Raw genomic sequence first — 57,671 nt, 5'->3', positions numbered from 1 at the left:
TGCCATTGAATAATTTGCGGTTAGGAATACGCGAAACCCAGTCAACAATATTTTTGTAAGCTGTAGTATATGACCCATTGTGTTCGGCTAAAGAAATCAAAAGGAAATCTGCCGCATCCATTTTAGCTGCAAAGTCATGCGCCAATTGTGGAATCCCCAACTCGACTTCTTTGTCGTAAGAATAGATCGGCATTTCAAAATGGTTTAAGTCTAGCAATTCAATGATATCGTCTGCTTCTTTGTAGTATTTGGAAGTACTTGTGACGAACGTTTTGTTGATTGAGTTTTTGTTGCTTGTTCCTGCAAATGCTAATATTTTCATCTTTATATCATTAATTTATGAGGTGTTGAATAGGGGCAAAACTACCCCATACTGACCTCGTTTTTACCTTTAGAAAATCATGATTTTCGCATGTTTTCGCTATGTTTTATTTTAAAATCTGGTCAAACTTACGATATAATTGCTGAATAAATGTCAATCAAATGTCTCTGTACGGCGTTCTAGCGTATTTATTGATGTAGATCAATAAAATTAAAACGTTCGTACATACCAAGCAGGCCTGTAAGTCCGCCAGTATGAATAACGAGTACCTGATCTGTGGGGGTAAAGTAGTCCTTTTTGATCAGATCATCTACGGCATAAAGTAATTTGCCGGTATAGGTGGGTTCGATCATGATTCCTGTCGCAGCTATAAAATGCTGCACAAAGGCGAGCAAGTCGGTATTTGATTTTGCATAACCACCAAAATGATAATCAAGATGTAAAATAGGAGGGGTGATGTTGGGGTAAAGTTGATCGACTTCCTCCTGAATAAAACCTCCATTTTTTAAAACAGGTATGCCGTGTACGCGGGTAAATAGATCTCGTTTTTCTATCGCATTGGCTATTCCAGCTAATGTTGTTCCTGTGCCGCAGGCGGTAAAAATATGCTGGTATTCATGTTGGAGTTCATCAACGAGTTCGGAGCAACCTTTTGCTCCTAGCATGCCGTAACCACCCTCGTGTATATAGAACGTCGTTGGATCCTGACCAAAATAGGTGTTGTATAAATTTTCTTTATCTCGGTAAGATTCGCGGTCGACGTAAATGAGCTGCATCCCAAAAAGGCGGCACATTGCTAAAACAGGGTTGTTAACCCCTTCTTCACCTCGAACAAAAGCGGTTGTTTTAAACTTAAAGGTAGCTCCGGCGCAAGCGGTAGCTAAAAGATGGTTGCTCCATGCTCCACCAAATGTGACAAGATGATTTTTCTGAAGCTGCAGGGCTTCTTCCAGATTATATTTTAACTTTCGCCATTTATTGCCTGAAATAAACGGATGTATGAGGTCATCGCGCTTAAGTGTTACTTTAATATGCTTCTTCTCCCAGGCTGGGAGGCACAATTCAGTTTCGGGGCTATGGATTTTGAAGGGCAACATAACATTAAATGAAAACAAATTTAACGAAAATTGTTTCATTTGGTTTATTTTTGTAGCATGACAGAACAAATTGGATCGCAAGATCAGGAAGAACAAGAATTATTTGAGCATCTACGTATTGAGGTGGATAAGGGACAAGCATTACTCCGCATTGACAAATACCTGATGAACAGGGTGGAAAATGCGACGCGGAGCAAAATTCAGCATGCTATTGAAGCAGGTTCTGTCATGGTTAACGGTAAGGAGATCAAGGCGAGCTATAAGGTTAGACCTGATGATGTGATTACATTGGTGCTACCTGATCCACCACGGGATAATGAAGTTTATCCAGAAAACATTCCATTGGATATCAAATACGAGGATGACGACGTGCTGATTGTGAATAAAGAGGCGGGTATGGTCGTGCATCCAGGATATAATAATTATACGGGAACCTTGGTAAATGCATTAACGTATCATATCCAGCAGCTGCCACAGCTTCCAGGAAACTCCGATCGCCCAGGTTTAGTGCATCGAATCGATAAAGACACTTCCGGACTATTGGTTATTGCTAAAAATGAAAAATCAATGGCCTTTTTGGCAAAACAGTTTTTCGATCACAGCATTACCCGTAAATATATTGCATTAGTTTGGGGTGATTTAAAAGAGGACGGAACAATTACAGGTTATATTGGACGTCATCTAAAAGACAGACGCATTATGGCCATGTATGATAGCGAAGATAAAGGGCGTTGGTCAGTGACACATTACAGCGTTTTGGAGCGACTGGGCTATGTTACTTTAATTGAATGTCAGTTAGAAACAGGGCGTACACACCAAATTCGTACGCATATGCAATCTATTGGTCATCCGTTATTTAATGATGCAATGTATGGTGGAGATAAGATTTTAAAAGGTACCGTATTTTCAAAGTACAAGCAATTTGTGGATAACTGTTTTTCATTACTGCCACGACAAGCCCTTCATGCGCAAGTATTGGGATTTATCCATCCTTCTACAAAAGAAAATATGTATTTTGAGGTACCATTTCCAGAAGATTTTCGTTTAGCTTTAGAAAAGTGGCGCGGATATGCGGCAAATTCAATGGCTATAGAAAATGATTAAAATTTAGAACAAAATTAAGATGCCAACAAACTATATCAATTTCAATGGCAGTGTAGTGCCGGAAGATCAGGAAATATTTAGCATTGAGAATAGAGGTTTCCGTTATGGGGATGGATTATTCGAAACGATGCTGTATAAGGATGGTGATATCCGCTTTCTAAATTTTCATGTCGAGCGTTTACAGAAAGGAATGGAGTTGATTCATTTGGATGATGCGAATCTATTCGATGAATTTTTTATTCGTTCGAGATCCGAAGAATTAATCCGTAAAAACAATATGTTGGGGCAGCAGGTTCGTATCCGATTGATCGTGTTTAGATCTGGAGGCGGATTGTATAGTCCAACAAGTAATAAACCTGGTTTTGTTTTGCAAGTGCAGCGCATAGAACCCAATCTTCGCGATAAGAAGGTCGGTTTGATTGTAGGACTTTACAATGAATTCAAAAAACCGTATAGCGATCTTTCAAAGATTAAATCTTTAAATGCGCAGATTTATGTGTTGGCTGGCATCTATAAAAAGAAAATGGCTTTTGATGATGTATTGATTCTAAATCAGGAAGGTTATCTATGCGAATCCTTGATTTCAAATATCTTTGTCTACTATGAAAAGGTACTTTATACACCAGCGTTATCTGAAGGATGTATTGAAGGAGTAATGCGCCGGGTAGTCATGGACATGGCACAGGATGAAGGTATAGAGGTGGTTGAGGCACAGATAAGCCCCGAAATCATGAAACGGGCAGATGAGATTTTCTGTACCAATGCTGTACAGGGCGTACAATGGGTAATGGGCTATAAGCAAAAGCGCTATTTCAATAAGATATCGCGGATCTTGCAGGAAAAATTACAACATTGGAACTATGACGTCAGTGATGAACAGGACTAGAATAATTTGATTATACATACAAAAGGGCGGGATTTAATCCTGCCCTTTTGTATGTATAATTCGCTCAGCCCATTGCTCAAAGGCATTTTTAAAGCTGCGTAGAAAATCTTTGGTTTTTTGTGATTCAATAGTCCCGTTGGGTCCAATACATGTTGTTATACTACCCAAATAAGCTTCGGGTTGCTGCATCGTTAAGACATTGACGAAGACCAGTGATTGACGTAAATGGTGGTTGGCGCCAAAGCCACCGTAAACTCCCGTTGATGAAGAAATTATTGCGCCAGGTTTGCCATCCCATTTATTTTTTCCATAGGGTCTTGAACCCACGTCAATCGCATTTTTTAAAACTGCAGGAATGGAACGATTATACTCTGCAGTAATAAAAAGTACAGCATCCAGAGAAGCGACCTCTTTCCGAAATCGCACATAGCTCGGAGGCGGATTTCCCACATCGTCAAAATCCTGATTATATAGGGGAAGCTCGCTGATATCGATTATGCGATAGCCAAATTTAGATTCCTCTTGCTCAAGAATAAACTGCGCAATTTTTTTGTTGTAAGATTCCTTTCGTAAGCTACCAACCAATATTCCTACATTATATATACTCATTGTGATTAGTTCATTAAAGTCTGTATGATCTGAACAACTGATCCTACTAAAAAGTTTGCGGTTTTATTGCTAACTACAATCATATTTAACCTGTTTAAAATGAGATTCTTATTGCTTCGTTAACAAAAATTAACATTTGAACATTAATCTTTTGCACACTGTTTGTTGTCGTATTGTAAAGAAGAAATTACAAACTAGAGGGAGGAGCTACTTATGAAAAAATTGTTTTACGCGGCGGCGATTATTGCAGGCCTTTTTACAGCGGGAGCTGCACAAGCGCAAGTCAGTATCAGTGTCAATATTGGGAGTCAGCCTAGCTGGGGCCCAGCAGGTTATGATTATGCTCGCTATTATTATATTCCAGAATACAATATGTATTACGATGTACCCGCGAGATGTTACGTTTATTATGATAATGGCGGCTGGATAAGAAGAGCAAGTTTACCGAGGAGATACAGACATTACGATTTTTATCGGGCTCATAAAGTGGTTATTAACGATCGCACACCATGGCATCACCACGATCGGTATAGAAGCCGTTATGGCGGTTACCGTGGAAGACAAGTATCCATCCGTGACAACCACCACGGTGGTAGTGGGTATTCATTTGCCAGCGAACGTAGTGTAAGGCGCGAACATTCATGGGGAGAAAGCCGTCGATACGATAGCCGAAATGGGCATGGACGAGGCAATAGCCATGGGCATGGAAACGGACATGGGCGTGGTAACGGTCACGGAGGAAGACATAGAGATTAATCGAGTAATTGAATAACATGATAAAAAAGGAATCTATATACATATAGGTTCCTTTTTTTTGGCCAGAAATAACAGGCTGTTTGCATTCGTAGCTCCGGGTTTTTCGGAATCATGAAGCTTTTAGTGTACATGCACAATAAATTAAATAACATAACAGCTTGATTAATGAAAAATATATTAATTTTGCGCTACACGGGACTGAGATCCGCTTATTTTAGGTGATTTTGAGTTTGTGGGAAATAATTGTAATGTGTAAGTTAATTTTTGTAATGAGAAAACTGGTTAATTCGGGTGTTGTATGGGTAGGGTTAAGTATATCTATTTTTGGATTTTACTCCTGCAATCAAAGTGGGACAAATAAGGTGCAAAATGTGGGAGCTGTTGACTCTATGCCGCCAAAAAAGGATAGTTTGCTTGCTGTGCAAGATTCGATAAGTAAAGTGGATTCGCTGCGCAAAGACACCATTACAAAAATGGAAGAAAATGTGGACTACAAAGGGACTAAAGATACGACCGTATTGTTGACTGATACTGTTTCTCCACGTTATATTTATCTCACTTTTGACGATGGTCCACTGAATGGAAGCCAGCACCTTGATTCCATTGCGACAGCGAAAGGCATCAAAATTAATGCTTTTCTGATTGGCAATCATGATAAAATGAGTAAAAAATTACACAGTTTTACAGAACGTTACAAGAATAATCCTTTAGTGGATTGTTACAACCACAGTTACTGGCATGCGCACAATAAATACAGTACTTTCTATTCGAATCCGCAGACGGCTTTTGAAGATTTTGAACTTGCTGAGCAATCGCTGGGATTAACACATAAAATAGTTCGGTTGCCGGGACGAAATATCTGGTATATCGGAGACCGTAAAAAGGTTGATTTGAAAAGTGGGGCTTCGACTGCCGAGTTACTACACCAGAATGGTTACAAAGTAATTGGTTGGGACTGTGAGTGGAAAATAAATGGTGTTACAGGGAAACCGGACCTATCGGTGAATCAGTTGTATACCCAAATGAAGAATTTACTCCGTAAAGGTACCTCTTATACGAAAAACAATGTTGTGCTATTGACACATGACAATATGTATCAAACGAAAAAAGGACAGCGGTTGTTATCGGATTTGATCGATAGTCTCAAACAACATTCAAACTATCGTTTTGAATTTGTGCGGAATTATCCGCAATAGTGACTGCTATCTCTCTAAATAATTAAGGCTTAAACAGGAATGAACCCCAGTTTAAGCCTTAATTATTTAGTCGAAAAGTCTATTTTAATTTTGTTTACGGAGATATTTGGTCAATATAACGATTGTTTGACCTTCAATCTTTCCTTCAATTTGTTCGATATTGTCTGCTACTAGTCGAATATTCTTAACCACGGTGCCTAAAGTCGCTTTTAAGGAGGAACCTTTCACGTCAAGCGTTTTTGTCAGCACAACAGTATCGCCCTCCAACAGTCGTTGCCCGATGCTATCTTCATGAAAAGAAACATAGCCATCATTTTCATGATCTCCAGTTTTCTTAGCTTCCAATAGTGTTTCATCGTCGAGATAGAGGATATCCAGTGCTTCCGACGCCCAGCCTTCATTTTTTAATCGGTTTAACATACGCCAGCATACAATTTGCACCGATGGGTTTTCGGCCCACATTGCATTTGGAAGGAATTTCCAGTCGTCTGGATTTAATTGTTCTGTTTTGTTGAGCTGATTGACCAATGTTTCTGAAATCAGTAAAGTATTGTCCAAATTTGATGTTATTTCCGGAGGTAATGTGTAGGCAATTAAAGTGGCATCTTCGCCTGTCAGCTCACATTTTCCGCCAGCTCTCGCTTGTAATTGTTCTTCTAATTTCATGTCAGTTTTTTTGAAAGCCCAAACTTAGCCAAATTTGCTTTGATGTACAATGACGAATATCACGACGTAGGGAAATAATTCCTGTTTTTACTCTTATAAAGCATTGTTTTTGCTTATGGCTTTCATTTGTTTGCTGGTAAATTTATTTATATGATGCGGGCTATGAGGTAAAGTGGAGTAAATTTTTTCTTCAAATAAATTTACTCCATGTAGAACATTGGTACCGAATTTGTGTTTAACCAACATTAGAAAAGATTATTAACTGTAATATAGGAATACTATGAAATGGCAAGGAGGCAAGCAAAGTGGTAATTTTGAGGACCGTCGTGGGATGTCGGGGGGAGGAAAAATTGCTTTAGGAGGAATTGGTGGAATTATTGTTTTGGTCATTGGATTTTTGATGGGTGGAGATCCGATGCAACTCTTACAGCAAGCCCAAAATATGGGGGCGCAAACTGAACAGTCAGGACAGCCGCGTGAGTTAAATCCTGAGGAAAAAAGACTAACTGAATTTTCATTAACTGTACTTCAGAGTACCGAGGATGTTTGGGCAAAGCTTTTTAAAGAGCAGATGCAGAAAAATTATACCCCTACAACACTCGTATTTTACGATGGGGGAACACAAACGGATGGTTGTGGTATGGGGCAGGCTTCTTACGGACCTTTTTATTGTCCGGGTGATCAAAAGATTTACCTGGATCTAAGCTTTAGTAGAGAACTTTCGGATAAATTCGGTGCAAAAGGAGAGTTCGCCATGGCGTATGTAATTGCGCATGAAGTCGGACATCATATCCAACAATTGGTGGGATTATTGCCGAAGACCAATCAAGCCCGTGGGAAACTGAGCGAGCGTGAAAATAACAGGATCTCCGTTATGACCGAGCTTCAAGCGGATTTTTATGCTGGTGTATGGGCGCATTACATCAATGAATTAACCGATATAAAAATTGATTATAATGATATAATGGACGGGATGAAAGCTGCAGCTGCTGTTGGTGATGATAAATTACAGACTGAAGCACAGGGCTATGCTGTTCCTGAATCATTTACGCATGGTACATCCGCCCAGCGTATGGAATGGTTTAAAAAAGGATATGATTCGGGGGATATGCGATCGGGCAACACCTTTGAAGACCCTAGTCTGAAATAAGGATCGCAATTCGAATAAAAAACACCTGGCCGTGCATCATGACCAGGTGTTTTTTATTGTGGTATAGGCAATTTGCCTTGAGGGAACCAAGCCGTTTGGCAAATGCCGCGCTGGTCATATCAGATCATTACTGAACCAAGAGATTACAACCACGAATATCACTTTGGTCAAAACGTCCCAATATTTCAAAAGAGCCGTCCTCATATACTTTACCTAAATCTTGTGTGGCTATAAATGAACAGGAGTAGCGATTGGCGAGGTCGATTACATTGATCCCGCCAGTTTTATTCAAAGGAATCAGGCTTAAAGGATCATTGGTATCTCGGATCAAGATTTTCATCCATTTGGGAAGATAGAATATTCCCTGACCTGAAGAGTAGCCTTGTGAGAGTAATTCTGTCATGCCATATTCAGAATGAATACCACGCACAGAAAAGGCTTCTTCGAGGAGTTTATGGATTTCCTGTTTCACCATTTCCTTACGCTTACCTTTCATTCCGCCGGTTTCCATAATGATCAGTTCAGGAAATTCAAAGGCATATTGTTCAATGAAGTCGAGTAGGGCATACGTTACGCCAAAGAGGATGGTCTTTGTGCCTTTATTTTTGAGTTTAATAAGTGTATCGAAAAGCTCTTGGTGGTTATAGAGGAAATAATTGCTTTCCGGTTGCTCACTTTGCTTCATGAGATCATCAATCATATAGATCAGCGACGAACCACTTCGCTCTAGGTAGGATGGGAGCAATGCAAGGACGGCGATGTTGCCGAGCGGACCATAAAAACTTTCGAAAATCTTCCGAAAAGTTCGCTCATATATGCTCCGGTCAGCGACCAGATGTTTTGAGGTGACCATACCTGTTGTACCCGAACTCGAGAATACGATTTCAGCCTCCATCCCTTCAGCAATAACCTGTTGGGTCTTAAAAAATTCGATGGGCATGAAAGGAATATCGGTATAGTGCTGAATCAGGTCTTTTTCTCGCCCAAGGAGCCTGATATAGTCACGATAAATTTTGCAATGCTGGCTTTGGAATTGGTAGGTATCTAAACAATGCTGATTAAAATCATCCTCGGTTTTAATGTCAAAAAAATCCTTCCAGTTCGTCATAGCATTTAAAAATTTGATGGACAAAATTAACTAAAATTTGGAAAAGAAAACCGTTAATTGTGGCGTGCATAGGTGTTTCGTAGAAATAGATCAGGATAGGCCGTGAAATATAACTAGAGAACAGGCTTAGGTCAAGTTTTCTTAACTCAACCTAAGCCTGTTTATTTTATAACATACCACCATCAACAGGAAGAACCTGTCCGGTTACGTATGCTGATAAATCAGATGCTAAATAAAGACATGCATTGGCAACGTCTTCTGGTTCACCAGCACGTTTCAATGGAATTCCGGCTTCCCATCCAGCCACAACTTTAGGATCCAGTACATCAGTCATTTCGGTACGTATAAAACCTGGAGCAACTACGTTTGCACGGATATTACGAGAGCCTAATTCTTTAGCGATAGATTTTGTGAACCCGATAATACCAGCTTTTGATGCGGCATAATTTGCCTGACCGGCATTTCCTTGAACTCCAACAACTGAAGACATATTGATAAATGAACCTTTACGGTTTTTCATCATAATTTTCGAAGCAGCTTTTGTAACGTTAAAGACAGATTTTAAGTTGACATTTAATACATCATCCCAATTCTCTTCGGTCATACGCATTAACAAGCCGTCTTTTGTGATACCAGCATTATTTACAACGATATCTAATCCTCCAAAATCGGCAACGATCGCGTTGATTAATTGTTCTGCTTCTTCGAATTTTGAAGCGTCAGAGCGATAACCAATCACTTTGGTGCCGAAAGCCTGAAGCTCCTGTTCTAGCGCCTGTCCTTTTTCGACAGAAGAAAGATATGTAAAAGCGACGTTAGCACCATGTTGTGCAAACACTTCTGCAATTTTCCTTCCGATTCCTTTTGATGCTCCTGTTACTAAAGCAATTTTTCCTTCAAGTATTTTCATCTGTATAAGTTATTTGTTCTTCAATTATTCACACTTAGGCATTTATGTCCATTTTCCACGCGCTGTCTTTCTCTTACAGCCCGTCTGTTACTGGAATTCAATACGAAACATGAACTCGTTTCCATTTGGTTTATCTTGGTTATGCCCCAGTGCTTGTGTTTTTTCGATGCCGTCGTATTAGCGAATAAATGATCTTGTTTTTTAGCTATTGTGTACACTATTGCCTTTCGATGTTCTGCAAAAATGTTAAAACTATATTATAACACAAAATCTTTCGATAAATAACGGTTTAAAATAGAAAAACATTGTGTGTTGACCTTGTGTTTATGTTGGAGTGGAAGCGTGTTTTCAGGAAACAATTTTAGAATTTTACGGTAAGCGATCGCTCACTTAGGATTATTTTAATAAATCAATGGTATTTTTGAATAAGTGGTTCTAAAAAGTACAGTTTTTTGACAAAAGACTTGGACGTTTACCAAAAACTATATTAAATTTGCATCAATCACAAAAACATGAGCAAAAAATCAAATAAAGAAGTTGACGTTGTTCTGATCGGCGCCGGTATTATGAGTGCTACTTTGGGTACTCTAATCAATGAATTAAGCCCAGACGTTAATATTGAAATTCTTGAGCGTTTGGATGTTGTGGCTGCTGAAAGTTCTGACGCTTGGAATAATGCTGGCACGGGTCACTCTGCCTTATGCGAGTTAAATTATACCCCCGAACAGAAAGATGGTTCTGTAAAGATTGATAAAGCAGTTAAAATTGCAGAGCAATTTGAAGTGTCTAAGCAATTTTGGTCCTACCTCGTTGATAAAGGCATTATTGCCCAACCTGAAAATTTTATCCGTAGTATTCCACACATGAGTGCGGTTTTTGGTGAAAAAGATGCTAAATTCCTAAAGACAAGATGGGAAACATTGACGACCCAAAACTTGTTCAAAGGGATGGAGTATACCGAAGATACGGCATTGTTGAAATCGTGGATTCCATTGATGATGGAAGGACGCGAGGCCGATGAAAAAATCGCTGCGACAAAAATGGATCTGGGCACTGATGTTAATTTTGGGTCGTTGACACGTGATTTGATCGCTAATCTTGAAAATAAAGAAAATATTTCGATCTCCTTAAACCATGAAGTAATCGACATCGAACGTGAAGACGATGGCCGTTGGGAAGTGGAGGTCAAAGATTTAAAGACAGGAACAAAGAGAGAAATAAAAGCAAAGTTTGTATTTATTGGGGCCGGTGGCCACTCGTTGTTGTTGTTGGAAAAATCTGGAATACCCGAAGCAAAAGGCTATGGCGGATTTCCTGTAGGGGGCCAATGGCTACGTTGTGTAAATGAAGAGATCATTAATACACATCATGCGAAAGTGTATGGAAAAGCTTCCGTTGGAGCTCCTCCAATGTCTGTACCGCACTTAGATACACGTTATATTGATGGCAAACAAGCGTTATTGTTTGGACCATATGCAGGTTTCTCAACTAAATTCTTAAAACAAGGGTCTTACTTCGATTTACCTGCTTCTATCAAATTGTCCAATATCCGCCCGATGTTATCAGCCGGACTTGACAACTTACCTTTGACGAAGTATCTTATTACTGAAGTCATGAAGTCACCAAAAGATAAACTAGAGTCTTTAAAACAATTTATGCCTACAGCTAAATTGGAGGATTGGGTTATCGAGAAAGCAGGACAACGTGTTCAGGTCATCAAGAAAGATGAGAAGAAAGGTGGAATTTTAGAATTTGGTACAGAGGTCGTTTCTAGTGCAGATGGTTCTATTGCTGCGCTATTAGGAGCTTCTCCTGGAGCTTCGACGTCAGTTGCTATCATGATCAGCCTGTTGAAGAGATGTTTCCCTGAACGTGCGAAATCAGATGAATACCGTAAAAAACTACGTGAAATGATTCCTTCACACGGGAAATCATTGAACGATGATGCGCAACTATGTAAAGAAACGCGTACGCGTACGCACAAAGCGTTGAAATTGATTGATATAGAATAATCAATTCGACAGAAAATATACTTATGGGGTGCTTGGAATGACCATGGTCATTCTCGGCTGAGATTATACCCAATAAAAGCGATTGTACCTCCTTGTACAATCGCTTTTATATACCTGATCCAGGTAATGCTGGCGTAGGGATTTAATTTCAATAAAAACGTCCGTTTTTCTCCCATAGGTTTATTATGAACTACACGAAATAATAAACAAGGCGATGACTTCTGAAACAATTTTCGAAGCTTTTATAAAACAGATTCAACAGGCCACCATCGCGGAATGGCTAGGGGTATCCTTTGGTGTTTTACAGGTTTGGTTTTCCCGGCAAAATAAATCGATCAATTACATTTTTGGGATTATTGGTATCTTAATTTCTGTTTACGTATTATTCCATGCGAAACTATATGCAGAAATATTACTACATCTCTATTATTTGATCATGAGCATCTATGGCTGGATCTATTGGAAATATAGTAGCGGTGTTGCTGCTCCCATAACGCATTGTGAGCCGAAAGAATGGTGGATAGTAGGGGGAATCTGCGCTCTCGGTTTTCTGTTGTTTTATTTCGGATTGGTCCATTTAACGGATTCTGATGTACCGCTTTGGGACTCTGCAGTTTCCTGCACAGCTTGGGCAGGGATGTGGTTATTGGCAAAACGGAAGATAGAAAATTGGATATTGTTGAATATCAGTAATCTGATGGCAATTCCTTTACTGATCCATAAAGGGTTATTTCTTTATTCGGGCTTGACCTTGTTTTTATTTGTTATGGCATTTAGTGGATATTTTAATTGGAGGAGAATAATAAGTGAAGAAAGATATGCAACTCAATAGCGAAGATATTGCTATTCTGAAAGATAATCAGGCTAAGGGAATCCATCAGAAAACATTGTCGGATGGACAGCTCGAACTGATTTTTCGTCGGAAATGGTTTAAGATTTGGGTTCCACCTGCATTGGGTGGATTGGGGTTAAGTCTACCTGAAGGGCTCAATTTATTGGCTGACCTGGCTTATTGGGATGGGGGATTAGCTTGGACAGTAACGTTATGCTCAGGAGCAAATCTCTTTGTCGGTTTTATTGATCCGGTTTTAGGAGATCAGATTTTCAAAACGGATCGGGTTTGTTTTGGCGGCAGTGGACAGGTATCAGGTACAGCTACACGTGAAGGTGAACATTATCGGCTCCGCGGTTTTTGGAGATATGCAACCGGAGCTCCTCATTTAACCCATTTTACCTTAAATGCTGCAATTCAGGAGGCAGGAAAACCCGTGTTGGACGAAAAAGGTGAACCACTGATAAAATCATTTTTTGTGGATCGTGACCATGTACTGGTGCATTACGACTGGGATACATTTGGATTGGAGGCTACGGCTTCGCATTCCTTTTCGCTGGAAGACATACTCGTTGATGGTAGGCAGTCTTTTGATATTGATGCGGCAAAAAGTACACGTAGCGAGCTGTTGTATCAATATCCCTTTATGCCTTTTGCGGAATTGACTTTACTGGCCAACTTTACGGGAATGTATAAGCGCTTTTTGGATTTAATAGAAAAACTATTTGTGTTAAAAAGCAATCAATCCAAATGGGAGAAGACTGAAAGTAAAGAAGCGTTTAGGGTACTCGATGACTTTCAGCAAGATTATGTTAATCGGAGGGAAGCAATAATGAATTTGGCCGTTCTTTCTTGGGTAAATCTTCATGATGGCAATGATAATGCAGCAATTTATGAACAGATAGGGATACAAAGTCGAGATTTTGTGGAATCTATCTTGACAAATACAATAAGACTCTATCCGCATACCGGAATCTCGGGGGCCGCCATTGATCATGAAATCAATATAATCTTCCGGAATATTTTTACGGCTTCGCAGCATAAGTTACTACAGAAGAGTTTATAACAAAAAAGACTATCCTAGGATAGTCTTTTTTGTTATAAAAGAACGTGTAGATCGCCAGACTTGGTTAGAAGTTTTGCTACCGTAAATAATTTCTTGTCTTGTTGCTTGAAATAACCAATTGTATGCATAAGAGAAGTTTGTGTTTGATTAAAAGTTTATTTGTAATATTATTGTTTAATTTTTTTTGTCAGGTGCTAATGGCACTGCAACGGCTTACACTTTTAAAATCAATTTTTCAGGAGCTTAAAAATAATTCAATCCATAAGAATAAGATAAATTGGTCCAATATGGATCTTATTACTATTAGGTTGCCATATATACTTAGATTGGGCAATATCTGCATATCATATTTTTGAGATCGTTTGCGTAGAAAATATAAAGTAATACGTGAATAAAAAGCTACTTTTAGGTAGTAACCAAATTTTCAAAAAGAGAGGGATAAATCTAATCTTCATTATGATAAAATTTAGTAGTTCGTGGATATTTTTATTAGCGGTAGTATTCGCTTATATACCCACCGTTCTAGGTCAGGAAAGTTTTAGATTGGATCATTTTGGCGGAGATAAAGGTCTTTCTCATGGTAATCTGACAGGACTATTGAAGGATAAGGATGGTTTTATCTGGATTAGCACATGGAACGGAATTAACCGGTACGATGGTCAGCATTTCAAAACCTATAATTCTACAGAATCCAAGAAGTATGATGTCGCAAGTCGTCGAGTTATTCAGATGATCGATGGTAATAAAAACGACATCTGGTTTCTTACTTATGATATGAAACTTTATCGTTTTGACAAGGCTACCGAAGAGTTTTGCTCGATATCGGAAAAGGTGGAAGCTACACAAAAAAAATCAGTACAGTTTAACAAAATTTTAGCAATTGATGCACAATCTATATGGGTAGGCAGCACAGACGATGGTTTATTTTGTATAGATACGAAAAGTGGAAATTCTGACTATTCAATCTTTAGCTCAGACAATAAAGCTGTAGATAATCATCTATCGTCAAATCAATTGACTTTCTTCCATAGGAATGTCGAAGGACAGGTATGGATTGGGACAAAAGATGGTCTTCATTTGCTTCAATTATCTTCAAAAAAAGGGAATAAGCCACATGTTATTCAATCTTTTGAATTGGCTTCAAATGGTATCTTTAAGATTGCTGAATCTTCTGATTTCATGTTTTTTTCTACCGAAAAAAACAACCTTTTGGTGTATAATAAACAAGGACAAAAATTGCAGAAGTTATCGGTAACAAAAGGACGAATCAATGAAATGCGTATGTCACGCGATCAAAAGCAGCTTTTCCTGTCGACCTCCTTGGGTGAACTTATTGCATTTGATGTCGTAAGGCATACAATACAGAAACTATATCAATTTCGAACTAGCCTTACTGGAATTTATGAAGATAGTAAGCGACGATTGTGGCTTGAACCAGAAGGAAATGGCGTGGTCCTGCTGAATTTGAACGATCTTAAAAGCAACTATTTTAGTTCTCCTTTCTTTAAAAAGAGTTCAACCGTGAGTTTTAAATGTTTTGAGGATGCATCGCAAAGAGTCTGGATCAGTATGCGAGGGGGCGGATTCGGTTTTTTTGATGAACAGAATGCCCAGCTCAGCTTTTCTTTCAAATCAATCAATGGTCAACAGATAGACTTTCCACGCTTTGTCCATGATATTCTATATGACCCTGCTGGTGTAATTTGGTTTGCCGTAGAGGGGGAGGGAATGGCACGGATAGTCTTTTACAATAAAGGGGTGTCATTCCAACCTTTTGGTAACGAAGAGGTGAAAGCAACGGACCCTGAAGTTCGTAGCCTTCTATTTGATCAGTTGGGAAGGTTTTGGGTTGGCAAAAAATTGGGACGCATATCAGTTTTTGATCAGGGGAAAATTTTGCCAATTTCTTTCAGTGGCGTGGATTCAGAAGCACTTTCGTCCGTCTATAGTCTATTGGAGGATCGTAAAGGAACAATGTGGATGGGTACTAAGAAGCATGGGCTGTTAAAGGCTGTACCACAAAATAAGGAGCGAACCTCATATAGACTTGAACAATTTAATACGATAAACAAAAAATTAATTAGCAACCAAGTTTATTCGTTATTGCAGGATAAACAGGGGGCTATTTGGATAGGAACTTATGGAGCGGGTTTACTTCGAGCTACTGAAATTAATGGAGTAACGAAATTTGAACAAATAGCATTGCATAAATCTGGTTTGCGGAAGGATGTATTTAACAGAGTTCGGCAATTAACTCTCGATGATAAGGGAATGGTTTGGGTAGCGACAACCCATGGTGTTCTAGTTGTTAATCCAATCAATAAAAAGGATAATTTTTATTTTGTGTATTATGATGGAGATCATATTGGCGATAATGATGTGCAATATCTGTACAAAGATCATTATGGAACCATGTGGATATGTACGTCAGGGGGGGGATTGACAAAATGCAGTGGCGATCCTTTTAATGCTCTTCGATTTGAACATTATACCGCCAACGAAGGACTTTTTAATGATTATGTTTTAAGTTGTATCTCAGATGAAGAACATAACCTTTGGTTAGTAACAGAAGGTGGATTGTCGAAGTTTGATCGTCAAAAAAAGAGGTTCGTAAATTTTAATGCAAGTGACGGTTTTGGTAATATGCGATTTTCAGAAAAGACGGTAGTACAGAGGAAGCAAGGAGTGATTTTTTTTGGTACAACAAAAGGAGTACTTTGTCTCGACACCAAAGCCTTTCAACAGAAATATAGCAAACCGAAGCTTCTATTGACTGGACTCTTGATTAATAATAAGGAATTTGTAATTAATACCCAAAAAAAAGGACAACAAGTCGGAGTACAATATACTGATCGGCTTATATTAAACCATAATCAAAATAACCTATCTTTTGATGTAACAGTTTCGGATCCGCGTTATATGCACCCTAATTTTCAATATCGTATAAGACAGATTGATACTAGCTGGCATCTTAATAACCAGATTACACGCATTACCTACACCAATTTAAATCCCGGCGATTACACCCTTGAGATAAGGGGGGAAGATGATCTTTATGAAGGAATCCCTTATAGAAAGGTTGAATTTATGATTAATCCACCATGGTGGAAGACACATATGGCATATATAGTCTACGGTTTTTTGATTCTCGGGATTTCCTATGCAGTTTTTAAAATATGTCTGCAAATGATACATTTAAAACAGAAAGTACTTCTCGAACAGCATCTTGGTGCACTTAAAATGGAGTTTTTGACTAATATTTCGCATGAATTGCGGACACCATTGACACTTATTATAAGCCCGGTCAAGAAATTGATACGTGAAGAGACCGATTCAAAAAAACAGGTATATATGGATATTATTCATCGGAATGCTGCGCGAATGGAGCTTTTTGTCAATCAATTGTTAGACTTGCGAAAGGTACAGGAAAGTAAGCATCAATTGCATCTTACGCAATTCGACATCGTGGTATTGATCTCTGACGTATTGTTCGCGTTTATTGCATCTGCCGAAGCAAAACAGGTGAATCTTAAATTTGTTACAGCTTTTAAAGAACTGATTGTTCAACTAGATCAGACGAAAATTGAGATCATCCTTTTCAACTTGTTGTCAAATGCACTCAATTATGCACCCGAAGGAAGTAGCGTGGAAATCCAGTTAAACCTGGAGCAAGAGAAAATGTATATCCATATCATTGATGAGGGACCTGGAGTTCCAAGTGCAACAATGCCTTATATTTTTGAATTATTTTACACAGAAAATAACCCTAAAGTGCATAAAAGAAAAGGTACGGGAGTAGGTTTAGCGCTTTCAAAAGAATTTACATTATTACACGACGGAAACATTTATGCAAAAAACAGGGAAACCCAAGGACTCCATGTTAGCGTTGAAATTCCAATTCACAATAATGCAAATGTACCGCAAAATGTTCAAGAATTCCGTAATTTTAATTCTTTTGACCTTCCTCCGTATTCCGATCCCAATAAGCATAGCATGGTATCTTTCGATACAGACAAAAATGAAACTTTATTGTTAGTTGAAGACAATGCGGATTTACGAATATTTTTAAAGGGGCAATTAGACGCTCATTATCACGTTGAAATAGCTACAAACGGTAAAGAAGGGTTGGAAAAGATTCACTCCATGATGCCTGATTTTATATTAAGCGATCTGATGATGCCAGTAATGGATGGCATTGAAATGTTAAAAGAAGTTCGGCGGGATGCGCGGGTTTGCCATATTCCTTTTGTGTTGTTGAGTGCTAAACACGCTGTTGAAACGCAAATTGAAGGATTGCATTATGGCGCTGATTATTATATCACAAAGCCATTCGAACCTGCTTTTCTATTAACAGCTATTCATAATTTACTTCAAAAAAGAAGATCCTATTTTAAACAGGTTACTGAGCGGAATGCTCCTGTAATTCAGGTATCAGAAGTTCAAATTGACGACAAGGATAAGAAATTCTTGGATACGGTAGTTGAGGTGGTGGAACAGCATATGAACCAATCTGACTTTAATATTGATTTGATTGCCGAACAGCTGAATTTGGCCCGCAATACCTTTTACAAAAAATTTAAGAGCCTGACAAATATAGCTCCAGTTGAATTCGTTCGGGAGTTGCGCCTGAAAAAGGCTAAATTATATTTTGATGCGGGGCTGGAAAACGTATCCGATGTAGCTTATCGCGTAGGATTTAATAATCCCAAATATTTCAGTACTAGTTTCAAGGAAATGTTCGGGATCTCTCCAAAAGAATATACTATGCGAAATAAAAATAAATCATTTTTATCATAATTTTTAAATATAAATCACTTATAATTAGTTTTTTATAAAAATTAAACCTTTTTTGTCAATTATTGAACCTTTAATTTGTTGTGCTCCATTAGCTTTGATTATTGCTGACGACAGTCTTGCAAACTTAATGTTAAACGAACCAATTATAGACTTCTAATGATTAGACAAATTCTTGTATCTATTCTATTGACCTATGTTCAATTTTGTAGTCCCTTTTTTTGCTGTGCCAGCATAATTAAAACGATAGCACTAGATGGAGGTCACAATGTGGTCGTGTCAGCCGATGGTACCGGTGATTATAAAACTATACAAAAGGCAATTGATAGTGCGCCAAAACATTGCGGTGAACCTTACCGTATTTATGTGAAAAATGGAGACTATAATGAAGTAATCACGGTACCCATAGAAAAAAGATTCATCCATTTAATTGGTCAAGATAAGCAGCAAACACGTGTTCATTTTAAGTTAAACGTACAGTCTTTACCTAAGCCGGATTCTAAATGGTATCAAACAGACACTGCAGCTTGGGAATTTTCCGTTCACAATCCCAAAGCAGCGGTTTATCGCTATCCCGGGGCAGTGGTGTCAATCTATGGGGATGATTTTTATGCCGAAAATATCAGTTTTATAAATGATTGGGGACTTGAACGGCAAAGCGGCCCACAGGCTTTGGCAATACGTATCCAAGCGGATAGGGTAGCATTTAGTGGTTGCATATTCCGATCTTTTCAAGATACCTGGATGACTAGTACACGCAAGCCCAATGATCGGCTATATGTATACAATTGCTGGATAGAAGGGGCTGTAGATTATTTTTATGGGGGCGGTAATGCATATGTTGAGCATTGCACCTTGTATAATGTTCGCAGCGGATCGGTGATTGTGGCTCCGAGCCATAAGGAGGAAACTAAATGGGGTTACGTGTTTAAATATTGTACAATCGATGGAAATACCGCTGCCGCAGATGGAAAAGTAAAATTAGGACGTCCATGGCACGATCAGCCTAAAGCTGTTTTTCTTTACACACGAATGAATATCCCGGTGGCCAAAGAAGGATGGACAGATATGGGGGGGATTCCCAAAATATTTGCCGATTACAAAAGTATAGATGTGTCAGGAAATGCGATAGGCACCGACAATCGTAAGACACGATTTAAAAACAGCAATAATGAGATGGGTGTGTCAAAAGCAATACTAACTGATGCGGAAGCTGCTAGTTATACTTATGATACGGTTATTGTGGGGAATGATCAATGGAATCCTCGCAAATTTATCTGCACTAAACCCCAAGTATGGAAGTGATTTCGCAGAAATCGAGCGATATAGCCAAGCAATTATAAATCAAATCTTATGAGAAATAACAAATTGAAACCATTTGACGGAATAAAGTTTTCTTTGTTTCGTTCTACGCAGCTGCGTAAAAATTTGTTGCATTCAGATGGTGTTAGGGATGTACCTTATTACAATTGGCGGAGCCGGGTGAATATTGGCTTCTTGCTGGTGTTCATTTCAACTACCATTCAGGCAAACGATAGTTATGCGACCATGACAGTGCTTTTGGATAGCCCCCGTAAGCAGGTTCGATGGATATCTCAAAGGTCTATTGCTATCGTAGGCAAGGTGTTGGATGAAAAAGGAGTTCCGATAACAGGGGTAACTGTGCGAATAAAATCAAGCAGTATGGTGACATCAACTGATCAGTCGGGAAGTTATGCATTTAAGGATGTTCCCGAAAATGCTGTTCTTGTATTTGTTTTTGTTGGAAAAAAAAGCCAAGAAGTTCAGGTCAATGGACGTATGAAAATAGATGTTGTTCTTGCAGATAATACGTTAATAATGGATGAAGTTGTAGCCATCGGCTATGGTACTACAAAACGGAAAGATCTGACAGGTTCAGTAGCCTCTATTAACGCCGAACAATTGAAAGATCTACCCACAGTATCTGTCCTTCAAGCCATATCCGGTCGTTTACCGGGGGTCAATGTCACCATAACGGAAGGTTCGCCTGATGCCCAGATAAAAGTCCGTGTCCGTGGTGGAAGTTCCATTACCCAGGACAATTCGCCCTTATATATTGTCGATGGATTTCGTGTAGCCAATATCAACGATATTCCGATGGCAGATATTGAAAATATAGATGTACTGAAAGATGCGGCCTCAACTGCAATATACGGTTCTGAAGGAGCCAATGGGGTTATCTTGATTACGACTAAATCTGGGAAAGGCGGAAATCCAAAAATTACTTTCAACTCCTATCTGGCTGCAAGTAAAGTGTACAACCTTACTGAGGTACTGTCGCCCTATGAGTATGTATACTGGCAGCGTGAGCTCGATCCTTCTATGGCTGCGAATAACAGTTTTAATTCCATGTATGGACTCTGGGAAGATGTGGATATCTATAAGTCCAAAGATGGACTTAATTGGCAGGATAAATTATATGGTAATACGGGGCTGCAGCAAAACTATAGCTTGGGAATGACGGGAGGTGACAAAGATGGAAGTCTGACCTATAACTTAAACTATACACACGACAATGAGGATTATATTATGTTAAACTCGGCTTACCAGCGGGATTATGTGAGCGCAAAGCTCAATAAAAAGATTAGTCCTAAGCTTTCCTTTGAGTTTAACTCGCGGATGTCAAACACAAAAATCACGGGTCCCAGTATCTCTGACGGGCGCAAGTTGCGGGAAGCTGTAAAATATGCGCCCGTTCGCAGTCTTGCATCGCTGACCGAAGGAGCCCTTGGTGGAGCGGAAGATATTACTTCAGCTGAAGCGCTGAGCTCACTCAACGACCCCGTTGTAAATGTTGTGAATGAGTATAAAGATCAAAATCGCTTTAATTTAATTTTTAATGCCGGGCTGAATTGGAAAATCGCCAGAGGATTGAGTTTCAATGCCAAAGGTTCTTATGGTTTCAATAAAAATTTTACGGATAATATCTGGATAAATGGTACGGGGCAGTCCAGCGCTAACGGTGGTCAGCCCGTAGCGCGGCGAGAAGATCAAAAAGGGGCGCTGTGGTCATTCCAAAATGTGCTGACTTACGATTTCAAACTGCAAGAAAATAAACATCGTTTTACAATCGTTGGGGGGCAGGAGATGACAAATAGCGAGCAAAACGATATGCTGTTGGAGTCTAAATTTTATCCCAAAGATTTCTCAACCGATGACGTGTTAGCGATGTGGAATTATGGTATTCCATCGCCTACCTACACCACCATTCGCGAACCATCACGGACGACCTCCTTCTTCTCGAGGGTTAACTATACTTTTAGCGATCGCTATATTCTGACATTGACGGGTAGGGCAGATGGTAAAAATGTATTTGCACCCGGCAATCAATGGGGATTTTTTCCAGGTGCGGCTTTTGCCTGGAGATTTTCGGATGAGTCTTTCATGTCAGGTACCAAAGCTTGGCTTTCTGACGCCAAATTGCGCTTGAGCCACGGCTCTGTCGGTAACGCGCGCGTGGGATCTTATTGGCGGCAGGACTATGATTTTATTAATGCGGCAAATCAATTGTATTATATTGGAGAAACCCCACAGAGTGCGTTACGTACGAAGACCACGCTGAAGAATGAAAATCTAACATGGGAAAGCACAGTGTCCAGTAATATAGGTTTGGATCTTTCCTTGTTTAAAAACCGGTTGAACCTTACTGTTGATGCTTATAATAATATTACAAATGATTTAATCCTTCAGGTACCGTTGCCGTCGAGCTCGGGGTATGCCAACCAGTATCAGAATATAGGTAGTACTTCCAATAGGGGAATTGAGTTTTCGGCATCTGCAGTATTGGTGGAAAAAAAAGATTTTCGTTTATCAGCAGACTTTAACATTGCTTTTAATCGCAATAAGATTCGTAAGCTGATTGATGGTCTGAATGAAATGACAACGCCAGCCTCTCCATGGCTGGATTTTGGACGCGATGATTTTAGGGCCATTGTTGGACAGCCACTGGGATTGATGTATGGTTTTAAACAAGATGGTTTCTATTCTTTTGATGATTTTACTTTTGATGGTACGCAAAATAGATGGCTATTAAATGAAGGAGTGGTGGATGCTTCGAAAGTAATGTCCAGAGGGGGGAATTATTTTGGCCCAGGTCATATTAAACTTGAGAAGTTGGGCGGAGAAGGTCAGGTAATTACATTGGAGGATGACAGAGCGGTGATTGGCCAAGCACAACCAAAACACACAGGTGGTTTGATGTTGAATGTGCAGTACAAAAGCTTTGATCTGGCGGGTATGTTTAACTGGTCTTACGGCAACGACATATATAATGCAGATAAAATAGATTTCATGGCTTATGAAGGTTCTAAACGGTATCAGAATATCAGTAATGATATGAGGCTTTCACAACGTTTTACCACGATAAACCCTGCCACTGGTGCCAATATCATGTTTGGAAATGATGCCAATCCCGAGCTTTTCCGTGCACTCAATGAAGGAAAGACGATGTGGAATCCTATGGCAGCAAATGGTCGTATTTTAACCGATTGGGCCATCGAAGACGGCTCCTTTCTCAGACTGAGCAATGTGACACTAGGCTACACCTTGCCGACACATATTGCTAAGCGGCTTCTTATGCAGAATTTACGCATTTATGTCGCTGGCTATAACCTGCATGTCTGGACAAAATATAGTGGACAGGATCCAGAGGTTGACACACAACGTAATCCATTGACTCCCGGGGTAGGATACTCTGCCTATCCGAAAGCGAGAAAGGTGTTGTTTGGATTAAATGTTACATTTTAAACACAAGAACATGAAAAATATAATCATCATTGCTGTTGTCATACTGGCCTGTATGAGTTCATGCAAAAAATATCTTGAAACCAGTTCTCCTTCTTCCCTAAGTGGAGAGACTGTATTTAAGACAAGTTCTATGACTAAAGCTGCGGTTATGGGACTGTATGGGAAAATGACCGATACCTATATCTATGGGCAGAAATTATCGGTCAACTGGCAAGGAGTATCGGATACGGAATCCAATGGTTCATTTAGCGAAACCGGATATATCTCTCAGACAGACGATTTTGGCGCCGGAAATTATTTCGGACACGCCAACAATTCTACGACAAGGTGGCAACGTTTGTTCGAGTTTGCAGAAATGGCAACCGCAGTCGTCGATGGTATCCGCAATTCACCGATTCTCGCGAGTGAAGCAAATAGCATGAAACCTCTTCTGGGAGAAGCGCTCACACTTAAATCGCTCGCATTTTTTGAGCTTGCGCGGTATTGGGGTGATATTCCGTATAAAAAAGAAGCTTCCAAGTCCGACCTGTCTAATGTGTACTTGCCAAAATCCGATAAGGATACGGTGTATCATTATTTGGTAAAGGACTTGGAAGAAGCACAGTCCTATCTTCCATACAAAGGCGGAAATAGTGAGTATGGTACAGTAGAACGTGTAACCAAAGGTTTCGCAAAAGGTCTGTTGGCACGTGTCGCATTATTTGCTGGCGGCTGGTCTCTCAGAGACAGTAAAGCATTTCCTAATTCAACTGCTGAGAAGCATCCGACAATACCTTCCAACAATGGCTATTATGTAGGTCGCCCTCAAAACTGGAAAGAATATTACCGTATCGCAGCAGAACAGGCCGCAGAATTGATCGGATCAGCAGATAACCCGCATCGTTTGGATCCAGATTTTGAGAATATATGGTCTTCCGTATGTGGTAATCGTCCAAATGCTTCAAATGAAAATTTGTTTGAAGTAGCATTTGGCATGGGTAACAATGGAGATATTGGCTCCTTGATGGGCTATGCTGTGGATGGAAATTCAAAGTATGGCTCCCGTGGATTCGGTGGTAGTTATGTAACCTCAACCGCATATTATTTTTATTCCTTCGACAGAGAAGATAAAAGGCGTGACGTGACGCTTAGCTGGATTGGCTATGGAGCTGACAATAAAGAGAAGGTGAGTAATAATCCGAATGATGTAAAATTTGGTAAATGGAGGATTTACTGGATGTCTAATTCCTATCTTGCTATGCACAAGACCGCGACAGGGCGTATCGCTACTGGAGTCAATTGGATACTAATGCGATACTCCGATATTTATCTCATGTATGCCGAAGCTCAAAGTCAGATTGAAAATCCTGATGCAGTACATGAAATGGCCAAAATATCACCGAGACAGGCTTTGGAAAAAGTTCGTGAAAGAGCATTTGGCGTCGGGTCTTCCAAAATACATGCGTATGATGCTAACTTTTTAGATGCAGTAATTAATGAACGTGCTTGGGAGTTTGGCGGTGAGTCTGTCCGTAAACAAGATCTGATTCGTTGGGGATTGCTTTATAAAAAAATTGAGGATATGAAAATGGCGCTATGTATTATGTACGATCATAGCAAACCAGTGAAAATATTTGATAAAACCTATCAGCCAGCACAATTTCCTTCGACAGTTTATTTCCGTTATAAAGATAACGAATATATTGATAAGGCTTCCTTAAATTATTACGGTGATTTGCCTGCGGCTCCAGGTGGGGACTACATTTCTGTCAGATGGTTTCCTCAAGATGCTGCCAAGCCAGAAAAAGTAGAATCCGGAAAAGTATACAATTATACAATTTGGCCGATCAGAACATTATTGGCTGGAACAGGATTGATGGCTACGTACAATTATTCGGAATTTTTATCCACGTTGACCTATGGCGCGGAAATTCAAGCGCAGCTTAACCAGTATAAAATGGGCAATGGCGTCTGTAATTATCGGTACGTTTATCCGATATATATCGACGATATTCGGGAAGCAAGGGGCTACCTGAGTAATACCTACGGTTATTAATATCAAGCAAATAGTTTTATGAAAAAGATACTTTTAAATAGCATAATGTTGCTGGCTCTGGTTTTAAACCTGCTTAGTTGTAAGAAAGCTAACGATTGGGAGGTGGATGCTTCACATCAGCGGCTTTTTAAATCACTAAAGTTTACTACTGGTGTAGTCGGTGCAACTTCAGTGGAAATTAACTATACAAAAACAGTAGCTGCGCAGAAATATATTTTTGAATTTAGTAAGGATAGTTTGCAGTTTGCCGAAATTGTTAAGACAGTGGAAATATTAGCTGATACGTTGACTCCCTTCGCACCCTCCACCATTCCTGCAAGGGTTGAATATCGGACTTTATTTGATAATCTGGATGGCCTTACGGAGTATTCTGTCAGGATGAAAGGAGTAAATACAGAAACAGGTGAAGAATCAAATTATTCGCAATTATATTTTAAGACAGCTGCAGAGCAGTTATTTAGTAAACTGAATATTGGTGTGGATCATATTGAGCTCTATTGGCCTGTAACAGATCGTGTAACTCATGTTAGTGTTTTTGAACCAGTAAAGAATACTGAACTGCAGAAGATAACTTTGTCCCCTACTAATAAAGCCGATGGTCATCTCAAGATTGAAGGTTTACGGCCAGGAACAAGCTATCGTGTCGCAATTTTTAACGAGGAAAACGAGCGAGGAGCAAAGACAGTTAAAACCTTAGGTATAGCTGGAGGAGAGATGATAACAGTAAACCCTGGAGACGATATCCCTACGCTGATAAGCTCAGCTGTTGCCCAAGGAAAAACCAATATCGTGCTGGTATTTACAGGTGGTAAGACTTACGATTTGGCCAATTTACTGATACCTGCAGGAATCAGTAACCTAAATCTGACCGGCACCTCAGATGCCGGCGGCAATTATCCTAAGTTAAATCTTTTGGGTCTGCAATTGACCGATCTTGTCTTGGGTGAGGTCGTGTTTGAAAATCTCGAAATTTATGCAAACGGTAGCTCTTTTTTGATCTCTCAGGATAAAAATGGTGCAAGTGTAGCTGCCTACACTTTTAAAAATTGTTATATAGAAAGACTAGGTAGTGGGGTGGTACGCCTTAACAATGCTGTGACCGTGAAAGGGATAAACTTTGATCATTGTAGAGTCGATAAAATCGGAGGATATGGTGTGGTAAATATCGGTGGTAGCACCGCAAGTGTGGATTCGATCTCAATAACCAACAGTACCTTCACCGATCTGACAACGCAGTTGATGGACGTTCGCGTCGCTGTCGGAAAGATAGTTGTTGGCAATTGTACTTTTTATAATCAAAATACAGCAATGACTCAATTGCTCCGCTTTGATACCGCTCGATTGCCTTTTTCCTTTGTTGGAAGCAACAATATTATTGCCGGAACGAACAGTGGTGGGCGTATAAACGCAACGAGCTACGATCATGCTGGTTTTGCGCTTAACGTATCGTTTGCTGGGAGCTATCGTACAAATGAATTGCAGATAGAGCGTACTTCCCGGGATTTTTCGGAGATCACTATTTTCAGCGGAACCGCGGAAGACTTATTTGTAAATCCGATGAATAAAGACTTTCGTATTAAAGCTGGTAATGGATTTGGTGGACGTGGTACTGCTGGAGATCCACGTTGGTTTGAATAGATTGAAATATGCATAATGTTAAATCAGGAAAGGTAAGTATGAACAAATTGATATGGTGCGGAATGTTGTGTTTGATATTTTATAACACACGAGTTTCTGCTCAGCATATTGCAGCTTTTCCGGGAGCTGAAGGCGGCGGAATGTTTACAAAAGGAGGTCGGGCTGGTACAGTCTATTATGTGAATACATTGCGTGATGACGACCAGGGTGATGCACAACTAAAAGAAGGCTCGTTACGCTGGTGCCTACGACAAGATGGGGCAAAAACAATTTTGTTTAAAGTAGGGGGGACAATATGGCTCCAACAACGATTGTCAATAAACAAGGGTGATTTGACGATAGCTGGGCAATCTGCTCCTGGTGAAGGAATTACGTTAGCGGGAAATCCTGTTTCAGTAGATGCGGATAATATAGTTATCCGATTTCTGCGTTTCCGTATGGGGGATCTGCAGCTCGCTGGCCGCGATGCTGACGGAGCGGATGCTCTTGGAGGACGCCAAAGGCAGCATATCATCATCGACCATTGCTCCATTAGCTGGAGTACGGATGAATGTGCTTCATTCTATGACAATAAAAATTTCACGATGCAATGGTGCATTATTTCTGAGAGTCTGCGTCTTTCTGGACATTCCAAAGGTCCACATGGTTATGGTGCTATTTGGGGGGGAGTTCATGCAACCTTTCACCACAACCTCCTTGCTCATCATGATAGTAGAAGCCCTCGATTGGGCCCAGGAGCCCTTTACGCAGGAAGCGATACGACAGATATTCGTAATAATGTAATTTACAATTGGAATGGCAATGGAGTATATGGCGGTGAAGCCATGTATGTTAACATCGTTAATAACTTGTATAAACCTGGGCCTGCTACGAATAGTAACATTAAGGATAGAATTATAGCCATTAATGCCAAAACAGAAGAGCACCCTTTTCCAAAGATCAAAGATGTATGGGGTAAATATTTTGTGAGCGGTAATTTACTGACCCACAATTCCAGCATTTCCGCAGATAATTGGCAGGGTGTGCGGATCGTCGGCGAACAGATTCAGTCGGGAATCAGATTAGATAAGGAGATACCTCTACAAGGAACGATCCATACCCACGACGCACAAACAGCTTACGAAAAAGTACTGACATATGCAGGTAACTCCTATGTACGTGATGCTGTCGATCAGCGCATCATTAACGAAACACGTAGTGGGAGTGCTACTTTTCAAGGAAAGAGCCCTCACAATGGCGAAGGGGGAAAATGGAAAAGCCTACAGTATCCCCGTAAAGGTTTGATCGATTCACAGCAGGATATTAATCCAGATCCTGTGGGTAATCGATATGGGGCCTGGCCATCGTTGGAGGCTGGCACAGCCATTCAAGATCGTGACCGGGATGGAATACCAGATGGCTGGCTTAAAAAGAATTACCCCGAAAAACAAGCAACCGATCTAACCGAATCAGGCTATACATACCTAGAGGTGTATCTCAATAAATTGGTAGCTTCCATAACAGAGGGGCAGATCTGATATTTTATAGATTTTGTATAACAGATGAGTAAAACTAAAATAGATGTTTAAAAAAAATAAGAAAAAAGGGCTAAAGCTGGCATGCTTTTGTTTAGCAATCGGAGTATGCCAGCATATTAGCGCTCAGTCGGTAGATAGTCCATATCATTGGAATAATCTTCCTGAGGTGGAACGACCTCAATTTCGAAATGATACGATTAGTATCGAGAGGTTTGGAGCGAAGGGAGACGGCTATACCTTAAACACAAGTAGTATAAATGAGGCTATTCGTTCTAGTAGCAAAAGCGGTGGCGGTGTTGTCTTGGTGCCGGCCGGCTATTGGCTTTCAGGGCCAATAATATTACAGAGCAATGTGAACCTTCATTTGGAAGAAAACGCTTTTTTGCAGTTTACAGATGACTTCAACCAGTACAAAATTGTAGCAGGAAATTATGAAGGAAAAGTTTCGGCACGAAACGAATCACCCATCAGCGGTACAGAACTTGAGAATATTGCTATAACAGGCAAAGGTATTATTGATGGCAATGGAGATGCTTGGAGGATGGTTGGTAAAGGAGCATTGACAGAAAGCGAATGGAAAACTAAAGTTGCGTCCGGTGGTTTAATCAGTGCAGACGGCAAAACATGGTACCCCAGTGTCAAATCGAAGCTTGCGCATGAAGAAAGACGTTCTTTCTTGTTAGCTGAGGGCAAAAAATTGACTGACTTCGAGGATATCAAAGATTATTTAAGGCCTAACTTGTTAGTTTTGACCAAATGTAAGAACGTATTACTTGAAGGTGTGACCTTCCAAAATTCACCTGCCTGGAATTTACATCCCCTTATGACGCAGCATCTGACCATAAGAGATGTGAAAATCACAAACCCGGATTATGCCCAGAATGGAGACGGTATCGACATCGAATCATGTTCGAATGTGCTAATAGAGCATTGCGTCCTGGATGTGGGTGACGATGCGATTTGTATTAAATCAGGTAAAGATGAAGAAGGACGCAAACGTGGGATTGCGACCGAACGCGTTATTATTCGCCATAATAAAGTCTATAAAGGACACGGTGGCTTTGTGGTGGGTAGTGAGATGTCCGGTGGCGCACGAGATATTTTTGTAGAAGACTGCACTTTTATGGGGACTGACAAAGGCTTGCGTTTTAAGACCACACGTGGTCGAGGCGGGATAGTGGAAAATATCCACATCCGCAATATCAATATGAATAATATTGTGCAGGAGGCTATATATTTTGATATGTACTATTGGACGAAGCCTCCACAGGCCAACGAAGTTCAAGAGGTCCCGCCTGTAAGTATTGAAACCCCACGATTCCGTAATATATCAATCGATGCAATTACATGTAGGGGGGCTCAAGTTGGCATCTTTGTTCGGGGATTGCCAGAGATGCCCGTGCAGCAGGTTAGCATGACTAATCTAAACATTGTTGCCAACAAAGTGATTGAGCTTAAAGATGCAATGGGTATTGTTGTGAAAAATGCATTCTTGCACTCGAAAGATGCTAAGATACCAACTATTTATATTGAAAATGCTTCTAACTTACGGTTTGAAGGTTTGAGATTTGACAAGAACATCTCTCCAGAATTAGAAGTAAATGGACTCAACTCAACGAATATTGTATTTAATAATTCGAACATAGATAAAAAGAAATTAAGTTTTAAACATGGCGCAAAAACTAATGCTGTCAAAATTAATTAGTCTATGAGATTGTGTAGAGATTTGAAGTACTGGATGTACAGACCTAACATTAATTTTTTGACTTAAATCTCCGTGTAAATGAAAAAGTTATTGACAATTCTCTTATCTTTTGCATATCTACTGACCCAGGGTCAAGAATCAATTCTGTTATACGATACAACAATGCCAAATAGTAAAGGGTTGAAGCTTTTAGATAGTATTGCTAACGAACGCGTGTATCAAGTTGCTGAGCCTCGGATTATTCCTTTTTTTGTTTCAAAACAAGAAAATTCAGGAACTGCAGTATTGATTATTCCTGGAGGAGGTTACGCCCGTTTGGCTTATGTGATCAGTGGCACACAGTTGGCCAAATGGTTTAATACAATTGGTATCAATGCGTTTGTGTTGCTTCATCGCTTGCCAAACTCGCCTGATGTGATCGATCGCTCGCTGGCTCCCTTGCAGGATGCACAGCGGGCAATCCGTGTTATTCGGTCTAAGACGGCTGAATGGCATATAGATCCCGGTCGTATTGGTGTGATGGGCTGTTCGGCCGGAGGACATCTTGCTGCTTCCTTATCGAGCATAGAACGGCCGATCAAAGTTCTGGGTGATGCGATAGATCAATTAAGCAGTAAACCCAATTTCAGCGTTTTGGTGTCACCCGTAATTACAATGAAGGGTGATCATGCCCATCAGGGAAGCGTGGATAATCTATTGGGTAAGGTCGCTGATGATTCTCAAAAAGAGCTGTTTAGTTTGCAGGCTCAGGTGACAGAGCGTACGCCGCCCACATTTTTGGTGCATGCTCAAAACGATAAGACTGTTTCTGTACAAAATAGCCTTTTATATTATCAAGCTTTACTAGAACATAAGATTACAGCCTCTTTGCATATTTTTCCACAGGGAGGACATGCCATCGCACTGGTCAACAATCCAGGGTCGACAGCAACTTGGCCAAGCATATTGGCAGCTTGGCTTCATGAAATTAAAATGATTAAACCATAAATCTATATCTTGATATGAATATCAAATATCTTATATTTTCTAGTGTTCTATTGCTGTTTTGGAAGTTTAGTTCATCGCAAGAATTGAAGTTACACTATGATAAAGCGGCTAGTAACTGGAACGAAGCATTGCCTTTGGGGAATGGGCGTATCGGTGCCATGGTATACGGCGGAGTTTCCCAAGAAGAGATTCAATTGAATGAAGAAACGATCTGGGCCGGACGCCCTGGAAACAATGTGCCTGAAGGCAAATACACGGATATTGTAAAGATTCGTCAGTTTTTAGTTGAGGGCAGGAATAAAGAAGCGCAGGAACTGTCGAATCTCGCTTTTCCAAGAGCTGCACCAGCAGGATTGGACTATGGCATGCCTTACCAAACTTTCGGTAGTCTATTGCTTGGATTTCCGACTCACCGTCACCCTGTTCAATATCGACGGGAGTTGGATTTAAATAAAGCGATAAGTACTGTTTCTTATCAAGTCGATGGCGTCCATTATCGAAGGGAAATGTTTACGTCACTGGTCGACAGTTTGCTGTTGATCCGCATCACTGCTGATAAAGCGAAAAGTATTTCGATGGATCTAAACTGGAAAAGTCCACATCAAAATATTGGCCTAGGCGTAAATAATGGTGCGTTGTTTCTGCGGGGAAAAGGAGGTACGGTGGATTCTAAAGAAGGGCAGGTGACTTTCTACGGATTTGTTTATCCACAGGTTAAAGGTGGTCAAATTAATCATCATGGTGAGCAGATTACAATCAAAGATGCAGACGAAGTACTCCTTTATGTATCCATTGGAACAAACTTCAAAAATTACAAGGATCTCTCCATCGATCCTGAACAAAAGGCCATACGAATTTTTGAAAAATCAAAAGGAATTTCTTACGCGAAAGCATTGGAGCAGCATGTGAGAAAATACCAGCAGTTCTTCAGTCGGGTGAAATTGGACCTTGGTAACAATGCGCAGGCAAAAAAAACAACGGATGTGCGGATTCGGGAATTTGCGACAAATTTTGATCCACAGTTAGTTGCTCTTTATTTTCAATTTGGTCGTTATTTGTTGATTTCTTCTTCACAACCTGGAGGCCAGCCTGCCAATTTACAGGGGATTTGGAATGCCAAACTTTCTCCTCCTTGGGATAGTAAGTATACGATAAACATCAATACTGAAATGAACTATTGGCCGGCCGAGGTAGGGAATTTAAGTGAAATGCACGAACCATTGTTTAGTATGTTAAATGATCTTGCTGTTACAGGTCAAGAGAGTGCACAGAAAATGTACCATGCCAGAGGGTGGAATGCTCATCATAACACTGATTTATGGCGCATTACGGGGGTTGTAGATGGCGGTTTTTACGGTATGTGGCCAATGGGCGGAGCTTGGTTGAGCCAACACATTTGGCAACATTATCTGTATAAAGGAGACATGCAATTTTTGAAGGATTATTATCATGTATTGAAAGGAGCGGCTTTATTTTACCTGGATGTTTTGACGAAGGATCCATCTGGGAAATGGCTGGTCGTAAGTCCTTCCATCAGTCCTGAAAATAGCTATGAAGCAGGTAGTGTTGGGGTTTCAGCAGGCACGACAATGGATAATCAACTTGTGTTTGATGTCTTTAATAATTTTATCCGTGCATCCTACATTGTGGATGCTGATGTCGTATTGCGGGATTCTGTCAAACAAAGTCTGGCACAGTTGCCACCAATGCAAGTTGGTCAACATGGTCAGCTTCAGGAGTGGCTTAAAGATTTGGATAGAAAAAATGATCGTCACCGTCATATATCGCATCTATACGGATTGTTTCCATCTGGTCAGATTTCACCTTTTCGCAACCCTGAACTTGCTCAGGCAGCAAAAAACTCATTGATCTACCGCGGAGATAAGTCGACTGGTTGGTCTATGGGCTGGAAAGTAAATTGGTGGGCACGTTTGCTGGACGGTAATCAATCATATAAATTGATCAAAGATCAATTGAGCCCAGCCCCAGAGGAACGGAAAGGACAACATGGTGGTACCTATCCTAATTTACTGGACGCCCATCCACCTTTTCAGATTGATGGTAATTTTGGCTGTACATCTGGAATCGCAGAGATGTTGGTGCAATCCTATGATGGGAGCATATTTTTATTACCTGCTTGGCCAGATGAGCTACCGAATGGCGAAGTGAACGGTTTAGTCACTAGAGGTGGATTTATTATAGATATGAGCTGGAAAAATCGAAAGTTAACGAAATTAAAGGTCAACTCGACCTTAGGAGGCAATTGCCGTATTCGTATTAACTCTGGGAGTAAACTCTATTTAGAAAGGAAGCGGTTGAAAAAAGCGAATGGAAAAAATACGAACTCCTTTTTTGACCTAGATGAAATCAAAAAACCATTGGTAATAACACAAAATAGTTCATTTGAAATTCCCGAAACAGTGCTTTATGATCTTTCTACCACGAAAGGTAAAGTTTATGAAATTGTTGTGAAATAAAACTTAAAATTCGAATTTATGCTAAATACCGATAAAAAAAAATGGAAATATGTTTGCCTGATGACCATTATGAGCTTCTGTAGTTCTTCATTGACTTTCGGACAACATTATAATTCTAAGGTCTGGAGCCCGGATCTTGGAAATGGAAAATTCAAAAACCCTATCATCAATGCAGATTATTCCGATCCCGATGCTATCCGTGTAGGTGAAGATTATTATATGATTGCCTCAAGTTTTAATCACAGTCCAGGCCTGCCCATTCTACATTCTAAAGATATGATCAACTGGACGATTATAGGACATGCGTTGCAAAGGCAGTTACCGGAAGAGGTGTTCAATAAAGTGCAACACGGAGGTGGTGTATGGGCGCCTTCCATACGGTATCACGATGGAGAGTTTTATATTTATTATCCCGATCCGGATTTTGGGATTTATCAGATAAAGACCAAGAATATTCGGGGGCCATGGTCTGCTCCTACGTTGGTTTTCCAAGGGAAAGGATTGATCGATCCTTGTCCTTTTTGGGATGAAGATGGTCAGGCTTATTTAGCTTATGCCTATGCGGGGAGCAGAGCAGGCTTGAAAAGCGTGCTCGCTATCGCCAAGATGAGTACCGATGGAACTTCTGTATTGGACAGAGGTACGATCGTTTATGATGGACATGAATTGGATCCTACAATTGAAGGCCCCAAAGTATATAAGCGGAATGGATATTATTATTTGTTTGCACCAGCAGGTGGCGTATCAACGGGCTGGCAATTGATTTTGCGTTCGAAAAGTATTTATGGACCTTATGAACGCAAGGTGGCTATGGCCCAGAACAAGTCGACAGTTAATGGTCCACATCAGGGAGCATGGGTAGACACACCCTCAGGAGAAAACTGGTTCTTCCACTTTCAGGATAAAGAAGCCATGGGGCGTGTGGTCCATCTGCAGCCTATGGTTTGGAAAGCCGATTGGCCCATTATAGGCGAGGACATCGATGGAAATGGAGTAGGGACACCCGTGATGAGCTATAAAAAACCTAATGTAGGAAACCAGGTTATTGCTCTGATGAATCCTCAGGAATCGGATGAGTTTGATTCTCCTCATTTAGGACTGCAGTGGCAATGGCAGGCAAATCCGGATGGAAACTGGCTTATGCCATCACACGAAGGCAAACTTCGGCTTTATAGCCAGCAGCTTCCTGAAGGAAGTAAAAATCTGATGGCAGCGCCAAATATACTGACGCAAAAATTCCCTGCCGAAAATTTCAGTGCGACAGCAAAAATACGACTGCGTCCTAGCGAGAAGGAACTTGGTGAAAAAGCAGGATTGGTGGTGGTCGGCGAAGATTATAGTCAGTTTTTTATCCGTAAGGAAAAGGGCCACTTTCAACTTTATTATGGTAGTTGTGTCAATGCCTATTCGGGAGCTGAAGAGCAGGTCAGGCGCATCGCTACTTTGCCAGAAGACTTTGTCTACCTTCGTGTACAAGTTAAAAATGGAAAGACCTGCAGCTGGACGTATAGCTTGGATGGTAAAAAATATACAGTCGTGGAAAATGGCTTCCAAGCGAAACCTGGCAAATGGATAGGAGCCACATTAGGACTCTATGCCAGCCGCGAAAAGCATATCAATGATAGTGGCTATGCAGAAGTGGATTGGTTTCGAATAGATCAATAACATAGTTTTGACCCTTTAATAACTATGAAATTATTGGAATATTTTAAAGTTATGAATAAAGTTTATATATAAATATATTAGTTTGATAATGCAATTATTTTCTGATTTATGAGACGGATAAAATTAATTAAGATCTTGGTGGCAGTTTATCTAGTTGTTAGCCTGTCATTGTTAGGATCGGGATTGCGAGCGGCCAGCCTTGAAGTGATCACTGTAGACCAACACGGAAAAGGTGATTTCACAAGTATACAGGCAGCCGTGAATTCCGTTCGTGCTTTTCGTGCAGAACATGCGGTTCGGATTTGGATCAGGAAGGGAATTTATCACGAGAAAATAGTTATCCCAACTTATGTCGAAAATGTCCAGCTTGTTGGTGAGGATGCTGCCAATACCAAGATTATTTTTGATGATTATGCAGGTAAGTTGGTTGATTGTCCGGATGAGACAGGGCAGCCGAAGCTTGGGACTTTTAGTAGTTATACGCTATTGGTACGTGCAAATAGGGTGATTATCAAGGATATAACTATCGAAAATGCAGCCGGACCAGTAGGGCAGGCCGTAGCACTTCATCTAGAAGGGGATCAGATAGCACTGGTTAATTGCCGTCTTTTGGGATTTCAGGACACCTTGTATCTGGGTAAAAGCGGTGCAAGAAGCTATTTTTCTGATTGCAGTATCAGCGGCACGACGGATTTTATCTTCGGGCCAGGCATTGCATTCTTTAAGAGTTGCCGACTGATTTCTTTGCGGAATTCGTATGTCACAGCAGCTTCTACGCCGCAGGGGCAATTTTATGGTTACGTTTTCGACCAATGTGATTTTGTAGCTGCAGATGAGTCTGTCGATAAAGTATTTCTTGGCAGGCCATGGCGTCCTTATGCAAATACGGTTCTGGTAGATTGTAACCTAGGAGCTCATATTATTCCTGAAGGCTGGAATGAATGGAAGGGAGATGTATTATTTCCAGATAAGGATAAGACCGTATTTTACGCCGAGTTGGGATCTAAGGGAGCAGGGGCATCGGAACTCTCAAAGCGAGTGACTTGGTCACATCAGTTACCGGAAGATAAACGGGATGTTTATAAACTCGAAAAAGTAATGGAGGATTGGAAAGTTAAAGAAATGCTCGATGAAATGGAAAAATAAATATCGCTCACAGGCTCTTTTCTGGAGTACATTATTATTGTTTATGTTTTGCGATTCGGTGTGGGCCCAGAATCGAGACATTCCGAAAGATACGACTTATAATACGATGCGTGTATGGCGGCAGATCAAGAAAAGCTATCCCCATGCACGACCGGCTATGGACAGCCTAGGAGGAGATCTAAAGGTCGTACGTAATCTGGTATATGCACATCTAGCTCGAACCGATTTTGGCCCTCGGGATCTACATCTCGATGTTATCCGGCCAAATGACCAGCGAAAACATGCGGCAGTGATATGGATCCATGGTGGTGGATGGCGTTCTGGGCAGAAGGAAATGGATGTACCCATGGCACAGTTGCTGGCGAGAAAAGGGTATGTCTGCATTCCAGTGGAGTATCAATTATCTTTGGAGGCAAAATATCCCAATGCCTTACTCAATATCAAATCGGCAATTTTGTGGCTTAAAAATCATGCCGATCAGTATGATATAGACAGTAGCCGTATCGTGGTGGCGGGAAGTTCCGCAGGAGGTCACCTAGCGAGTCTGGTTGGATTGACAGGTAATGTGCCCGAATTTGAATCATTTCTTGAGTCTAAACACAGTACGCAGATTCAGGCTATTATTAATTTGGATGGAGTGGTGGATTTCATGGCTCCGCTTTCACTCAATTTAGAACGAAAGCCCGATTCTCCTGATGCCTTCTGGCTTGGAGGAACCTTTGCCGAAAAACCGTTAATATGGAAGGAGGCTTCGCCTATATTTTGGGCCAGAGAGGAACAGAAAATTCCGATGTTATTCATAAATAGCGGTCTTCCTAGATTCCATGCCGGACAAGATGAATTGGTCGGTATGCTAAAGCGTTGGGGGACGGCACATCAAGTGTATACATTTGATGTACAGGTTCACCCTTTCTGGCTTTTCCATCCTTGGGTGAATAAGTGCGTCGATGTTATTGACGAATTTTTAAAGAATAATTTAATAAATCCTGAGCGCTTTTAGTTTGAAAGTTTTTGATCAAAGAATTGAGTCTGCTCATATTGTAATTTTTCTGGGCAAGCTATATAGGTTAGTTGGCATTTTAGGCGTTGTGAAGTGAAATTTAAAAATAAACCCCACTTTAAATTAATTTAAAGTGGGGTTTATTTTTAAATGTGTCCCCGACGAGATTCGAACTCATATCGTCAGAACCGGAATCTGAAATTCTATCCATTGAACTACGGGGACCTGTCGCAAAGATATACTATTTTCTAGATCTTACAAATAATCTTTGCGATAAAATTCAATCTTTTAGCAGACTATTTTTAATGCCTTTTGTCGACAGCATTTTTATGTTTAACATTCGCTAATTCCCTATTTTTTTATACGTGGGCTAATGATTTGTATATGAATGCATAGCATCTGGTTGATAGTATTGTGAGCTACTTACTATTCCCTTTTATCCACCAGATAAATGGGTTTTCTGCTGAGCGGATTATAAATCCGGCTGATCAAAATTTCTTCGCGTTCGAACTCCACATTGGGAATTACGCGCAGTTTCGCCTGAAAACTATCTTTGATTTCTTTTAATAATGCGCTGTTTTGTTGTTTGGAGGATATTAAAATCCGAATGTCGTCTGTACCGACTGCAGTGCTGGAGATCTCGATCTGATAATGTTCAATTGCGGTGTAGCTGGCCAATACATCAAACATAGCCGGAGGAAACAGCGTCGTACCCTTATACTTAATCATCTGCTGTTTTCGGCCTTCAACAGGGCCTATTCTATAGGAGTTCCGACCACATGTGCAAGGGCCAGCATGTCGTCTGACCATATCGCCAGTTTTATAGCGCAAAAGGGGCATAGCCTCTATTCCTAAGGTTGTGACAACTAATTCTCCCAGTTGACCATCGGATACAGGATGGTCATTATCGTCCAATATTTCGGTAATGATTAATGCTGGATGTTGGTGACCACCGGCAAAAGCTTCACATTCTGTGAATGCTGAGCTCATTTCGGTGGAAGCATAAGTGGAGTAGAGGGCAATATTCCATTTTTCCTGAATTCGTTTTGCCAGTTGGTTGTCCTGCAGGTCCGCAGTTCTAAGATTTTCACCGATACAAATGGCGACCTTTACAGAGCTGCTGTTGTAGTCGATGTTATGTTCTTCGGCATAAGCAATCATTTTGAGTAGGAAGGAGGGGACGACAACAAGAAATTTGGGTTTAAACTGCTGGATTGAATCCCATTGCATTTGAGGTATGCCAGCCCCAATACGAAGTATTCCGGCTCCAATTTTACGGAGTCCAAGAAAGTAAGCTAATCCCGCCATAAAACGACGATCTAGGGTCGTCATAATTTGTACCCGGTCGCCTTTTTTAATACCTACCCGTTGGAAGGAAATCATCTCATTATAAGCGAGACGCTCCAGGTCCGCGTCTGTTAATCCAAATACAACAGGTGTCCCCAGTGTACCGGAAGTTGTGGAGAAGTCGACAATCTCCTCTTCGGGGACGCACAGAAAATCCCAGTTAAACTGCTGCAGCTGTTCTTTGGAAGTCGTCGGCAGAAGGGGGAGATCCTGAACACCGCGGATGCGTTGTAAGTCAACTCCTTCACGTTGAAAAAGACGTTTGTAGTAAGTTGAATGTGTATTCAAATAGTTTAAAACATATCTTAGCTTTTCATCTTGATAATGGGTTATTTCTTCAAGACTGGCTTGTTCTATCGTTGGGATCATCGATTATCTCCTTTCTTCTCAATTTTATGAATATATGAAGCAATGTTTTTGCGGTCAACCAAAGTGGTCACTTCGCAGGAGTCGGCCTGTTGCAATTGCTTTAGTGCTTCTTCATAGCGCTTTTGCTCAAAATAATACGTTCCTCTCTTGTAATAGACTGCCCAAAACAGGGGATTGAGCTTTTGATATTCCTGCCATTCCGATTCAGTAATTTCTTGGTCAGACTTCAGTTTGTGGTCTATTATTCGATCTCGTTTACGGTAATCCTCATAATCGCGGTAGGCTTTACTATTCAAAAATGTATCTTGGGGAATATTCAATGCTGTATTGGCCAATGTAGACGCTGGCTGATGTGCCTTGTTGTCGAAGATTTTATTTAAGTCATAACAGACAAATTCCCCAAGCTGATAGGGGTTGGCTGAGATCCATACAAGGCGTTTTTTTGGTTGGAAAATGACGCCATGATGAGCCAAGAGCTGATTTAAGGCCTTTTCATTGCCATAGCCTATTTCCTTATTTTTTAATCCATTGCGATCTCTTAGTATAGCCGCAACTTTAGGGGCTGTAAGCTTATCCTGCTGTTGCAACTGCTCTGTCAGCAGTTGGTGTCGATAAACACTGTGGCTTTCTTCAATCTGTTTTTGATTGCGCTTATCGGATTGATAGGTACTGCTCTGAAAATGATTTGTGCATAGCAGGTAATTTGCATTGTCTGATTCAAAAACAGCAAATTTATGTGGCGACATCTCAATTAAGATGGCACGGTCTTCATCTGCAGAACCGATCATAAGTGATTCTGAAATAAAAATAGGATGTTTTTTTGCAATGGCGATGGCTTCCTTAAAATTTCGAGCATATTGGAGTATTTCTCGGGCAACAATAGATATAGGCGTTTTTGCAGCCCAGGGAATAGACGATTTTCCTGCATTGAGTGTAACTGTCAGACCAGCACTGTTCATGCCGGAGACGACACCAATCATGCCTGCCCAACCCACGGAAAGAAATGAATAACCAGAATCGGGTTTCACAATAGTGATTAATTTGTTGTGACTAAAATCGTCGCCCGCATAAAAGTCAAAATTTCGCCCGATAATAAGCTCGCCATCCGCAGACTTTGGTCCCCATGCCGCTAAGGAAGAACAGCCAACCAAAGCGAGGTCCTGGAAAGCATGACCCAAGTCATGGGCCCCATGAAGAAAAAGATTCCGCTGATAGGGATCCATAAGGGAGTCGTAGCGGGGAGAAGCATACCGTGACAATCCAAAAATCTCTTTTCTATACGCTATCGGGATATATTTATGGATGTTTCGATTATAGACTTTAGTCAATTTCATCATCCATTTCTGCTTGCGCTGAGAAGGGATAAACTCTTGAATTTTAGAAAAGAAAGCCTTTTCTTGGTAGGCATAAAGCGATTGTGTCAGTATACCCGTTTTTAATCCAAGTTCCATCGGGTTACCGCTGACGTAGAGTTCCCATAAACCTTGTGCGTTATGAAATAAGAAGTTACTGTCTATGCTGAGATAATTGTCCATAGAGTCGGCCAACCTTAATGTCGGAATCGCCTGCTGTTCGAATTTAGCTTTTTCTTTCAGGGCGCCATTTAGCGCACAAGAGCTAAATAGTGATGCTATCCAAATCGCCAACCAATACTTTTTCATCATTCTCTTTAAATAGATCATCTTCAAATTCTTTTCCAAGCATCATTAAGCAACAGGAGAAGGCTGTAATTGTAACCCCCAATACACCGTGCATCTTGACATTTTGGCCTGTCAGAAACAAGTTCTTAACTTTTGTCTTCGTGGAAATTAAGCTATTCAACGGATGCTTGTATTCTTTTAAATAGCCGTACATATTACCTTCCTCGGCCCCGATAAAATCACGGTAGCTTAATGGACTGGACGTGTGAACAGATTGAGCGGCAGCTTTAATATTCGGAAACAAGTGTTGGAGTTCTTCGATAATTTCTGCAGCCTTCGCAGCTTTAAAGGCTTCATACTCTTCACCACGGCTACTTAACTGCTGGATAATGGACCGATTGAAAGTCTCATTCCACTGTTGCACTTCGTCCGCAGTCATATAACACATCACGGTCATCGTGCTACAGTAGCGTTGATTTTCGCTGTTACAGCTCATGGAAATGACTAAGGGAGATTGCTCCTGATTATACCAAACGGAAGCGATGTTTTTATAATGGTAAATATTATAATTTTGATAGGGGATATAACCTTCTTTACAAACGATGTAAACGGAAAAAACCGAAGGGCTCAACGGTAAGCCTTGTATACGCTTGACATAAGCTTGCTTTTGAAATCTTTCAGGCAGCATGGCAAAGGTATGCCGGAGATTGATATTCGAAACAAACTCCTTTGCATAAATCAGCTGCTGGTCATCGGTGCGTACTGCTTTGATCAGCTGATCGTCCATTTCTACAGCAATGACTTCTTTATTTTTGATGATGTCACCACCATATTTACGCAATTGGCGGATCAATAACTTGGCAATTTGGCTACCGCCGTTTACACAACGCCAAGCGGACTGAATATAGGAGTTTATGGTAAGCGCATGTACATAGAGTGGGGTACTTTCTGCTTTTGCAACATAAAGGAAGTTCGAACCGACGAGTACAGCCTTAAGGAGTTCGTTATCGGTCAAATCGTCTAAAAAAGACTTCAATGAAATACCGAGTACAGCCTCATTGAACCCAAAACTTTTGCGGAGATTATACATAGGAAATGAATTACAGATGTCCTGTATCTTCTCACAATATACGGTTAAGGCCTGCTTTTCTTCAGGAAAGTAATGAAGCAATTGTTGTACAAAATTTTCATATCCTTGTGCATGTGGATAATTGATCGGATTTCCATCAAATGAAATTCGATCATATTCATCGATTCCCATGCGTTGGATCGATAGATCCTTCATAATCCCCAGATACTCAAAATATTTATACAGGTTTTCACCTTCACCCAAACCGCCAATGTAATGTACCCCTGTGTCTAAGATTTCTTTGTCTCGCACAAAAGTCTGCAGATTGCCACCATATTGATTGTTTTTTTCAATGACACATACTTTGCGTCCAAATTTAGCAAGGAGAACTGCGGTAACAAGGCCTCCTAGCCCTGAACCAATGATGACGCTATCGTAGACTTTATCCATTTGTTCTTCTTTTTAATACGCAACTGTATTGATCTTTAAATACTTCTTCAAAACCAATGTAATGTGGCTTTTCTAGGAAATCATAACATACAATAGTATGTATCGAATCGCTGATTTCAACCTTTTCATCGTTGCTGCCCCAGATCAGTACATCGAAACGTAATGTGGTTTCGGTCGGCTGATTTAGATAAGTCAATTTACGTTTATGCTTTAGATACGTATTGCCCGCAATAGCACGTTTTTCAGGATCACGGATATAGCTTTCTATATGTCGCTGTGCCTGTTGCATGGTCAACAAAAAATCAATATGACCAAAATCGTTTCCAATATGCAAAATTTTTGCATTTGCTGCAATGAAATTATTCCAGGTTGCATAAGACTCCTGATGAAGGTCAAAATCATTTAGGCTTAATTTTTCGATTTCCGTTTCTTTATACCGATAGTTTAAGCTTATTTTTTCTCTAAAGTAAGTCGGACCCTCAAATTGCTTTCTGATTTCAGCGAACTGTTCTTTGAATAAACGACTGATCGTTTTACAGCGTGCAGAATAATTATCCCCAAACTGTTGGTCGGTAGGTCGAATTCTTTCGCCTATGACTGTACTGAGTGTTCCATCATAAATGACAAAATCTCCTTTTGGACAAACGTCGGCAGCACCGTGTATATAAATAGGGAGTATATCCAGCTGCAGCTGTTCGGCAATATAGAATGCGCCTTTGTGAAATCGTTGTACATCATTTGTTGCCGATCGCGTTCCTTCTGGAAAAATAGCAATCGAATACCCTGCATCGATACGTTGCTTTAAGATGTTTTTCGATTTTTCTAAATCGTCGTCGAGCATTAAAAAACCTGCACGCCTAACCACACGGCCAAAGATCGGTGATTTGTAGACCCATTCGTTCGTAACAAATACGCACTTTGGCAATAAACGCCCAATAAGAAGTGTATCTAATAGCGAATTGTGATTGGCTATAATAATCGCGGGTTTTTTGAAGTCTTCGTCGTGCGGGTTGAATTGCTGTTTCTTGACAAAAGGGTTGGACTTCAATACAGAGTCTCCAAAACGAGACATTACGCGTGTCATCCAAGCTCTATTAGAGACCAAACTAAAGAGAAGGCCTGAAAGCATACTTCCGATGATATAATAGCTGAACGAAAACGCTGAAATCAAGCGCAGACGCAAACTAAGCGGAGATAAGCCTTGGGAAGGCCTGCGGCGAAATACAAACCTAAAAACGAGCGGATAAAGGACAAAAGTGTTTAAAACCGCCGCTGTAACACCGAGTAGGGAAACTGCTGAAATGGACCTTAATGCCGGGTGTTTAGCGAAAATTAAGGCACCGATGGCTAAAATTGTCGTTAATACGGCGAGTAGAATAGACGTACGGTACATAGGCATTTCATCTTTGCCGGTACTGTATTCTTTTTGCAGGGCTGCGGTCATAAATATGGCAAAGTCTACACCGTGACTGAATACAAGTGTGCAGACAATGGTACTGAAAATATTAAATTCGAGGTGAAACAGGCCCATGAGGCCCCCCGTAACCAAACCTGTTAACACAATAGGTACCATGCTGATCAATGTCAGCTCGATGCGGCGAAATGACAACCAAAGAATAACAAATATGGCTACAAAGCTATAATTGACCAAGGTGTTGAAGTCATTGACCAGCTGTCCCAAAAAGGTTTCATTCATTTCTTTGCGATCAATGACAACGGTACTGCCATTATTGAACTGCTTCATCAATTTTTCCCGGTTTCCTTCTGCCGTTTTTACAATGGTATTTGCGGTGAAAAAGCCATCTTTGGAACTGATATACTCGCTCAATATTCCATTGTTGAGTTTCTGATAATCATCCCATCTGACGGTCGAAAATTTTTGATCCAAAAGGGAGAAGAAAGCTTGATAAGCAGTTGGTTTGAAACCAAAAACAGCGCTAGAACGGATAAGATTCTCGCGGATTTCCGTTTTACGGACATCTGTCCAAAAGGAATTCCACTGGGCAATTTTCGCCTCCTGATCCTTTTTCGATAGAACAATTTCACCAATGGAATTGATAGCGATCATACCTGTATCTTGTTGTAATCTACTATACAATAAAGAATTAGCCGAAAGAACCTGGTCGATATTGTTACCATAGTTTATCAGAAATAGCGACTTATTTTGTTGTTGTGCTGAATTTTCAAGTTTGTATTCGGCTTCTTGCAGTTCTTTTGGGAAGAAATTTAGTGCAGATAAATCTTTATTGAACCCGACTTTCCAAAAAGTAAACAAGCTCACTATTAACAATAGGTAGCTGAATATTTGTAAGGGTTTATTCCGTTCAAAACTGAATGCGGAAATCCGATCGATGAGATGGTTTTTATCATCCGAGGTTTTTATATTCGGTTTATAGATATGCGGGATAAGAATCAAAGAGAATATTCCCGAGAACAGGATGGCAATGAACGCAAATATTCCCAAATCTTTTAAGGCCTCCGAATTGACGAAGAGCAGACAAAGAAAAGATACCGCTGTAGTGCCCGCACTCATCAAGATTGGCTTAGTGATTTCTTTATAGAGGTGTTTGATATCCTGAGTTTGCTTGAAATGCGTCATGATATGCAGCGCATAGTCTATGGTAATGCCAATTAATACTGCAGCAATGGAGATTGAAATAGCAGATATTGTACCCCGCAGAAAGTAAAGAAATGCGAGTGCTAGTAAAGCCCCAAAAAGCGAGGGAATAAAGATGATGACCGGAATTTGCACTTTCTTGTAAAAAAGAATCAAAATAAGCATCAATAAACTCATCGAGATAAGGATGGTCGTTTGGATATCTGTTTTGATTTGCTTTGCATTGGCGACAGCAACCAAAGATGATCCGAAGTAGCTTAGTTTGGTTTTTTTTAGGTAGACCTTGTTTAACGCACTTTTCATGTTGTCAAGCCTGTCGACGAAAATCGCATTATGTTCTGTTTCCGAGCCTGAATATTTGGGATTAATAAACAATAACAGCTTGCTTGAGTCTTTTGTAATAATATAGCCATTGTAAAGTTGAAAATCGCCGGCAATACTGAGCTTTTGGAATTTTTTAAGCGCCATAAAGCCAATCCCTAGGGGATCTCGTTGTATAAAAGATTTTGCAACGATACTCGTAGGCGAAATTAATGCAGCATAATTGGCTTCAACTACCTGCGCTATGCTATCACTTGGCAGGTGGCTTGCTATGGTTTTGTAATCGTTCTCGTCCAATAATGTCGGCAAATGCTGGTATACAAACTGCATGGTACTTTCCATTTCCGCATCACTAATTTGCCCTTGTATACTATGATAGTAGGGGGCAAGCGATACGATGCTATCGGAAAAGGAATTAGCCATTTCAACCATATCGTCAATTGAAGCATCTTTTTTCCGTTCAATAATGACGCTTATTTTGTCCGAAAACTTAAGTTGGGTCAATATTTTGGCAACCTCATTTGTCCGTTCATTTTGAGGTATGATCCGCGTAATATCTTCTTCAAATTTTAGTTTTAGTGCGAAATATCCTGTTGCGACCAAAAAGAGCAGGGCAACTAACCAGGCGATATAAGGTTTCTTCTTGAAAAATAGATAAAGCTGATAAAAATAATGCTGCATATTAACGTCGTTGATTAAACCGCAATAGTGTAAAGGAGGAAAGTCCAAATAGGACTGCGGTCACTAAAGCCAAAGCGAGACTACCCAGTACATATTGTAAAAAATGTTCGGATATAGCTTGAAAATCTATTTGGCTATAATCCAACAAAGGTTTGGCACTGGATATAAATAACTTTCCTGTTTGTATCGATCCCCAAATAATCAATGGGATCATAGGGGGGATACTGACATTTGAAAAGGCAAAACAAAGACCTTTATTAAGCCTAAAGACAGAGGCGAGAAAAATTGATAAAAAAGACTGAAATCCCCATAAAGGGGCAATCCCAATAAACACACCCAATGCAATCGAAATGGATTTAATAAAATTCGAATCGTGCGTTCCCAGAATATCTTCTTTTAGAAAATCCTTAAAGCTTTTTTTTTTGAAACTTCGAAAAGCGTTTCTTGGAAATATGTAGAGTAGACTAATCAAAACTAAGAAGGTGTTAAGGATGCTAATTCGTGTGAAGTCCTTAAATGGTCTAAAATGCGAAACTCGCTCTGTCGGATCGTAAAGTATCTTAATCGGTACATTCTTCACGACAATGTCTTTCCATGCTGAGCGTACAATTACTTCAATTTCTAGTTCGAATTTGTTGGTATATAGTTTTTTAGGTATGCGATCAAGAGGGTAGAGTCTGTATCCTGATTGCGTGTCAGCAAGTTTTATCCCTGTTTCAAACCAAAACCAAAAATTGGAAAACTTATTACCGAAACTGCTTTTTTTGGGTATGCCGGCTTGGCCCATTTGGCGCTCACCAATCAATAAAATATTTCCGTCACTTTGGTTGAGTGCGTCTATAAAAGTTGGAATGTCATCGGGAAAATGTTGCCCATCCGAATCGATGGTGATTGCATACTGAAATCCCTGTTTTCTTGCCGTATCAAACCCTATTCGTAAAGCTTTGCCCTTACCTGAATTCTTTTCCAGGTGCAGCACTGTAATGGAAGGGTAATTTGCTAAAATCTCTGCTGTTGCATCCGTCGAACCATCATTGACTACAATAACCTGTGTGGTATAGGCCAAAACCCCATCTAAAACTCTTTTTAGCGTTTTAGCATTGTTGTAGGTGGGTATGAGTACACATACAGCTGTAGGAATAATAGATTGGCTGAAGCTTGGCGAATTGATCATGGTTATACAACAGGATAAGTGCGGCAAAAATTGAGTTCCATTTTAAGTGCAAGGGTATCATCGAAAGAACAATTGGCCTTGATCTGTATGGTTTCGGTTTCTTGAACCGCCAATTCCAATGTCAGCATGGAATGAACGGAAGGATCTATAATGGCATAAAAACGAATGTTTTTGGCAGACCGCATACGGAGTTTTGTCTGCAGTAAATCTTCGGTTATATTTTTTATGATCTGTAACATACATACACCTGGTGTTACTGGTCGCCCTGGAAAATGCCCGTTAAAAATCGGATGATCGGGATGAATACCTATCTCCATCAAATATTTTCCATCTTCACGCACCTGACTATTGTGTATCGTATAAAAGTCTGCTAAAACCATGTTTCAAACTTAGATAAATTACCTTTTATATGCAATATAATAGCGGAGCATAATAAAAGTAATTGAAGAACTTACTATAGCGGAAATACGGCTTTGTTTATTTTTTATATCTAGCCTTATGTATCATGTCGCTTAAAATGGAATATTTACAAAATCCATTTTTAGCTTGATACCACGATGTTTTATATTAAAGCTGTCAAGTTTCCCCAAAGAATCTGGTTTGAATTGAATTTCAAAAGCTCTTTTGTACTTGGATGCCATTTCGATTTTGGTTAAGGTTCCTTGGTCATCTATCTTAAGAAAATATCGTTTGCCGTTATAGATACTTAAAAATTGATTGGCTATTAAATTTTGATAGTCAGCTCTATAAGTTGTTTGTGTTAAAGCTCTGAAATCCCTCACTAAGGTGTGGAGGATTATCTTTCTGTCGAGATCTTGCATGACATAATTAACCAGATGTTGGTCTTTGGAAATCGTTATATCAAATAAGGTATTCCCCAGATCAGAGGTAAGTACAATCCGATGATCGTCCTGACTGATTCTTTTGGCGACAAACATTCCTGTCATCTCTTTTCCATAAAAGCGAATTGTGGCCCGATATAAGCGCTCTTCATTTAACCTGGCAAAATAGGGGTTTTGAACGAGAGTGTCGATTGCACCATAGTTTTGTTTACCATTTGGGTAGTAAACCTTACATCCTGTCAGAAGAACTAAAAGTAACAGACTAAAAACTGAATAACGCATCGCTGATTGGTTGGTTGATCTGCTTGTTTTTGAAAACTATTTTTGTATAATCTTTAGACGGTTCTATCAACTGGACTTCCGAAACTGTAGATTGTTGATCATTAAAATACAATACGATCGTTTGAATATAAGCCGATAGCTCTTTTGTTTTAGGTGAAAGCTTCGCTATGCGTTGATTTCGATTTTTGTGAAAGGTGATCGTAAAGTCATCGGCAGCAAAGAGATCTCCACTGATGCTGCCAATAATCATTTTATTGATTTTCTCGAACTTTTTATTGTTGCCAAGGTCGACCTTATTTTTTTTACCTTGATCATTTACCAATACTTTATTGTCTTTAAAAAGAATACCATATTGGATCGGTGTATTGTATTTCCAAAGCAGCTTGTTTGGGTTTTTCAATAACATGGATCCACTGGACGTAATCTCTTTAGAAAGAAAATCCAAGTGCTTATATTGGACAAAATCTGTTTTTAAGGTTTTTATTTTTTGTGCTTCCGCTACGACGGTTTGTTTAAAACTAGTTATTTCAGCGCTTGACATCGCTGTTTCTTGTGCTTTGGTCAGCGCAATGTGAAATATAGAAACAAGGAGTAGAATGAGCTTAGTTTTCATATACTTTTTGATTTAAGAAATCTTCCAAATTTACGGCTTCTAATTTGTTAACCTTTAATGCCATTAATAAACTTTTAACGATATGTACTGTTTTCTCGGATGTATCATGTAAAAGAATGATACTGCCGGGACTTAGTTTTTTTGCAATGCGTGCAAAAATCTGATCTTCAGTTAGATTTAAAGTATCCAAGGAGCGGATGTTCCAACCAATGGATTTCAACTTGCAATCGTGCAATGCTTTTGCAATATGTGGATTGCTGACACCAAATGGAGGCCTGTAAAGCAATACTTTTTTTCCTGTTGCCGTTTCAATGGCATGATTAGCTTCATTTATCTCTTCAACAACTTGTCTGCTTGGCAGAAACCCCATCTTATTGGGATGATTCATGCTATGATTGGCAATTACATGGCCCCTTTCAATAATTTGCTTCGCTATCATGGGATACTTGACGACCTGTGTGCCAATACAAAAAAAACTGGCTTTTGCTTGATATTGATCCAGTAAGTCTAGTATTTCCAAGGTATAAGGTGTAGGGCCGTCATCAAAAGTGATCGCAACTTGCCGCACATTTTTTCTTACGCTTGTTGTCGATTGCATAAAGAAATTTAGACGGAGATCAAATGCTCCCCAGGAAACTATTCCAACATACATAATCAGCACAATAATCAAAGGAGAATACAGTTGATCGTTTTTCCAGATGAATACCGTCATCAGAAAAAGGGCAAGACTCACGTATGTTGTGTTTTTAAAATTTAGCATCTCGATAACAGCATTAAACTGTTTTGGTCTCCAAAATTACAAATCAGTACATGTTGAAAAGCACTGGTCTTATTTCCAGTTGGACTCTCCATCGATCGAAAGGTTTGATTATTCAATTGCTTTAAAGCGAAATCGAATGCAAACACAACATCTGTGTCAAAGTATCCTATCTGCGATTGATAGTTTATTTTAGCTAAGTCGTTGAAGGCCTCAGCTTCCATTTCCGATGGGGTTTCCGGCTTTGCCGAACCATAAATAACCAAGTCAAGCTGCTCGGCAGATAGCTTGTTTTTTTTAAGAAATGCAGCTAGTTGGGTTTCTGGTCGGAGCTCTTCTGTTGGATGATAAATTACCATGTCAACCAATTCACCAAGGGTATGTTGATTCTTTTGATTGGAGAAAATAAAGAAACCGGCACCTTCTGTCCGCGGGATTCCTGTTGTTGTCGGTTGATCTGTTGTATTGGCTATGCTCTCGCTGATGTCGATACTGATGTCTGAAAGCTCGTCAACGGCACCGACCAATAAAGTTTTCCGTTCGTTCAGCGCAAGTTGTAGGTAGGCATCAAATACGGTCGATTCAAATGATATACGGCCCTGTGAATAGGTCATATTATAACCCGTATTTTTGATTAAAAGGGCAATTTGACCGGCAACGGTATTGTGCGTCGACTGGATAAATGCAGTCGGTGATAAAAACTCTTCTTGTTGAACAACAATGGACTGTAAGAATTTATCGGAGTCTATTAGACAGCCTTTTCCACTTCCAACGAGGATACCGTCCAGCTCACTGCGATCAATCTGTTGCAGTGTTTCCATAGCACATATAATTCCCATTTTTACAGCTTTGGACATTCGCCTTGCACTGTTGGGCGATAGGATCTTACTGTCTATTTTAGGCAGATCAACCTTGATCCAATTTTCTCGACTATTTGGTAGGCTAAGGTTGTTAACGCATATGCTTGCGGCATTAATATATACTTTATGCATGCGAAAAAATTAAGCTTGAACAATTACCGCCAAATCCAAAGGAATTGCTGAGTACATGCCGGATGTCAATACGTTGGTGTTCAGCGAGCGGCGGCAACGCAGGCTGTTCCATGGTATTTTCAAATCTTAAATTAGCAAAGGCCAGTTGATGCTGAATGGCGAGTAGAGCATATATTGCCTCAATACCGGCTGAAGCTCCCAATGTGTGTCCAGTATATGATTTGGTTGAACTAAAGGGCGGTATCGTATCGTTAAATAATCGCTGTATCGCTGTTGCTTCTGTTCGATCATTATTTTCGGTCGCCGTTCCGTGCGCATTGATATAATCAATTTCGCTCGGTATCAACTCTGCCATTTTTAGAGCCTCTTGCATAGCGAGATAAGCACCTTCACCGTTATCTGAAGTTGAGGTTTGATGAAAAGCATCATTAGCGTTGCTAAAAGCGTTCAGGTAACCTAATATGGGTTTCTTTGTGTTTTTTAAGGATCTTGTAGATTCAAGCACTAAAAAACCTGCACCTTCACCTAAGTTTAACCCCTTTCTATTGCTGTCAAAGGGGCGATTAAGTTGGTCGGACAGGAGCATTAAACTGTCAAAGCCATTGATTGTAAATTTTGACAGGGCATCCGATCCGCCCACTAAAACGCGATCTGCGCGTCCCGAGCGCAAAAGTCGAGCCCCAAAGCCAATGGCATTAGCCGCCGAGGAACATGCTGTACTAATAGCCGTCACATAACCATTGCTGCCCAATATTTTGGCCAATAAGGCACTTGAATCCCCAACATCCCGGCGTTGTATGAGTGTGTCGTTCTGTTGTAAATGCGGGAAATGTTGTTCAAAAATATCCATTCCCGCAACCGAAGTTCCCAGAACAATTGGCATATCAGCTGCTGCTGTAATACCAGCCTGAGACATGGCTTCTTTTGCAGCAATTGCGGCAAGTAGGCTGGTTCGGGAACAATAGCCGGGTACCTCAGTACCTAATTTTTCAATTAATGCTTCGTTCGTTAACGACACTTCACCAACAAGCGTGTGATGTTGATGTTTTCCCGAGATATGTTGAAGCGGTTTGATACCATGCTGTTTCTGGAGCAAAGAATGATAGTTTTGCGCGACATCATTTCCAATGGCGGTAATCATACCCATTCCAGTAACCGCAATAGTATTTTTCATGTTTTATTTCGTTCTATTTTCTGAAATATAGGTTGCCAATGTTTCAATGGATTGAAAAATAGTCTTTCCGATTTTTGGGTCAGTAACTTTAATACCATAATCCTTATCCAATAAAACAGTCAGCTCCAATGCATCAATAGAGTCTAGTCCTAGACCATCTCCAAATAATGGTGCCTGATCTTCAATTTCATCTACAGTGACTTCTTCTAAATTTAAGGCTTCAATGATTTTCGTTTTTAATTCCGATTTCAACTCTTCCATTCTTTATTGTGTTAGTTGTCTTACGACATTTAAATTATGTGCTACAATGCCTGTTTTTTCCACAAGATACAAAACCAATTTATAGTTTCCTTCCATATAATCGACCCAACCGCATAGTACCTTTTCCACTCTACTGGAATTTAAGAGGTAATTGCAGTAATTTACTGCAAGTTGACTGTCGAACTGCGCTGAAACAAAAAAGATATTTTCCGTTTGCAGGTTATGCCTAATCGCAATTTCACCCATACAGACATTGGGCAGGGTATATACAAATATAGCAGGACTGGGATAGTACTGCTCCTTGTCTGCGATCGTATTAAGGTGCTTTAAGTCGGTATCAAGGCTACTGTGCCTATTCGATAAGACAATGCCGATATTCTTTGTTTTTTCCTCTTTCAATAGCAATTCAGCTCCTAGCCAAGCTAATTTGCTGAGGTTATCCATCTTGAAAAACTTCGGGTAAGTCGTTTCTAGTGAATAGTAAAATGCTTTTGAAAAAGTTGCAAAATCTGAGGATATTGCTGCTGAAATCTGTTCACCATTAACATATACGCCCTGTGTATCGATGCGGCAATGCCTGCTGATTTGATAGTGTTGTTCCATGCTTATCGTAACTCCCTTTCAAATAATATGGCTGTATTTGTGCCAGCAAATCCCGATGCTGTTTTTAAGCAGCGAATAAGAGGTTGGGGTTGTTCCAATAGCTCAGTGACAACCGCTAGAGGTAATGAAGTGCCTTGTTTTTGATAGCCTAAACTGGGGAGTAGTAAATTATTTCGTAAGCATTCCAAAGAAATAATACTCTCGAGGAGTCCAGCGGTTCCCAAGGTATGACCGAAGTACCCTTTTAAGCTATTGATCGGTTTAGTGGCTAATCCGGAATGATGTATGGCCACAGCTTCCATTTCATCGTTGTAAATTGTTGCTGTTCCATGTGCACAAATAAAATCAACAGATTTTGGTTCTAATTTGGCTTCGGCCAATGCAGATGCGATGCTAAGTCTCAGTCCTTCGCCTGTACGTGATGGTCCTGAAATGTGATTTGCGTCGTTGATTGAAGCTTCGCCGGCGATAAAGAATTCTTGATCTGTTAATTTTTGGCCGGTGACATGAATTGCTGCCGCTGCTTCGCCGAGATTTAAGCCCTGTCTAAACTCGTCATAGGGTCTACATACCGTGTTACTTAGGGCCTGAAAAGACTTAAATCCTGAAACGACAAATTCACTGACCAGGTCTCCAGCAACGATAATGGCATCTTTACAATAATCCATCTGTATAAGTCGTTTAGCGGTCGAGATGGCCTGCAGACCCGATACACAGGCATTGCTAATGATTATCGGAGGCCGTTTAAAACCAAAAAAAACGGCTATTTTTTGAGCCAGTACGGGAAGGCTTGCAGCAACAATATCGTTTGCTCCGCCTGCGCATTGCGCGATATTGCCCTTGGTTGTTGAGACGATTAATTCAGTCTCTTGTGTAATAACAACTGCTTTGACAAGAGGTACTAATGCGGCTATCATGAGCTTTTCTAGTTTTGAGAATGCCGCATCGAAGGGGAGCTGTGTGTCCTGCAGCAATTTGTTTAAATGCTGATCCAATTGTTCTTCTTCAACAATAGCGGCGTAAACGTCTCCATGCAATTCAGCATAGTCGGTCAACTTGATTCCTGATTTGCCGCGAACAAGGGCATTCCAGGTGTCTGCCAGATTATTACCTATGGGGGATATACAATTGTATGGGCCTAAATATACCTTTTTCATTTGCTGACAAAATCAAGCCGATTTTTCCATTGCTGAAAAAAGTCCGGAGTATACAATTGTAAGTTTCCTGAAGAATCTAAAAATACCTGGATCGTTTCACCTAGGCAGACAACCTGATTGTTGTCATTTAGGATGCGGTAACGATAAATAATCTTTGCTGCTTTGGTATCCAATAGGGATGTTTCAATACGTGCATTGTCACCATATTTTAATGGGAGCTTATGTTCGCAGGTACTCTTCACGATCGGTGTTGTATAACCATGGCCATGAATATCTAGATAGGTCAGTCCATGTTCCATGCCGAAAGATTCTCGGCCATCTTCAAAATAACTGATGTAATGGCCATGCCAAACTATCCCCAACGAATCGACTTCATTGAAACGTATACGTAAGGGGCTTGTCCAAGTAATTTGATTGACTTGTTCAGTTCGTTTATTTTTTGCCATAATCATGAAGAAGCTATTACACTTTTTATTTCAGCTTGAGCGATCTGTCGATCTCCGACAAAGCTTTCTACGGAAACGAGTGTAACCCCCATAAACTCTTGTAGAATCGTTGCTTTAGTCAGCAATTTTTCTCCGACCTGAGGGAAGGAATCTATTGAAATACTTTTTATTGTACCGAGATAACCTATAGGTGCAGTTTGTTGTTTGATATAAAAGCTGTATCCAGTATGTAAAGCAATGGATTGCGCCATGTGCTCAATAATACCTGCTTCCAATAATATACCATCTTCCACAAAAATATTATCTTCTTGAACAGTTAAACCTGCTGCCACTGTCTTTTCGGTGAAATCGTAGAGGCAGTCAATCATAACCATCGGAGCACGATGAGGTAATAAATTCTGTAAAAATATGTTATCGACTATTGGAAATGGGGCAGCTGTCATTTGTCTAAAAAAGTTCCTTCAAAGGTACTAATTAAAAGATAAAATCATAGGTTTCAAGTAGCGCAAAATTGCTTTTGATCGGTTTTAGTACAGCACCTCTGCTGTGTTTTTTTTGTTTCTTCAGATAAATAATGTAAACAGAACTGTGGATGTTTATTGGGAATAGTCCTTCCAGAAATCGTAGAAGTTAAACCACTGCATTGGATATTTTTTGATCATATAGGTTAGCGACTGACAATAGGTTTGTAGCAAGCCTTGAGCGTCACGGTGTTTCACTTCCACTTCGCGTGCATAGAGATGATAGTGGAGCTTAGGTTCTTTCATGACATAGACAAAAATAACAGGAACCTTGAGCCTGGAAGCGATTAAAAATGGACCAGCTGGAAATTGTGTGTTTTTGCCCAGTAAATCTGCTGAAAGAGTTTTTGTGCCATCTAGATAGCGATCACCTGTAAAGACAATTAGTTCATTGTTTGTAAGTGCTTCATTGATGGCAAATACGTGGGAGAGGTCTTCTTGGATAACGATGAATTTTACGGTCGATTTACGCGATACTTTTGCCAAGTATGATTTGATGGCTTGATGTTCGCGGTCCGAAATAACTAGATTAATCTGATTCTCAATATTGATGTCCTCCAGGAAATAAGAGGCGATTTCAAAGTTACCGATATGTGCTGATAACAGGATACCACCATTTTTTTTCTCCAAGGCGGATTTTAAAATTGCAATACCGTCAAATTCATAGCTAAATCTGTTGCGCATACCCGCAGCTATGGCTGTTTTATCGATCAGGATTTGACCGAAAGTAAAGTAACTCCGGTAAAATCCAATGAGCGTTGAAGGAAGTGAATATTTTAGTCGATATCTTAGGTAATAATAGATCGACCGGTTGCTACTCCAAGAAGTCAGGAAATAATAAAAAGCTACAAATACCAGCAGCAGATAAGCTGTACGGATTCCTAGCTTTTGAATACAGAATACAAAGATTCGATATCCTAAGACACTACCCTTCGATTGTCCTTTCCACTGACTCATTGGTAAACATTGACTTAGTTATGAGCTGTCTTACGTTTGATGAGGTCATAAAAGTCTTGGAAGGTTTGGATATTTGTGAAATCGGCTTCAACCAATTTGACACCAAAATTGGACTCAATGATAACGACAAGATCGACATAATCCAAACTGTCTAAATTTAATGTATCTTTTAAATTTAGATTCGGTTGGATTAAATCAACATCCACTTCAAACTCATCAACAAGTATTTCGTTAATCTTTTCAGAAATCATTTTTATAAGTTAATCGTTTATTTTTTTAATGACTAATGCAGAGTTTGTTCCCCCAAAGCCAAAAGAATTGGACAAATATAGGTCAAATTCTTTAAATACGGTTTGTTTAACGATATTTAATTTGGCTGAATGTTCATCCGGATTTTCAAAATTAATGTTTGGAGCCATAAAACCATTTAACATCATGATGTTGGAATAGATGATCTCACTGGCGCCTGCCATCCAACATTCATGGCCTGTCATCGATTTTGTGGAGCTGACAAAAGGTTGGCTTTCACCGAATACCTGCAAGATAGCCTGCGCTTCATTGGCATCGCCTACAGGGGTGGATGTGGCATGTGCGTTGATGTAGGCAATATCGGAGGGTTTAACGCCAGCTTGTTTAATTGCGCGTTCCATGGCCAAGGCCGGTCCTTCGACATTTGGTGTAGAAATATGCCCTCCGTTAGATGAAAATCCATAACCTACAATTTCCGCTAGGATAGGGGCTCCTCTACGTACCGCGGATTCATAACTTTCTATAATTATTGTAGCGGCGCCGCCAGAAGGTACCAATCCGGAACGATCTTTGTCAAAGGGACGTGATACTGTTGTAGCCGGCAGGGTATCATCTCCAAAAACACCTAAACCATCAAAACTGGCCATGGCATATTTATTGATCTCTTGCGCCCCACCACAGATAATCATATCTTGCATGCCACTTTTAATCAGGTTGAATCCAAGCCCTAGAGAATGGGATCCGGAGGCACAGGCGGCGGATATCGTCATGTTAATGCCTTTTAAACGGAATATCGTGGAGAGATTCATGGTTACCGTGGAGTTCATTGATTTAAAAATCGCTCCAGAACCTATCAGGCTGGTATCCTTTTTCTCCCGTACAATATCAACAGCTTCAATAATGGCTTTGGAGACCGAATCATTTCCATAGAGAATCCCAATTTCATGTTCATCGAGAAAAGCATCGTCAATGGCTGCATTTTTTAAGGCTTCCATCGTAGCCAAATACGCATATTCTGTTTCTTCACCAATGGATATTCGCTGACGGCGGTTCAATTCATGTTTTAAATTTGGTTGTGGAACGGCACCGGTTAATGCGGAACGAAATCCAAAAGTTTTTCGTTCTTCATCGAAGATAATCCCTGATTTCCCTTGTTGCAGAGAATCTTTTACTTCTTCCAATGATGTCCCCAAGCAGGAATATATTCCCATCCCCGTGATCACTACTCTTTGCTCCATAGATTTACGAATAAATTCCTCCATTTATATTAATTACTTCCCCCGTAATATAGCCTGCTTTTGAAGAAGCTAAAAAGGTGACGAGGTCTGCGACTTCCTCAGGTTCCCCAAATCTATTGGCCGGAATCAATTTTTTTAGTTCCTTTTCGTCCATATCGGCAGTCATGTCACTGTGAATAAATCCAGGTGCCACAGCATTGACGGTGATATTCCGTTTGGCAACCTCCTGAGCCAGCGCTTTAGTTGCACCTAGCAAAGCCGCTTTGGCCGCCGAATAGTTGGTTTGACCAGCTGTACCTTTTACACCGGATACGGAAATCATATTGATGATACGACCATAACGCTGGCGTAACAGTTTCTGTATAAAAAATTGGGTAACATGATAGAAACCATTGACAGTTGTGTTGATTACCGAGGACCAATCTTCTGCTGGCATCCACATAAACAAGCCATCTTTGGCTATCCC

General features: G+C 40.2%; 46 protein-coding genes and 1 tRNA gene (2 of these 47 running past the window's edge). 20 read left to right on the top strand and 27 right to left on the bottom strand.

All coding sequences use genetic code 11. The features are described 5' to 3' along the window. Positions 1 to 322 carry the 5' portion of an NADPH-dependent FMN reductase gene (locus tag B4N43_RS06920; protein ID WP_153847414.1) on the bottom strand. The gene continues 242 nt to the left of window position 1, outside the view, so the window shows 322 of its 564 coding nt (coding positions 1–322); it begins with the start codon at positions 320 to 322; its stop codon lies beyond the left edge, outside the window. A gap of 188 nt (positions 323 to 510) precedes the next feature. After that, complete coding sequence (locus B4N43_RS06915; protein WP_286733731.1) at positions 511 to 1,458, bottom strand: 1-aminocyclopropane-1-carboxylate deaminase/D-cysteine desulfhydrase; 948 nt, start codon at positions 1,456 to 1,458, stop codon at positions 511 to 513. An 18-nt stretch (positions 1,459 to 1,476) separates the two neighbouring features. On the opposite strand from B4N43_RS06915, the gene B4N43_RS06910 reads away from it, so the two are divergent. Both B4N43_RS06910 and B4N43_RS06905 read left to right on the top strand, forming a co-directional pair. After that, positions 1,477 to 2,523 carry an RluA family pseudouridine synthase gene (locus tag B4N43_RS06910; RefSeq protein WP_088161005.1) on the top strand — a complete coding sequence of 349 codons (1,047 nt, stop codon included), beginning with the start codon at positions 1,477 to 1,479 and terminating at the stop codon, positions 2,521 to 2,523. Positions 2,524 to 2,542: 19 nt separating this feature from the next. Beyond that, positions 2,543 to 3,409, top strand: a complete 867-nt coding sequence (locus B4N43_RS06905; protein ID WP_088161006.1) for an aminotransferase class IV — start codon at positions 2,543 to 2,545, stop codon at positions 3,407 to 3,409. A 33-nt stretch (positions 3,410 to 3,442) separates the two neighbouring features. Here B4N43_RS06905 and B4N43_RS06900 read toward each other — a convergent pair whose 3' ends face one another. Then, positions 3,443 to 4,018, bottom strand: a complete 576-nt coding sequence (locus B4N43_RS06900) for an NADPH-dependent FMN reductase (RefSeq protein ID WP_145328573.1) — start codon at positions 4,016 to 4,018, stop codon at positions 3,443 to 3,445. A 213-nt stretch (positions 4,019 to 4,231) separates the two neighbouring features. Between B4N43_RS06900 and B4N43_RS06895 the strand changes: the two genes are divergently transcribed. Both B4N43_RS06895 and B4N43_RS06890 read left to right on the top strand, forming a co-directional pair. Then, on the top strand, positions 4,232 to 4,774 hold the full coding sequence (locus tag B4N43_RS06895; protein ID WP_088161008.1) for a hypothetical protein: 543 nt from the start codon (positions 4,232 to 4,234) through the stop codon (positions 4,772 to 4,774). A gap of 269 nt (positions 4,775 to 5,043) precedes the next feature. Further along, positions 5,044 to 5,970 (top strand): polysaccharide deacetylase family protein, encoded by a 927-nt coding sequence (locus tag B4N43_RS06890; RefSeq protein ID WP_088161009.1) that lies wholly within the window; start codon positions 5,044 to 5,046, stop codon positions 5,968 to 5,970. A gap of 84 nt (positions 5,971 to 6,054) precedes the next feature. Here B4N43_RS06890 and B4N43_RS06885 read toward each other — a convergent pair whose 3' ends face one another. Further along, positions 6,055 to 6,636: a PhnA domain-containing protein gene (locus B4N43_RS06885; RefSeq protein ID WP_088161010.1), complete on the bottom strand. Its 582-nt coding sequence runs from the start codon at positions 6,634 to 6,636 to the stop codon at positions 6,055 to 6,057. Positions 6,637 to 6,916: 280 nt separating this feature from the next. Between B4N43_RS06885 and B4N43_RS06880 the strand changes: the two genes are divergently transcribed. Further along, positions 6,917 to 7,786 (top strand): KPN_02809 family neutral zinc metallopeptidase, encoded by an 870-nt coding sequence (locus B4N43_RS06880; RefSeq protein WP_201664920.1) that lies wholly within the window; start codon positions 6,917 to 6,919, stop codon positions 7,784 to 7,786. 127 nt (positions 7,787 to 7,913) lie between these two features. Here the strand turns inward: B4N43_RS06880 and B4N43_RS06875 are convergent, their stop codons facing one another. Together B4N43_RS06875 and fabG (B4N43_RS06870) are read right to left on the bottom strand one after the other, a co-directional pair. Beyond that, positions 7,914 to 8,894 (bottom strand): acyl transferase, encoded by a 981-nt coding sequence (locus B4N43_RS06875; protein WP_286733722.1) that lies wholly within the window; start codon positions 8,892 to 8,894, stop codon positions 7,914 to 7,916. A 166-nt stretch (positions 8,895 to 9,060) separates the two neighbouring features. Then, on the bottom strand, positions 9,061 to 9,804 hold the full coding sequence (gene fabG, locus B4N43_RS06870) for a 3-oxoacyl-[acyl-carrier-protein] reductase (protein ID WP_075991942.1): 744 nt from the start codon (positions 9,802 to 9,804) through the stop codon (positions 9,061 to 9,063). Positions 9,805 to 10,316: 512 nt separating this feature from the next. On the opposite strand from fabG (B4N43_RS06870), the gene B4N43_RS06865 reads away from it, so the two are divergent. The 15 genes from B4N43_RS06865 to B4N43_RS06795 all read left to right on the top strand — a co-directional run bounded on the left by B4N43_RS06865 (position 10,317) and on the right by B4N43_RS06795 (position 37,445). Next, positions 10,317 to 11,816, top strand: a complete 1,500-nt coding sequence (locus B4N43_RS06865) for a malate:quinone oxidoreductase (RefSeq protein WP_075991943.1) — start codon at positions 10,317 to 10,319, stop codon at positions 11,814 to 11,816. A gap of 214 nt (positions 11,817 to 12,030) precedes the next feature. After that, entirely contained in the window at positions 12,031 to 12,648 is a 618-nt protein-coding gene (pnuC, locus tag B4N43_RS06860) for a nicotinamide riboside transporter PnuC (protein ID WP_286733718.1), read from the top strand. Beyond that, positions 12,635 to 13,714 carry an acyl-CoA dehydrogenase gene (locus tag B4N43_RS06855; RefSeq protein ID WP_286733716.1) on the top strand — a complete coding sequence of 360 codons (1,080 nt, stop codon included), beginning with the start codon at positions 12,635 to 12,637 and terminating at the stop codon, positions 13,712 to 13,714. The genes pnuC and B4N43_RS06855 overlap by 14 nt, the downstream gene beginning before the upstream one ends. Before the next feature lie 456 nt (positions 13,715 to 14,170). Beyond that, positions 14,171 to 18,511: a hybrid sensor histidine kinase/response regulator transcription factor gene (locus tag B4N43_RS06850; protein WP_286733714.1), complete on the top strand. Its 4,341-nt coding sequence runs from the start codon at positions 14,171 to 14,173 to the stop codon at positions 18,509 to 18,511. Between the two features lie 156 nt (positions 18,512 to 18,667). Then, positions 18,668 to 19,813, top strand: a complete 1,146-nt coding sequence (locus B4N43_RS06845; RefSeq protein WP_286733713.1) for a pectinesterase family protein — start codon at positions 18,668 to 18,670, stop codon at positions 19,811 to 19,813. Positions 19,814 to 19,861: 48 nt separating this feature from the next. Continuing rightward, entirely contained in the window at positions 19,862 to 23,275 is a 3,414-nt protein-coding gene (locus B4N43_RS06840) for a SusC/RagA family TonB-linked outer membrane protein (protein ID WP_145328565.1), read from the top strand. Positions 23,276 to 23,285: 10 nt separating this feature from the next. Then, complete coding sequence (locus tag B4N43_RS06835) at positions 23,286 to 25,310, top strand: RagB/SusD family nutrient uptake outer membrane protein (protein ID WP_286733712.1); 2,025 nt, start codon at positions 23,286 to 23,288, stop codon at positions 25,308 to 25,310. A gap of 18 nt (positions 25,311 to 25,328) precedes the next feature. Further along, on the top strand, positions 25,329 to 26,948 hold the full coding sequence (locus B4N43_RS06830) for a DUF5123 domain-containing protein (protein WP_286733710.1): 1,620 nt from the start codon (positions 25,329 to 25,331) through the stop codon (positions 26,946 to 26,948). 38 nt (positions 26,949 to 26,986) lie between these two features. Next, positions 26,987 to 28,465 (top strand): pectate lyase family protein, encoded by a 1,479-nt coding sequence (locus tag B4N43_RS06825; protein ID WP_088163508.1) that lies wholly within the window; start codon positions 26,987 to 26,989, stop codon positions 28,463 to 28,465. Between the two features lie 166 nt (positions 28,466 to 28,631). After that, positions 28,632 to 30,170 carry a glycoside hydrolase family 28 protein gene (locus tag B4N43_RS06820; protein ID WP_244294509.1) on the top strand — a complete coding sequence of 513 codons (1,539 nt, stop codon included), beginning with the start codon at positions 28,632 to 28,634 and terminating at the stop codon, positions 30,168 to 30,170. A gap of 78 nt (positions 30,171 to 30,248) precedes the next feature. After that, complete coding sequence (locus tag B4N43_RS06815) at positions 30,249 to 31,157, top strand: alpha/beta hydrolase (protein WP_286733708.1); 909 nt, start codon at positions 30,249 to 30,251, stop codon at positions 31,155 to 31,157. A 14-nt stretch (positions 31,158 to 31,171) separates the two neighbouring features. Then, positions 31,172 to 33,634, top strand: a complete 2,463-nt coding sequence (locus B4N43_RS06810; RefSeq protein ID WP_286733707.1) for a glycoside hydrolase family 95 protein — start codon at positions 31,172 to 31,174, stop codon at positions 33,632 to 33,634. Positions 33,635 to 33,652: 18 nt separating this feature from the next. Next, the gene (locus B4N43_RS06805; protein ID WP_232475746.1) at positions 33,653 to 35,299 is read left to right on the top strand and encodes a glycoside hydrolase 43 family protein; all 1,647 of its coding nucleotides are present in this window, start codon (positions 33,653 to 33,655) and stop codon (positions 35,297 to 35,299) included. A 108-nt stretch (positions 35,300 to 35,407) separates the two neighbouring features. Continuing rightward, positions 35,408 to 36,445 carry a pectinesterase family protein gene (locus B4N43_RS06800; protein WP_286733706.1) on the top strand — a complete coding sequence of 346 codons (1,038 nt, stop codon included), beginning with the start codon at positions 35,408 to 35,410 and terminating at the stop codon, positions 36,443 to 36,445. Then, positions 36,429 to 37,445, top strand: a complete 1,017-nt coding sequence (locus B4N43_RS06795) for an alpha/beta hydrolase (RefSeq protein WP_088161021.1) — start codon at positions 36,429 to 36,431, stop codon at positions 37,443 to 37,445. Before B4N43_RS06800 ends, B4N43_RS06795 begins: the two co-directional genes overlap by 17 nt. Positions 37,446 to 37,598: 153 nt before the next feature. Here B4N43_RS06795 and B4N43_RS06790 read toward each other — a convergent pair. The 21 genes from B4N43_RS06790 to fabG (B4N43_RS06690) all read right to left on the bottom strand — a co-directional run. Then, positions 37,599 to 37,670, bottom strand: a tRNA-Arg gene (locus B4N43_RS06790). A 201-nt stretch (positions 37,671 to 37,871) separates the two neighbouring features. After that, a complete protein-coding gene (locus tag B4N43_RS06785) occupies positions 37,872 to 39,161 on the bottom strand; it encodes a phenylacetate--CoA ligase family protein (RefSeq protein ID WP_286733703.1) in 1,290 nt (429 codons plus the stop codon). Then, the gene (locus B4N43_RS06780; RefSeq protein WP_286733700.1) at positions 39,158 to 40,825 is read right to left on the bottom strand and encodes a C45 family autoproteolytic acyltransferase/hydolase; all 1,668 of its coding nucleotides are present in this window, start codon (positions 40,823 to 40,825) and stop codon (positions 39,158 to 39,160) included. The genes B4N43_RS06785 and B4N43_RS06780 overlap by 4 nt, the downstream gene beginning before the upstream one ends. Next, positions 40,779 to 42,320 carry a phytoene desaturase family protein gene (locus B4N43_RS06775; protein WP_286733698.1) on the bottom strand — a complete coding sequence of 514 codons (1,542 nt, stop codon included), beginning with the start codon at positions 42,318 to 42,320 and terminating at the stop codon, positions 40,779 to 40,781. The genes B4N43_RS06780 and B4N43_RS06775 overlap by 47 nt, the downstream gene beginning before the upstream one ends. After that, positions 42,313 to 45,939 carry a 1-acyl-sn-glycerol-3-phosphate acyltransferase gene (locus B4N43_RS06770; RefSeq protein WP_286733696.1) on the bottom strand — a complete coding sequence of 1,209 codons (3,627 nt, stop codon included), beginning with the start codon at positions 45,937 to 45,939 and terminating at the stop codon, positions 42,313 to 42,315. Before B4N43_RS06770 ends, B4N43_RS06775 begins: the two co-directional genes overlap by 8 nt. 1 nt (position 45,940) lies before the next feature. Beyond that, positions 45,941 to 47,113, bottom strand: coding sequence for a DUF2062 domain-containing protein (locus B4N43_RS06765; RefSeq protein ID WP_088161026.1), 1,173 nt, complete (start codon positions 47,111 to 47,113; stop codon positions 45,941 to 45,943). A 2-nt stretch (positions 47,114 to 47,115) separates the two neighbouring features. Next, positions 47,116 to 47,493 (bottom strand): 3-hydroxyacyl-ACP dehydratase, encoded by a 378-nt coding sequence (locus B4N43_RS06760; RefSeq protein ID WP_145328542.1) that lies wholly within the window; start codon positions 47,491 to 47,493, stop codon positions 47,116 to 47,118. A gap of 132 nt (positions 47,494 to 47,625) precedes the next feature. Then, positions 47,626 to 48,237, bottom strand: coding sequence for a hypothetical protein (locus B4N43_RS06755; protein ID WP_145328541.1), 612 nt, complete (start codon positions 48,235 to 48,237; stop codon positions 47,626 to 47,628). Beyond that, complete coding sequence (locus B4N43_RS06750) at positions 48,218 to 48,850, bottom strand: LolA family protein (protein WP_286733693.1); 633 nt, start codon at positions 48,848 to 48,850, stop codon at positions 48,218 to 48,220. Before B4N43_RS06750 ends, B4N43_RS06755 begins: the two co-directional genes overlap by 20 nt. Beyond that, positions 48,840 to 49,610, bottom strand: a complete 771-nt coding sequence (locus tag B4N43_RS06745) for a polysaccharide deacetylase family protein (RefSeq protein ID WP_286733691.1) — start codon at positions 49,608 to 49,610, stop codon at positions 48,840 to 48,842. Before B4N43_RS06745 ends, B4N43_RS06750 begins: the two co-directional genes overlap by 11 nt. Next, positions 49,604 to 50,599 (bottom strand): beta-ketoacyl synthase chain length factor, encoded by a 996-nt coding sequence (locus B4N43_RS06740; protein WP_286733687.1) that lies wholly within the window; start codon positions 50,597 to 50,599, stop codon positions 49,604 to 49,606. The genes B4N43_RS06745 and B4N43_RS06740 overlap by 7 nt, the downstream gene beginning before the upstream one ends. Further along, positions 50,592 to 51,773, bottom strand: coding sequence for a beta-ketoacyl-[acyl-carrier-protein] synthase family protein (locus B4N43_RS06735; protein ID WP_286733686.1), 1,182 nt, complete (start codon positions 51,771 to 51,773; stop codon positions 50,592 to 50,594). The genes B4N43_RS06740 and B4N43_RS06735 overlap by 8 nt, the downstream gene beginning before the upstream one ends. 3 nt (positions 51,774 to 51,776) lie before the next feature. Continuing rightward, positions 51,777 to 52,034, bottom strand: coding sequence for a phosphopantetheine-binding protein (locus B4N43_RS06730; protein ID WP_075991965.1), 258 nt, complete (start codon positions 52,032 to 52,034; stop codon positions 51,777 to 51,779). 3 nt (positions 52,035 to 52,037) lie between these two features. Continuing rightward, positions 52,038 to 52,637 carry a 3-oxoacyl-ACP synthase gene (locus B4N43_RS06725; RefSeq protein WP_145328533.1) on the bottom strand — a complete coding sequence of 200 codons (600 nt, stop codon included), beginning with the start codon at positions 52,635 to 52,637 and terminating at the stop codon, positions 52,038 to 52,040. A 2-nt stretch (positions 52,638 to 52,639) separates the two neighbouring features. Further along, the gene (locus B4N43_RS06720; protein WP_286733681.1) at positions 52,640 to 53,794 is read right to left on the bottom strand and encodes a beta-ketoacyl synthase N-terminal-like domain-containing protein; all 1,155 of its coding nucleotides are present in this window, start codon (positions 53,792 to 53,794) and stop codon (positions 52,640 to 52,642) included. Beyond that, positions 53,791 to 54,240 carry an acyl-CoA thioesterase gene (locus B4N43_RS06715; RefSeq protein ID WP_083663564.1) on the bottom strand — a complete coding sequence of 150 codons (450 nt, stop codon included), beginning with the start codon at positions 54,238 to 54,240 and terminating at the stop codon, positions 53,791 to 53,793. Before B4N43_RS06715 ends, B4N43_RS06720 begins: the two co-directional genes overlap by 4 nt. 2 nt (positions 54,241 to 54,242) lie before the next feature. Beyond that, positions 54,243 to 54,683 (bottom strand): hypothetical protein, encoded by a 441-nt coding sequence (locus B4N43_RS06710; RefSeq protein ID WP_075991969.1) that lies wholly within the window; start codon positions 54,681 to 54,683, stop codon positions 54,243 to 54,245. A gap of 153 nt (positions 54,684 to 54,836) precedes the next feature. After that, positions 54,837 to 55,718: a lipid A biosynthesis acyltransferase gene (locus B4N43_RS06705; RefSeq protein WP_088161037.1), complete on the bottom strand. Its 882-nt coding sequence runs from the start codon at positions 55,716 to 55,718 to the stop codon at positions 54,837 to 54,839. Between the two features lie 14 nt (positions 55,719 to 55,732). Continuing rightward, positions 55,733 to 55,969 carry an acyl carrier protein gene (locus B4N43_RS06700; protein ID WP_075991971.1) on the bottom strand — a complete coding sequence of 79 codons (237 nt, stop codon included), beginning with the start codon at positions 55,967 to 55,969 and terminating at the stop codon, positions 55,733 to 55,735. Positions 55,970 to 55,978: 9 nt separating this feature from the next. Next, a complete protein-coding gene (locus B4N43_RS06695) occupies positions 55,979 to 57,205 on the bottom strand; it encodes a beta-ketoacyl-[acyl-carrier-protein] synthase family protein (protein WP_075994721.1) in 1,227 nt (408 codons plus the stop codon). Positions 57,206 to 57,209: 4 nt separating this feature from the next. Further along, positions 57,210 to 57,671: the 3' portion of a 3-oxoacyl-ACP reductase FabG gene (gene fabG, locus B4N43_RS06690; RefSeq protein WP_286733676.1), read on the bottom strand. 270 nt of this gene lie beyond the right edge of the window; only the last 462 of its 732 coding nucleotides appear in the window; the start codon falls outside the window, past its right edge; it ends in the stop codon at positions 57,210 to 57,212.

Origin of the sequence: Sphingobacterium sp. UBA1897, from assembly GCF_002337775.1 — a bacterium.
Lineage (GTDB): Bacteria > Bacteroidota > Bacteroidia > Sphingobacteriales > Sphingobacteriaceae > Sphingobacterium > Sphingobacterium siyangense.
Note: the sequence above shows the minus strand (reverse complement) of the source record. Positions and strands in the feature narration are given on the sequence as shown.

Coding starts and splice junctions, on each gene's coding strand:
- B4N43_RS06725 (WP_145328533.1), bottom strand. CDS start 52,637: ATGGAACAACACTATCAAATCAGCAGGCATTGCCGCATCGATACACAG.
- pnuC (WP_286733718.1), top strand. CDS start 12,031: ATGACTTCTGAAACAATTTTCGAAGCTTTTATAAAACAGATTCAACAG.
- B4N43_RS06825 (WP_088163508.1), top strand. CDS start 26,987: ATGAACAAATTGATATGGTGCGGAATGTTGTGTTTGATATTTTATAAC.
- B4N43_RS06810 (WP_286733707.1), top strand. CDS start 31,172: ATGAATATCAAATATCTTATATTTTCTAGTGTTCTATTGCTGTTTTGG.
- B4N43_RS06805 (WP_232475746.1), top strand. CDS start 33,653: ATGCTAAATACCGATAAAAAAAAATGGAAATATGTTTGCCTGATGACC.
- B4N43_RS06775 (WP_286733698.1), bottom strand. CDS start 42,320: ATGGATAAAGTCTACGATAGCGTCATCATTGGTTCAGGGCTAGGAGGC.
- B4N43_RS06850 (WP_286733714.1), top strand. CDS start 14,171: ATGATAAAATTTAGTAGTTCGTGGATATTTTTATTAGCGGTAGTATTC.
- B4N43_RS06835 (WP_286733712.1), top strand. CDS start 23,286: ATGAAAAATATAATCATCATTGCTGTTGTCATACTGGCCTGTATGAGT.
- B4N43_RS06795 (WP_088161021.1), top strand. CDS start 36,429: ATGAAATGGAAAAATAAATATCGCTCACAGGCTCTTTTCTGGAGTACA.
- B4N43_RS06770 (WP_286733696.1), bottom strand. CDS start 45,939: ATGCAGCATTATTTTTATCAGCTTTATCTATTTTTCAAGAAGAAACCT.
- B4N43_RS06695 (WP_075994721.1), bottom strand. CDS start 57,205: ATGGAGCAAAGAGTAGTGATCACGGGGATGGGAATATATTCCTGCTTG.
- B4N43_RS06705 (WP_088161037.1), bottom strand. CDS start 55,718: ATGAGTCAGTGGAAAGGACAATCGAAGGGTAGTGTCTTAGGATATCGA.
- B4N43_RS06880 (WP_201664920.1), top strand. CDS start 6,917: ATGAAATGGCAAGGAGGCAAGCAAAGTGGTAATTTTGAGGACCGTCGT.
- B4N43_RS06710 (WP_075991969.1), bottom strand. CDS start 54,683: ATGACAGCTGCCCCATTTCCAATAGTCGATAACATATTTTTACAGAAT.
- B4N43_RS06855 (WP_286733716.1), top strand. CDS start 12,635: ATGCAACTCAATAGCGAAGATATTGCTATTCTGAAAGATAATCAGGCT.
- B4N43_RS06785 (WP_286733703.1), bottom strand. CDS start 39,161: ATGATCCCAACGATAGAACAAGCCAGTCTTGAAGAAATAACCCATTAT.
- B4N43_RS06740 (WP_286733687.1), bottom strand. CDS start 50,599: ATGCATAAAGTATATATTAATGCCGCAAGCATATGCGTTAACAACCTT.
- B4N43_RS06745 (WP_286733691.1), bottom strand. CDS start 49,610: ATGCTAAATTTTAAAAACACAACATACGTGAGTCTTGCCCTTTTTCTG.
- B4N43_RS06865 (WP_075991943.1), top strand. CDS start 10,317: ATGAGCAAAAAATCAAATAAAGAAGTTGACGTTGTTCTGATCGGCGCC.
- B4N43_RS06905 (WP_088161006.1), top strand. CDS start 2,543: ATGCCAACAAACTATATCAATTTCAATGGCAGTGTAGTGCCGGAAGAT.
- B4N43_RS06890 (WP_088161009.1), top strand. CDS start 5,044: ATGAGAAAACTGGTTAATTCGGGTGTTGTATGGGTAGGGTTAAGTATA.
- B4N43_RS06750 (WP_286733693.1), bottom strand. CDS start 48,850: ATGAAAACTAAGCTCATTCTACTCCTTGTTTCTATATTTCACATTGCG.
- B4N43_RS06900 (WP_145328573.1), bottom strand. CDS start 4,018: ATGAGTATATATAATGTAGGAATATTGGTTGGTAGCTTACGAAAGGAA.
- B4N43_RS06910 (WP_088161005.1), top strand. CDS start 1,477: ATGACAGAACAAATTGGATCGCAAGATCAGGAAGAACAAGAATTATTT.
- B4N43_RS06885 (WP_088161010.1), bottom strand. CDS start 6,636: ATGAAATTAGAAGAACAATTACAAGCGAGAGCTGGCGGAAAATGTGAG.
- B4N43_RS06730 (WP_075991965.1), bottom strand. CDS start 52,034: ATGGAAGAGTTGAAATCGGAATTAAAAACGAAAATCATTGAAGCCTTA.
- B4N43_RS06765 (WP_088161026.1), bottom strand. CDS start 47,113: ATGATCAATTCGCCAAGCTTCAGCCAATCTATTATTCCTACAGCTGTA.
- B4N43_RS06845 (WP_286733713.1), top strand. CDS start 18,668: ATGATTAGACAAATTCTTGTATCTATTCTATTGACCTATGTTCAATTT.
- B4N43_RS06875 (WP_286733722.1), bottom strand. CDS start 8,894: ATGACGAACTGGAAGGATTTTTTTGACATTAAAACCGAGGATGATTTT.
- B4N43_RS06840 (WP_145328565.1), top strand. CDS start 19,862: ATGAGAAATAACAAATTGAAACCATTTGACGGAATAAAGTTTTCTTTG.
- B4N43_RS06735 (WP_286733686.1), bottom strand. CDS start 51,773: ATGAAAAATACTATTGCGGTTACTGGAATGGGTATGATTACCGCCATT.
- B4N43_RS06760 (WP_145328542.1), bottom strand. CDS start 47,493: ATGGTTTTAGCAGACTTTTATACGATACACAATAGTCAGGTGCGTGAA.
- B4N43_RS06830 (WP_286733710.1), top strand. CDS start 25,329: ATGAAAAAGATACTTTTAAATAGCATAATGTTGCTGGCTCTGGTTTTA.
- B4N43_RS06715 (WP_083663564.1), bottom strand. CDS start 54,240: ATGGCAAAAAATAAACGAACTGAACAAGTCAATCAAATTACTTGGACA.
- B4N43_RS06720 (WP_286733681.1), bottom strand. CDS start 53,794: ATGAAAAAGGTATATTTAGGCCCATACAATTGTATATCCCCCATAGGT.
- fabG (WP_075991942.1), bottom strand. CDS start 9,804: ATGAAAATACTTGAAGGAAAAATTGCTTTAGTAACAGGAGCATCAAAA.
- B4N43_RS06755 (WP_145328541.1), bottom strand. CDS start 48,237: ATGCGTTATTCAGTTTTTAGTCTGTTACTTTTAGTTCTTCTGACAGGA.
- B4N43_RS06700 (WP_075991971.1), bottom strand. CDS start 55,969: ATGATTTCTGAAAAGATTAACGAAATACTTGTTGATGAGTTTGAAGTG.
- B4N43_RS06915 (WP_286733731.1), bottom strand. CDS start 1,458: ATGAAACAATTTTCGTTAAATTTGTTTTCATTTAATGTTATGTTGCCC.
- B4N43_RS06815 (WP_286733708.1), top strand. CDS start 30,249: ATGAAAAAGTTATTGACAATTCTCTTATCTTTTGCATATCTACTGACC.
- B4N43_RS06895 (WP_088161008.1), top strand. CDS start 4,232: ATGAAAAAATTGTTTTACGCGGCGGCGATTATTGCAGGCCTTTTTACA.
- B4N43_RS06780 (WP_286733700.1), bottom strand. CDS start 40,825: ATGATGAAAAAGTATTGGTTGGCGATTTGGATAGCATCACTATTTAGC.
- B4N43_RS06800 (WP_286733706.1), top strand. CDS start 35,408: ATGAGACGGATAAAATTAATTAAGATCTTGGTGGCAGTTTATCTAGTT.